The sequence below is a fragment of the Romboutsia maritimum genome (genome assembly GCF_002251085.2).
Lineage (GTDB): Bacteria > Bacillota > Clostridia > Peptostreptococcales > Peptostreptococcaceae > Romboutsia_B > Romboutsia_B maritimum.
Window position 1 is genome coordinate 346,029 of record NZ_NOJZ02000001.1, and the last position, 57,671, is coordinate 403,699.

Below are 57,671 nucleotides of genomic sequence, written 5' to 3' on the forward strand. Positions count from 1 at the left end.
CTTTTTTTAAATCATTTACTACTCTTAATATATCTATATCATGAACTATCAAATCATTTGGTGTCTGAGTTATTTCTAATTCTTTATCACTATCTTTTATAGTTACTACAATACCTGGACCTTCAACCTTAGAAAATCCCCCTGAACTTTTAAGATAATCTAATTCTTTTACCATTAACTCTTCAACTGATTCATCTGAATTAAAATTTTTTTCATATTCTTTTAATGTTAATTTATATTCTTTAACTTTTTCTTTTAATTGTTCTATTTCTTTTTTATTTAATTCTATATTTAGATCTATTCTTTTTTTTTCATCTAAAGTTATATATGCTTTAGTATTCCCCAAAGTTTTAAAATATGTTGATATAAGTATTCCAACTATAAATGCTCCTAATATTACCATTTTTAATTTTATTTTATTTCTTTTTTGCAATTTTATCATCTTAATATCATATCAATTATTTTTTACTTCTTCTAAATTAAATTTTTTTATATGAGCATTTATTTTAACTTCTTCTTCTTTCGTTATTTCAACTTTGGTATTATAGTATTTTTCTATTTCCCAAACAATACCATATTTTATTTGCAAAGCAGAAGCTAATGTGTCTGAATTACCTATAGCCTTTATTATAAAGGGTTCTTCTACTTTAAAATCATTTATATATAATTCATCTTGCTTTAAGTGCATATATGTATCTAAAACTATTCTCTGTCCATTTATAGATATAGCATTCGCCTGAGCTGAATTTAATTTATTGATCATAGATAATAATAAGTCATAATTATATTTAATTCCTTGGCTGACATCTGATTCTTTCTTAGATTCTAATGATTTTATTTCTATTTGTATACCTTTTCCTTTTACATCAGTATACCCTGCTAGTTTTTCGTATTTTTCTATTTCAGAATTTATTATTTTTTGACTTTCCTCTCCTTCTACATTCTTATAAGCATCTATGCTTTTTTTTATATTCCCTATTTCTTCTTTTAAATTATTTTCTTCTTTTTTTAATGATTTTAATTCTAAAGCTAATTGTTCTCCCTTTTTAGATGTAGTCATCCCACTATTTTCTAAATTTATAGTTTTCAATTGTAAACTCACAAGAACTCCAAGTATTATACTAGTTACTAATAAGCTTTTGTAAGTTATTTTTTTATGCAAATCTAATCACTCCTAATCTTACCTACTGTTCTCTGGGTTATATAAAGCATAATTGTTATAAGTTAGGTCTATTATTCCATGGTTTATTTTTTTACTTTGTAAATCAATTAATATTTTATTTACTCTAGATATATTATAATCTAAGTCATCCTTATTAGATAGTAAGATTTTAATATTATCTTTTGTATTCATAGTTATAATAGATTTTTCTTTTAAATTTATGTTCTTTACTTTTTTATATACTTTATTATTGTCTAGTAGACTCAGTAGATAGAGTAACCTTTTTTTTGCATCTTCATCCTTAAATATCAAATTATTTTCATCGTTAATGTTATAATTTATGTCCACTATTATTTTATCGTTATTTTCTTTAATTCCTTGAGACTTTTCAATCAATTCTCCATATTTATCTATATAACAATAACTTTTATCATTTCTTAGTAGTGCTACATTATCCTTTTCTTCTATATTTATTATTAATTTATTTGGAATTTTTATTTTAACATTTACATTTTCCATATATGGATTTTTTTCTATTCTCCTTTTTATTCCTTTTAAGTTATATGTAAATATATTTTTGTTCTTTGATATTCCAGAATTTTTTATTATATCTTCTTTGCTAATCTCATAATTTCCTTTTATTTCTATAGTTTTTACAATAAATAAATTGCTATTTAGTATAGCACAGGTGCCTATAGCAATCATAAGTAGCATACTTAAAATTAATATTAATTTATTTAAATTCACCTTTTTTCTTCTTTTTTTATTTTTCAAGGTATTTACCTCCTGTCTAGTATAATGTATAAATACAACTTTACAAGTGGCTTTCCCTACATAAAATTTTCACATTTTTCTCCTAATTTAAGATCTATTTTTACATTTTTATGCTTGTCCTAATTAAAAAAGAAAAAAAAAGCTATTATATCTTTTTATAATCTAAAAGGCTCTTACTGAGCCTTTTATACTTTCATAATATCTGCACCTAAATTTTTTAATATAGTTTCTAAATTTTCATATCCTCTTTCAATATGATATATATCTGATATTTCTGTTTTATCTGGTGTAGAAAGAGCTGCTAATACAAGTGATGCTCCTCCTCTTAAATCTGGTGATTTAACTTTTGAACCATGAAGTTTTCTTACTCCTTTTATCATACTTATATTTTCTGTTATATATTTTATATCAGCTCCCATTTTAGATAACTGACTACAATGCATAAATCTATTTTCAAAAATGGTTTCATAAAATAAACTAGTTCCATTTGATAAACACATTAAAGCCATTAGTTGAGCTTGCATATCAGTTGGAAATCCTGGATGAGGAGATGTTCTTATTAAGTCTATGGATTGTATTATTTTAGGCGATTTAAGTTTTATTCCACAATCATTGTACTCAATTTCACATCCTGCTAATCTTAATTGATTACTAATAGGCTCCATATGTGGTATAACTACTTTATCCACTTCTAAATTCCCACCTGTAATAGCACTAGCTATCATATATGTTCCTATAGCTATTCTATCTGGTATTACACTATGTTCAACTTTAGTTAATTTTTCTACACCTTCTATTTCTATATAATTTGTTCCCGCACCTTTTACTTTTGCTCCCATTGAATTTAAAAATTTTTGTAAGTCTTCTATTTCTGGTTCTCTGGCTGCATTATAAATCCTAGTTGTTCCTTTTGCCTTTACTGCTGCAAGTATTGCATTTTCAGTTGCTCCTACACTAGGAAATTCAAAATTTATAGTATTCCCTTTAAGATTATTTCTAAAACATTTTATAACTCCATGCTCCTCTTCAATTCTTACACCTAAATCTTTTAGCGCTTGTAAGTGTAAGTCTATCGGTCTAGATCCAATAGCACATCCACCTGGATGGCTTATAGATGTATAATCTAACCTTCCTATCATAGCTCCCATAATAATTATAGATGATCTCATTTTTCTAACATATTGTTCATCTATTTCATTAGAACTTATATTTGTGCTATCTATAATAAGCGTATCTTCTTCTTTTTTTACCTTACATCCGATACTTTGCAGTATTTTAACCATTACATATACATCAGAAATATCTGGCACATTATGAATTATACTTAAATTTTCATTAAGTATAGTAGCCGCCATTATAGGTAATATAGAATTTTTTGCTCCCCTTATTCTTAATCTGCCTTCTATTTTATTTCCTCCGGTTATTATATACTTAGACAAAATTAACCCCCCTAGCTGTAGTATATTAAATCAAATGCCTATAATTTAAATACTATGTTCTAGAGAGGTTATTTGTTACTTTTTCTTTATTCCTATTACTTTTGCTTGACTTTCTTCTTCTTTTTTAGCTAATATATCTTCGTTTTTTACTTTTTCTTCGTTATTTTTCTCTAACTTAGATTCAGATTTTACTTTGTTATTTTCATCATATATTTTAATAATTTCATCAAATATTAAGTCAATTGCTTCTGGTTTACCTATTTCTTTACTAGCATTACTCATATCAATTAACTTCTCTTTATCTCCAAGAAGTTTAAATACTGCTTCATTTAAAGATTGCGGTGTTAAATTTTTCTCTAATATAGCTATTCCTGCTCCTCTTGATTCAATACTTTTTGCATTATATTCCTGATGATTTTCAGCTGTATAAGCTTTCGGTATTATAATTGATGGTTTACCTAACGCTGTTATTTCAGCTAAAGATATTGCCCCTGCACTTCCTATTACTAAGTCACTAGCACAAAGAGCATTAGCCATATCTTCTAAGTATGAAACTATTCTCTGATATGGTTTTAAGCTTACGCCTTCCATACTTTTCATAAATTCCTCATAATAGTATTTACCTGTAGCAAATATAAATGCTACATCATCTTTAATCATATTTTGTATTACTAATCTCATAGCATCATTTATTTCTTCTGATCCTCCACTACCACCGTAGCAAAGAACCATCTTTTTATCTTCACTTATTCCTAAATTTCTTCTTGAAATAGATTTTCTAGCTACTAATATCTCTTTTCTTACTGGATTTCCTGTCAGAACTAATTTTTTTCTAGTTTCCTCTGGAAATCTCTTATGAGAATCTTCAAAGCTTGTTAATACCCTAGTAACCATTTTTGCAAGTATTTTATTTGTAACTCCTGGGAATGAATTTTGTTCATGAATTACTGTCGGAACTTTTCTCATAGCTGAATTAAATAATACTGGACCACTTACATATCCGCCAGTACCTATTACTACATCCGGTTTAAATTTCTTAACAACTTTTCTTGATTGCTCTAATCCTTTAAATAATTTAAAAACTCTTTTTACATTATCAAAATCTATTTTTCTTTTAAATCCTTGTACTGTAACAGTCTTTAATTTATAGCCGTATTTAGGAACTATTTCTGATTCTATACCTTTTTGCGTTCCTACAAATAATATTTCAGCATCTGGATATTCTTCTTTAATTCTGTTTGCAATAGCTATAGCTGGATAAACGTGACCTCCAGTTCCTCCACCTGATAATAAAACTTTCATTGAATCATCTCCTGTTAGTTAATTTTGACATGTTTTGAGATGTTTAACACTATACCAATTGCACCCATAAATATAGTTAGGGATGTTCCTCCATAACTTATAAATGGGAGGGCTACTCCCGTGGCTGGCATTGACGAAGTTGCAACTGCTATATTTAAAGCTGCTTGAATTCCTATTTGAGCACCTATTCCTATTACAACCATACATGCAAATACATCTGAACATTTAAGTGCTATTCTTACACATCTATATACTAATATCAAAAACAGCATCATTACTACTATACATCCTATTAGTCCTAATTCTTCTCCTATTATTGAGAATATAAAGTCATTTTGTGGTTCTGGTATGTAAAAATACTTTTGCTTGCTTTTTCCAAGCCCAAGTCCAAATAATCCACCTGATCCTAGTGCATAAAGCCCTTGTATAACTTGATATCCTTTGCCCAATGGATCTTGAAATGGATCTAAAAATGAAGTAACTCGACTCAACCTATAAGGTTCAGCAATTACTAATGCTGCAAATAAGGCAGCTCCACTCCCTATCATTGCCACTACAAATTTCATATTCATTCCTGCTACAAATATCATAACAAAAGTAACTAAGATTATAGTTCCTGCTGTAGATAAATTAGGTTGAAGTATTATTAATGCGAAAAATATAGCTGGCACCATAAGAAGCGGTAAAACTCCTTTTCTTAAAGATTTTATATAATCATATTTTTTTTCCATCAACTTTGCTGTTATTATTATTGTTGCAAATTTGGCGATTTCTGCTGGTTGAACTGATGCTCCTCCAATTCCAAGCCACCTTCTAGCTCCATTAACTTTTACTCCCAAAGGAGTTAAAACTAATAGCAATAATACCAATGCTATTATTCCTATTGTAGTTGCATTTTTCTTCCAGAATTTATAATCTATTCTAGATGTTATAATCATTCCAGCAAAACCAAGAGCTGCATAAATTACATTTCTCTTTAGAAAAAAATAGGCATCATGGTGCTTAAATGAAGATTGTATATAACTTGCACTAAACACCATAACAATACCTATGAATACTAAAATCATAGTAGTATAAAATACTACTGAGTCAAATTCAGTCTTCATCCCCATGTCAATTTGCTTCTTCAAACTTTCCTTAGGCATCCGATAGACCTACCTCCATTCCCACAATTAAGTAGTTTTATGAAGAGGTTATTTTAAATTGTTTACATTACATTTGAAGTCTTTACCCCTTACTTCAAAACTTTTGTACATATCCCAACTAGCACATGCTGGTGATAATAATATTAAATCTCCTTTTTGTGCTAATTTGTAAGCAGTATTAACTGCTTCTTCCATATCTTTTACTATGTGTATATCATTAAATCCTTTATTTTTAGCAGATTTTTCTATTTTAGACGCAGTTTCACCTAATAAAACTAATATCTTAACATTGGATTTTGCAATTTCAAGAAGTTCATCAAAACTACTTCCTTTATCCATTCCTCCGGCTATTAATATTATTGGATTTTTATATGATTGAACAGCTTTTATAGTAGAATCTGGATTTGTTCCTTTAGAATCATTTACAAACATTATATCATTTAAATTTCTAACAAACTCTAATCTATGTTCTACTGCATTAAATGTTGTCAACACATCTTTTATAACTTCTAAATTTATTTTAGACACATAAGCTATACCTATAGCAGCCATACAGTTTTCTAAATTATGCCCACCAGGTAAACTCAGTTCTTCTTTATTTAAAAATGTTATTTTTTCATCTATGTCAATTACTATATTGTCATTTCTATCTAAGTATATTCCACCTTCAACTTCTTCTTTTCTTGAAAAGAAAATCACTTTGGAATTACATTTTTGCGCTAATTTTTTCACTTCTAAATCATCATAATTTAGTATAGTAAATTCAGTATTTTTTTGATTCATAAAAATTCTAGCTTTAGCATCTATATAATTTTCCATAGTATGATGTCTATTTAGATGGTCTTGAGTTATATTTAATATAGCACTTACTTTTGGTCTAAATTCATCTATACTTTCAAGCTGAAAACTACTTAATTCAGTTACTAACACTGACTTTTCATTTGTCTTATCTATAGTATCTATAACTGGATTTCCTATATTTCCAACTATATAAGTATCCTTTTGAGCTTTTTTAAATATTTCTCCTACAATGCTAGTTGTAGTTGTTTTACCATTTGTTCCTGTTATACCTATAAAGATAGGATCATTAGATAATCTATATGCTAATTCTACTTCTCCTATAATCTCTATATTATTTTCTTTTAATTTTAATATAAAAGGTAAATCTAATGGTACGCCTGGTGATACAACAGCCATATCAATATCATCCACATTTTCAGGATGATATCCTAATATATACTCTACATTATTTATTTTTTCTAATTCTTGTAATATCTCTTTTAGTTTAGATTCATCTTTTATATCATTAACAACTATTCTTGCTCCTAGTCTATCTAAATGTTTTATTGTAGATATTCCAGTTTTTGCAAGTCCAATTAATAAAACTTTTTTACTTCTTAGGTCCATTTTTCTTCCCCCAAACTTAGAATATGGCTATTATACCTATCCATGCTAATACTACAGTAGTTATCCAAAATATAAATACTACTCTAGTTTCTGGCCATCCGCATTGTTCAAAATGATGGTGTATTGGAGCCATTTTAAATATTCTTTTCTTTGTTAATTTAAAATATGTTACTTGAAGTATAACTGATATAGCTTCTGCAAAATATATACCTCCAACTAAGGGTATTATAAGCACTGAATTAGTTAAAACTGCAAATGCTACAACAGCTCCACCTAATGCCATAGATCCAGTATCTCCCATAAATATTTTGGCTGGATATGAATTGAATCCTAAAAATCCTAAACAAGCTCCAACTGTTGCCGCTGCAAGTACTGCTATATCTGTATTCGATACCGAACCTGCAAGTAGCATAAAGAATGCCGCTACTATTAAAGTTACTCCTGATGCTAAGCCATCTAATCCATCAGTTAAATTTACCGCATTAACTGTTCCTATTATTATAAACATCATTATTGGTACATAAAGCAGTCCTAAATTTATAACAGCATCTGTAAATGGTATTATAAGTTGAGTCGCACTTGGTGATGCACTATATTGATAATATGCAATATATAAAGCTAATGCAAACTGAAGTATTATTTTTTGATAAGCTTTTAAACCTAATGACCTTTTCATTTTGATTTTTATAAAGTCGTCTAAAAAACCTACAAATCCAAATCCTGTTATACATATAAGTCCTACTATCATATCTTGACTAACTTTACTTCTTGTAAGTCCTGTTATAAGTATAGCTACTATCATTAATATTCCACCCATAGTAGGTGTTCCATTTTTAATTAAATGTGTTTTTGGTCCATCGTCTCTAACTGGTTGACCAAATTTAAATTTAGTTAACATAGGTATAAATATTGGTCCTAGTATAACTACTATTAGAAATGAAATCATTGCTGTATACGTAAGTTCTGTTATTCCTAACATAATATAACTCCTCTCCCTTGTTGGCTATCTCATTAGTTTAATTGTTCATTTAGATATTCTACTATTTTTTCTAATTTCATACCTCTAGATGCTTTTATTAAAACTACATCTTTATTTTGAATTAAATCATCCAATTTATTAATTGCATCTTCCTTTGTATTGAAATGATATACACTTTCTGGATTTAATCCTAAATTTTTAGCTTCTTCTGATATGAATTTAGAATCATTTCCTATAGTTATTAAAATATCTACATTATCAATAGATGATTTTCCAACTAATCTATGTCCATATTCTGCATGTTCTCCCATTTCAAACATATCTCCTAATATAGCTACTCTCCTATTTTTATATCTCCCTAATATTTTTAAAGCAGCATCCATAGAATCTGGGCTTGCATTATATGCATCATTTATAATTGTTATGTTATCATTTTTTAATATATCTAATCTCATTTTTGTTGCCTTGAAGTTTTTTAATCCTTCTTTTATTTCATCTAATGTAAGATTTAGACTCATTCCAACTAATATAGCCGCCATCGCATTATATATATTATGCTTTCCTACTGTAGGTATGAATATTTCTTGTTTTTCTCCATTTATTACACAAGTAAAGTTTATGCTTTCTTCTTCCATAATATAATCTTTACAATAAATATCATTATCTGTATTAAATCCAAATGTTTTTAATGTGTAATCATATTCTTTTCCTTTTATAGTAGATAAAAATTTATCATCTCCATTTACTATTAATATACTTGATGAATCAAAATTTGTTGTTATTTCCATCTTAGCTTTTAAGATACCCTCTTGAGATCCTAAATTTTCTATATGTGATAATCCTACATTAGATATTACACCTATTTTAGGATTTACTATATTAGATAAATATTCTATTTCATTAAATCCTGACATTCCCATTTCTATTACAGCACATTCATGAGATGATTTTAATGTAAATAATGTTAAAGGTACCCCTAATTGATTATTTAAATTTCCTTCATTTTTTAAAGTATTAAATTTTGCTGATAATACTCCATATACCATATCTCTTGTAGTTGTTTTTCCTACGCTACCTGTAACCCCTATAAATGGTATTTCAAATTTTTCTTTATAATACTTCGCAATATCACCTAGAGCTATCTCTGTATTTTTAACCTCTATTAAATTTATATCCGAACTATTTAATTTTATGCTAACACTTTCATTTTTTATGAAAGTTTTACATCCATTTTTGTAAGCCGCCTCTATAAAATCATGACCATCTAGGTTCTCACCTACTATTGCCACAAATAAACTATTCTCTTTTGCTTTTCTACTATCTATGACTACATCATTTACAAAAGCGCCTTCTTTACCCATCATTAGACGACCATTTGTTGCTACTACTAATTCTTTTAGTGTTAGGTTCTCCATGTTCTCTCCTCCTTTAACAACCTACTATACTTTTATACTTTTATTATTTTAACTCTCATCTGAATAAAAGGCAATGTATATATTCATATACATTGCCCCTAACATTTATCAACTTTATAATTATATACTATATTAATATTTTTTTGAAGATATTTATATCTATCTGTTATTGATCTGTTACTTTTAATTATTAGTATATATCATTATACTTGAATCTTGCGAAACTTTTATTCCTGGTTTAGGGAACATATCTTTTACTTTAGTCCCTTTCGGTATCTCTATATCTGTATCCAAATTAGCTTTTAACTTAGATTCTTCTAAAGCCGCTACAGCATCTTCAATCGTTAAATTTCTTACATCAGGTACTGTAACTTGTGGTTTTTCATTTTCTTGTTTTTCCTCTTCTGTATATGTAGGCTTAACTCCTAAATATTTTAAAGAATCACTCATTATTTCTTTTATTATCGGTCCTGCAGTAGTACTACCAAATGCACTAACTCCTGTTGGTTCATCAACGATAGCCAAAACTACAATTTTAGGATCATCAGTAGGTGCTATCCCTACAAATGAACATATATATTTTCCTTGGGCATATCTACCATCTATAACTTTTTGCGCTGTTCCAGTTTTCCCTCCTAATCTATATCCTGGTAAGTATGCTATTTTTCCTCCACCTTCTTTAACAACAGATTCAGTTACTTTCATCATTTCCTTTGAAGTTTCTTCTGATAACACCTGTCTTACTACTTTAGAGCTTACTTCCTTAATCACATTGCCTTGATTATCAGTATATGCTTTAACAAGTCTTGGTTGCATTAATTTACCATCATTTGCAATTGATGATATCGCTGTTATTAATTGAATTGGTGTTACTGATATAGACTGACCAAAAGACATTGTAGCCAATTCTACTGGTCCTACATTTTTTTCATTATACAAAATTCCCTTTGCTTCTCCAGGTAAGTCAATTCCTGTTTTATTAGTCAATCCAAATGCCTCTATGTAATCATAAAATTTTGATACTCCCAATCTACTTCCTAACTCAACAAATACTGGGTTGCAGGAATTTTGAACTGCTTGCTTAAATGTCTGCTCTCCATGTGGTCTATAATGTCTCCAACATTTAATTCTTCTTCCTCCTACTGTAACACTTCCTTTACAAGTAAATTTTTCACCTTCCTTTACAACACCTTCTTCAAGAGATGATGATGATGTAACTAATTTAAAAGTAGAACCTGGTTCATATGTATCGCTTACTGCTGGATTTCTCCACATTTGATAATATCCTTTTATTTTATCTTTATCACTATACTTATCTAGTTCTTCTTCATAGTATGAATATATTGGGGTTCTCGAATCATTTGGGTCATAATCTGGTTTAGAGCACATAGCAAGTAAATCACCTGTTTTAGGATCCATAGCTACTACTGTCACTCTTTTTGCATTATTAACTTCATACGCTTTTTGAACAGCTTTTTCTACATAATGTTGTATTACTTCATCTATAGTTAAAACTAGTCCATTCCCCTGTACTGGTTCATAATATTTTTCCATACCTTGAGGTATTTCTCTCCCTGAAGCATCTGTACTAATTATTAATTTTCCAGACTTCCCTTTTAATTTTTTATCATACTGCATCTCTATTCCTGCTATACCTGTAGAATCAGATGATGTATGTCCTAATACATAAGATGCAAAATTCCCATATGGATAGTACCTTTGATTATCTTCTGCCACCCAAATTCCTGCTAATTTAGCATCTCTAATTTTAGTAGCTTTTTCATCATCTATCCATCTTTGTACTTTTACAAGTGCCATATTTTTTTTGTTTATTGATTTATAGATGTCGTCATATTCTTTTTCTAAAATTTCTGATACCTTTTTCGCTGTTTCCTTTTTATTTTTTACTTCTACTGGTTTACACCAAACCGTATACTTTGTAACACTTACTGCAAGTTCCTTCATATTTTTATCATAGATAGTTCCCCTTTTAGGTTCTATAGGAATATCTCTAGTTTGCTGTTCTAGAGCTTTTGTGCTTAACCAATTCCCCTTTATCATCTGCAAATATCCTGTCCTAAGTATAAGACAAAAAAACAATGTACAGGCTAGTACAAGAACAAGTACTAATCTTTTTTTACTTATTCTTTTTATATTTTTCAAATTTTTCCCCCCCTAGCTATCAACATCTATATAATTAATTTGGTTTTCTTTTGGATAGTCCATATTCAGTTTTTCTTTTGCTTCCTGTTCTATTTGCTCTGTTGATGTTTTTGCATATAATTCTGATTTTAGCTGTTCTAAAATCACTTCTTTTTGTCTTAAGTCTTTTTTTAGATAATGTATTTCATATTTTAGTTGAGAAATTTTTGAATAACCACAAAGATTTATTACTATTATGCTAACTGATGCTATGAATAGTAACACTACTATTTCTTTTTTTATTTTCTTTTGCTTCCTATCTTTATGTTTATTCTTTTTTACTTTCCTATATTCATTTATATTTTTTATTTTCTTGTTATTTTTCAAATATTTCACCTCTAAGTTTTTTGAGTTTAATATATATTATATTTGTGATTAAATGTATGTCTTCCTTTAACCTTTTATCGTAAAATTAATCCATTAACTAACAAAAAAGGGGTATTTAATTAAAAAAAAATAGAAAGAAACATAAATTTCTTCCTATTTTTCATATTATTTTTTTTGATTATTTTGTTTTTGATTATTTTTTCTCTGCAACTCTTAACTTTGCACTTCTTGATCTTGGATTTACTTCTATTTCTTCTTTACTAGGTAGTATAGGTTTTCTAGTTATAACTTTTACCTCTGATTTTTTATCACACTGACATATCGGTAAATGTGATGGGCATATACAATCTAATGCTAAATCTCTAAATTCATTTTTAACTATTCTATCCTCTAATGAATGGAATGTTATTATACATACTCTTCCACCCTTATTCATTATAGAAACAGCATCATCTATCATCTTATTTATTACACCAAGTTCATTATTAACTTCTATTCTTATTGCTTGGAATGTTCTTTTTGCTGGATGAGGTCCATCCATTCTTGCTTTTTTAGGTATAGCACCTTTTATTATATCTACAAGCTCTCCAGTCGTTTCTACAGGCTTCTCATTTCTTTTTTCTACAATAAACTTAGCTATACGTTTTGCCCAATTATCTTCTCCGTAGTCTTTTATTATTTTTGTAAGTTCATCTTCAGTATAAGTATTTACTACATCATACGCAGAAAAATCAGATCTTACATCCATTCTCATATCTAACGGAGCATCTTGCATATAAGAAAATCCTCTATCCGCTTCATCTAATTGATGAGATGAAACACCTAAATCTGCTAAGACTCCATCTATTTTGTAAACACCTATTTTTTCTAACTCTTCTTTTATATTTTCAAAATTACTATGAACAAATTTTACTCTATCACTATATTCACTTAATCTTTCTTTAGCAGTTTTTATTGCATTTTTATCTTGGTCAAATCCTATAAAAAGACCTTTTTGAGATAATTTTTTAACTATTTCTTTAGAGTGACCTGCTCCACCCATTGTACAATCTACATAAACACCATCTGGTTTTATATTTAAATTTTCTATGCACTCATCTAAAAGTACGGATACATGATGAAATTCCATTGTTCTCTCTCCTTCGTACTAACTTATTTATTATTTTTCTTATTTCTTTTTGATAAATATATATGACAAACTATACCGCCTATTACTCCAACTAAACTTATTACTTGTGCCATTCTAAGTGGACCTAGCATAAGACTGTCTGTTCTTAATCCTTCAACAAAAAATCTTCCTAATGAATAAAGAGTTATATAATAAACTATGATTTGACCTTCATATTGTTTTTTCTTTCTAAATATCCATAAAAATATAAATAATCCTAAATCCCATATAGACTCATATAAAAATGTAGGATGTACTCTTACTCCATTGACTAATATTCCCCACGGTAAATTAGTAGGCCCTCCATGAGCTTCACCATTTATAAAGTTGCCCCACCTTCCTATTGCTTGTGCAAGAGGCATACCTATCATAACAGTGTCTGCCATTTTCAAAAAATTAATTTTCTTAATTCTAGTATATATATATCCTGCTAAAATCCCACCTATTAAAGCTCCATGTATAGCCATTCCGCCTCCTCTAAAATTTAAAATTTGAGAAGGATTTTGACTATAATAACTCCAGTTAAATAATACGTAGTACAATCTTGCGCCTAATAAACCTGAAGGTATAGCTATTATGGCTAAATTCAATACATCATCTTCTAATATACCTACTCTTTTAGCCTCTTTTATAGCTATAATTGTTCCTAAAATCATTCCTGTTGCCATTAGTATTCCATACCACATAACATCTATTCCAAACAAAGTAAATGCCACTCTATCCATATTTCCACCTCTTATTTCTTAAATAATTTTCTCAATACTTTTTTCGTAGTGTTGGTATATATATTCTTTTAATCTTAATTTACATATTATATCTCATAAATTTCTCGGGAAATTTGTAGTCAGAAATTAAAATTCTACAAGTTGCTTTATTTTTTCTAACCGTCAAAAACTTTATTGTAATATTATAACAGTTTAGCAATAATAATAACAGTTTATATATCTTGATTAATTAATTTTTTAGCATCTTCTTCAGTAAGAGGTTTTGAGAATATATATCCTTGTATTGCATCTACGTTCATATCATTTAGTTGCTCTAATTGACTACTACTTTCAACTCCTTCTGCAACTACAGGCAGTTCTATAGAATGAGCAATTTCTGTTATTAATTTTATAAGCACTTTATAATTCCCTTTATTTGTAAGCTTATCAATGAAACTTTTATCTATTTTTATAGATGATATAGGTAATCTAGCTAAATAGTTTAATGATGAATACTTTGTCCCAAAATCATCTAATAATATTTTCATTCCTAGGGATTTTAATTGAGATATTGTATTTATACTATCTTCAAGATTATCTAAAAAAATACTTTCAGTTATTTCTATTCCTAGAGTCTTAGGATCTACCCCAACCTTTTTCAAAATATCTTTAACTTCTAATACAAAATTCTTTCTCATAATTTGTATTGGTGATATATTTACAGATACTATCAATTTTTCTTTTCTATTCTCATTTATCTCTTTTGCAAATATACAAGCTTTTTCAAAAATATATCTTCCCATTTTATTTATAAGCTTAGTTTTTTCCATAATTTCTATTACCTTAATTACTGAAACTGATTTATATTTTTCATTTTTCCATCTAAATAAAGCCTCAAACCCTATAAGTTTCTTATCTCCTGTATATTGAGGTTGATAAAATAAATAAACTTCACCTTTTTCTATAGAATCGTGTAAATCTCTCTCTATATTAGAATTAATTTCAACTTCTTCAACCATTCCTTTTTCATAAAATGCAAATGTATTTTTTCCTCTTTGTTTCGCTTTATACATAGCTAAATCAGCTTTTATAAGTATACTTTCTATGTCATCTTCTGTATTCGTCTGAACAACTCCTATACTCCCTGATATATAACATTTCCTTTTACCGATACTTAATTCAAAATTAATCTCTTTAAGAAATTTTTCTACTCTATTTTCAATTTCTTTTTTTTCTATATCATCTTCAAGAACTATAACAAATTCATCCCCACTTATTCTAGATATAAAATCTTCAGTAAAGAACATTTGAATTTTATTTGATACTACTCTTAATACATCATCCCCTGATTTATGACCATATACATCATTTATCTTTTTAAATTCATCAATATCCATAAACATAACAGTTAAATTTTCATTTTTTTGCTTTAATTTACTTTCTAGATGTTTGTAAAGCCCCCTACGATTTGGTATTTGTGTTAAAAAATCAGTTGATGCATTTTTTTTAATATCATTTTCTATAAGTTTAAATTCTGTAATATCTTGATATATACCTATTAATCCTATTACCTCTTCATCAATATTTAATAATGGAGATTTATTAACCTTGTAAACTCTTTCTTCATTATTAAATTTCCGTACTTCTTCAAATTCTATAGTTTCTTTTGCTTCTATTACAATCTTATCTTCTTTATAAAATTTTTGTACCAATTCATCATTCCAAAGTTCCTCATCTCTTTTGCCTATTATATTTTCATTTTTAATTTCTGAAAATAAAAAATAAGTTTTATTAACATCTGTGTAAACTAAATCTTTATCTTTTACCCAAATTGCAATTGGCATATTATCTATAAGGGTTTGGAACTTATTATCTTTATCTTGTATATTATTAATATATTCTGCTATATTACATTCTTTTTTATATAACTTTTCTACTAAATCATAATAATCAATTATATTTTTAATTCTAAAAGATATTTCATCTGTATTGCACGGTTTTTTTATATAATCTTTTATGCCTAACTTTATATACTTGTCTATTTTTTTCTGTTCATCTATATCTATAAGTACTATAATAGGTATTTTACTTAATAATTTATTATTTTTTATATTTTTAAGAATATTTATTTTATAATCTTCTTTTCCATTTATTAAAATAATATTTCTTTTAATATCTCCTATTAATATTTCATCTATATTTAAACATTCAAAAATATCATATCCATAAGTTATTAATTTTTTGTATAAATCATTATTTTCAAGCCTGGATTCATTTAATATAATAACTCTTTTTTCAGTCTTCATTTATATTCCCCCCGTAGTAGATATTATAATAATCAATATTATAAATTCTATATATTGAATATAATATGTATTAATATTTTTTGCAAGTTGCTTAATTAATTGATTAATTTAATAAAAACAGTTTAAATTTTCAAAAAAATAGCTGTCTTAAAATAATTTATTAAGACAGCTATTTTTAATATATTTATTTTATTTTTTAGGCTCTACTATTGATATTACACAATATTCTTCTTTTAAATGGCTATTTAATCTTTCTTCAATCTCTTCAAATTTAACTTGTTTTATAACATCAAGATAATCTAACAAGTTAATATCTTTGAATTTATAAGATATAAAGTTATTAGCTATGAAATTCACTGAGTCAAAATATTTTAAGAAATTACCAATCTTTTTCTTTTTAATTCTTTCAAATTCAATTTCTGAAAGACCTTCTTTTTTGTATTCTTCTATATATTTAAGTATTATATTTTTTACTTCTTTAGGATTTTTTGAATCTCCTCCTATTATCGTAAATGCATAATCTATTTGTGAAGAAAATCCTGCGCCAAAGTTTTCATTTATTAATCCAGTCATATATAACTCTTCATAAAGCTTTGTACCCTTTTTAAAAATCATATCTATTAATATTTCTGTAACAACTTCTTTTCTTAAAAGTTCTTCTCCTTTTATTCCCACATTATTATCTTTAAATGCTATATTGAACATTGGTATTGATATTGGAAATTGTTGAACTACTTCTTTTTCATTTACATAATCAGGTTCTAGAGGATAAATTTTTTCAATTTTATGAGTTAATTTTGCAACATCGTAATGATTTGTATTTTTAGCTACTTCCATTACTTTATCAACATCTAAATCTCCAACAACAAACAATATCATATTTCCTGGATTATAAAAAGTATTATAACATTTGTAAAGTTCTTCTTTATTTATTTTGTATATACTTTCTACCGTTCCTGCTATATCAACTCTAACTGGATAATTTACATACATAGCTTTTAAACAATTAAAGTAAACATTCCAATCAGGATCATCATTGTACATTTTTATTTCTTGTTCTATTATCCCTTTTTCCTTTTCTACATTTTCATCTGTAAAATATGGTGTTTGTACATAGTCAATTAAATGTTCTAAACTTTCATAAAAATTTTCTGTTGCTGAAAATAAATACGCAGTCATAGTAAAATTAGTAAATGCATTTGCACTTGCTCCCCATTTAGAGAATTTATCAAACGCATTTCCTCCATCTGGTTGTTCAAACATCTTATGTTCTAAAAAATGAGCTATACCTTCATTTACTCTAATTTTTTCTTTTTCTCCAATAGGTATAAATTCTAATTCATTAGAACCATAATTTGTTGCTAAAACTGCATATTTCTTAGTAAATCCAGGTTTTGGCATAAAATAAACATCTAAACCATTTTCTAATTTTTCATAATAAATTTCTTCTTTTAACATATCATTAATTATTTTTTCCATATTATGCCTCCTATTTTAGTTTGTTAAGAAATATACAGTATCAAGTTTTACGTCTTTAATAACTTCTACTATATCCTCTTTTTTTACCTTCGCTATACTATCTATTATTTCTTGTACTGTTGAATTAGTTTTACCCATACTTTGTGCAAAGTAAAAATCAGACATTCCTCCTATTCCATCACTTAATGACTTCATTGAATTTATTAAAGAACTTTTACTATTATCTAATTCTTCTTGAGTTATATCCCCTTCTTTTAAACTTTCTAATTGTTTTTTAACCAATTCTACTGTTTTTTCATAGTTTTGTGTTTCTATTCCTGATGATATAAATAATATTCCTTTATATTTTTCAACTGATGAATATATATAATAACATAAACTTTCTTTTTCTCTTATATTTATGAACATTTTAGAGTGAGGTCCTCCGCCTAAAACACTACACCCTACTACTAACGCATAGTACTTATCTATATCCATATAATCTATATTACTTCTATATCCCATCACTAATTTTCCTTGAGTTATATCCATTTTTTCTTCTATTACTTTTGCTTCTTTTATTTCTTTTGAGTATTCTTCTCTAGGAATGTTTATAATTCTATCTCTTTTAAATACAAAATTTTCACTTATTATATCTGAAACTTCTTTTTCATCAAAATCACCTTCTACAACTATATCTATAGGAGATGTTGTTAGTATTTCTTTATAGTGATTGTATAAATCTTGACAAGTTATAGAATCTATTTCATCTTCATAACCATATTCACTTATGCTAAATAGTTCATCCTCGCACATTTCTTCAAAGCATCTTTCAAGAGCATATCTTCCCTTGTCATTTATTTTTGCTTGTATCCTATCTTTTAAATTTTTCTTTTCTATATCAACATATTCTTGCTTAAATCCTTCATCTACTACTAACGGATTATTAACTATATCATTAAAGAATTCTATAACATCTTTGAATATTTTTTCATCTAAGTATTTATCATTTGTACTTATGATTTTAAAACTTAAAACTTGACGCTCTCCTCTTTTACTTATATCACAGCCTATAGACGAGCCATAAAGTTCATCCAATTTATTAGATATTTCTCTAACACTTTGGTATTTTTCACTTCCACTAGTTATTACAGTTGGTAATAATGCATTTTTTGTTGCTTCACTTTTGTCTAATAGTCTTTGTATATAAATACTAACAAGATTAGACTTAAATTTTGTCGCTGGTATTAATGTTAAATTAATATTATCAGCTAAACTTATTTTCTTTATGCCTTCCATGTTAACCTCCTATTTTGCTAATCAATGATATCCTTGTAAAAATTTCATCTACTAGTACATCATATTTTTTTTCTGGATTTATATAGTAAAATTTAGTATTTCCAATGTCAAGTTCACTAAGTATACTTTCAACTAAATGTTTTGTGTACATAGTATCTATTGTACAAGTTGGTAAAACTATATACAAACTATCAATTCCATATTCTAGCAATTCTTCTCCTGATTTTATTATATCTTTTTTATTATTTTCTAAAAGGGGTAATTTTATTTGAATCTCATTATTTTTTTCTTCTTGCAATATGTAGTCTCTTATCTTCTCTCTAAATAATATATCTTGTTCTAGATCATTTTTATTTTTTAAACCTACTAAAAGCACCCCAGTATCCTTATTATATGCCTTTGCATTTTTTAATATTTCATCTTTGTAAAACATTGCTAAATTATTAGATTTATAAAAAGTTTCTAACATATCTATTTGTTTTAAATTATATGTACTTAAATTTAATTTTTCATATCTTTGCTTAAATATATTAAAGTCTTTTCCTTCTGTCATAAATAATGGACAAAAAATCACCTTTTTATATCCTCTAGACACTATATCTTCTAAACTATTTTCAAAATATGGAGTTGAATACATATACGAATTTACAACTTTATAATTACTACCTAATTTACTTCTTAATTGTTGTGAAATATATTCTGCTTCTTCTTTAAAATTACTTGAACCTAGTTTATTATAATATGTTTTATAATCATATAAATTCTTTATCCCTGTAAGGTATGATTTTATCCCTTTTTTATAATAAACATCTGTAGCCCTTTCTTTTAAATTATAGTTTTTACTTTCTCCTTCAGACACTAATAAAATAACAGTCTCTTCTTTTTCTTTATCAGGTAAAATATCTTTAAATTCTATATGATTTCTTAACCCAGATATAACTACGATATTTACTCCAATAAAAGAAATAATAATAGCATAAGGTATATATTTATATTCTTTAGCTATTATTATTTCCTTATATAATAATACTGTAGCTAATATTATAAATATATTTTCCATATATCCATTAAATATAAAACTTAAAAATATGCATACACATAAAATCGTTGAATTTAACATAAAATCAACCTCACTACAAAGTATAGTTTACATCTCTTATATATATGATGTATAATCAGTATGTATGTCTACAATCGTTACTTGTAAATTTATAAAGTTAAGTTATTCAAATTAATTGATATCTTAATAGTTTGTTTAAATTTATAATATAAATATCGCAAAAGAGAGGAAGATTAAATTATGAAATTAGGTATAGTTGGTTTACCAAATGTAGGTAAAAGTACACTGTTTAATGCTATAACTCAAGCAGGTGCTGAGTCTGCAAACTACCCTTTCTGTACAATAGAACCAAATGTTGGTGTGGTTGCTGTTCCAGATGAAAGATTAGATAAATTAAAAGAATTATATAATTCTAAAAAAATAGTTCCTACTGCAATAGAATTCTGTGACATAGCAGGATTAGTTAGAGGTGCTTCTAAAGGAGAAGGTCTTGGAAATAAATTCCTATCTCATATAAGAGAAGTTGATGCAATAGTTCACGTTGTTAGATGCTTTGAAGATCCTAATGTCGTTCACGTTGATGGTTCTGTAGATCCTTTAAGAGATATTGAAACTATAAACTTAGAATTAATTTTCTCTGATATAGAAATATTAGAAAGAAGAATACAAAAAAGTCAAAAAGCTGCTAAAGCAGATAAATCTTTAGCTTCTGAACTTGAGTTCTTAAAAGAAATATTAGCTACTTTAGAAGATAGTAAATGTGTTAGAACTATGGATTTTACAGAAGACCAACAAACATTTGTTGATTCATTAAACTTACTTACTTCTAAACCTGTAATATACGCTACAAACGTATGTGAAGATGATTTAGCTGATGAAGCTGAAAATAATGAATTAGTTAATAGAGTTAGAGAATATGCTTCTACTGAGAGCGCTGAGGTCGTAGTTGTATGTGCTCAAATAGAAGCTGAAATATCTGAACTTGAATCTGAAGAAGAAAAGAAAGAGTTTTTAGAAACTTTAGGTCTTGAACAATCAGGATTAGATAAATTAATAAAATCTTCTTATGCATTACTTGGTCTTGTATCTTACTTAACTGCTGGTCCTCAAGAAGTTAGAGCTTGGACTATAAAAGTTGGTACTAAAGCCCCAGCTGCTGGTGGTAAGATTCACTCTGATATAGAAAGAGGATTCATAAGAGCAGAAACTATTGCCTTTAATGACCTAGTACACGTTGGTACTATGGCTGCTGCTAAAGAAAAAGGGCTAGTTAAACTTGAAGGTAAAGAATATATAGTTAAAGACGGAGATGTTATATTATTCAGATTTAATGTATAGAATTGATAATAATAAAAGGGTACATTCCAAGCCATAAGTGCTTGAAAATGTACCCTTTTTTATTTTTTTCCTATGCAAACAGTGTTTTTTCCTTCTCGGCTAATACTTTTTTAGCTGCATTTAATGCTATCTCTTTTTCACTAAATGGTATTCTTTCACCTTTTATTAACTGATATGTCTCATGACCTTTTCCTGCAAAAATTATCATATCTCCTTCTTTTGCATTTTCTATTGCCATTTCTACTGCCTTTTTTCTATCTGGCTCTACTATATATTCACAATCTGATCCTTCAAATGATTTTGCTATATCATTTATTACATTCATTGGGTCTTCAAAATCAGGATTATCTGATGTTAATATTGCTAAATCACATTCTTTTGATGCTACATCCCCTAACTCTTTTCTTCTAAGTTCTGTTCTTCCTCCAACTGAACCAAATAGACAAATTAATCTCTTAGGATTATATTTCTTTAAAGTTAATAATATACTTTGTAAACTAATTCCATTATGAGCATAATCTACTATTACAGTTGCATATGGAAGTAACGGTAATACCTCTACTCTTCCGTTTACTTTTGCACTTTTTAGTGCGTTTATCATTATATCTTGGTCTACTTTTAAATATCTACATACCGATATAACTGCTAATGCATTGTATATACTAAATGTTCCTGGTGAACATATATAGCAAGGAAATTCTCCATTTTTTATACCACAGTTAAAGCTCACACCTAATGAATCTATCTCTTTTGAATAAACTATATCTTTTGCCATTATGTCACTTTCTTTTTCTATAGAAAATGTTTCTATATCACAAGTAGCATTCTTTATAACATATTCTGAATATTCATCGTCTGCATTTACTATTCCATGTTTAGCTAATTTAAACAATTTAGTCTTGCAATCTAGATAATGCTCAAACGTTGGATGTTCTTTTGGTCCTATATGGTCTGGTGATATATTTGAAAATATAGCTACATCAAAATCTACATCTTTAACTCTATCCATCATTATTCCACCTGATGAAACCTCCATAGATATACATTTAACACCACTATCTAGCATTGTTCTAAATATTCTATGAAGTTCATAACTCTCAGGAGTTGTATTAACTGTTTTTTCACTTATGCCATTGTAAAATGTTCCATTTGTTCCTATAACACCAGTATTAAATCCAGCTGCATTCAATACTTCACTCACATAGTTTGTTATCGTAGTTTTCCCTTTTGTTCCCGTAACACCTATAACTTTAAGTTCTTTAGATGGATTTTCAAAATAATTAGCTGAAGCTTTTGATAACGCAACTCTACTATCTTCTACAAATAATTTTATTGCATCTTCTTTAAGAATAATATCATGCTGAAGAATAAATACTCTACATCCTCTTTCATAAGCATTTTGGGCATATTTATGACCATCAACTGTTTCTCCTTTTATTGCAACAAATATATATCCTTCTTCACATTTTAAAGAATTATATGCTATATCTTTAATTTCTATATCATTTATCTCATTAAAAGAATTATTATAAGTAAATTCTATTCCATCCATTATCTTTAGTAATTTCATACTAGGTCCTCCTATTGTTATTTAGAAAATGAGCTGCCTAAAAATGTAAATATTCATTTCAAGACAGCCTCATTTATTTTTGCTTATATTTTAACTTTTTTACCACAAGATTCTATCGTTCTTATAGCTAACACTTCTAACGAGTCTATATAAAACTCGTTGTCTAAGTTATTATCATTTTTTAAAATAGATAATTCTGTACATCCCAGTATTGCTCCATCACATTCATTATCTTTCAAATGCGATATTACATCTTTAAACTTATCCATGTTTGCGCTTTTTCCACTTTTGATATCTTTATAAATTATGTCCATAATATATTGTTGTCTATTTTCATCTAATACTAAAAACTCAATTCCATACTTCTTACACATATTTTGATACAGACTAGTTTTAACATTCCCTGTAGTAGCTAATATTCCTAATTTTTTATGTCCATCTTTTTTAGCACTTTTAATAGTTTCCTCTATTATATTTATAACTGGTATATTTACACTTTCTTTTATTTCATCATAAAAATAATGTGCTGTATTACAAGTTATAACCAAAAAATCAGTTCCATAATCCTCTAATTTTTTAGCATCTTTTTTAAGAATATCTATAGGATTTTTATCAGATTTACCTATTATATAATCTGTCCTATCTGGAGTAGTCGCTCTATTTGCTATTATCATATCTATATGATCTTGATCAATTTTAGCATCTGTTAATCTTACTACCATATCATAAAAATAAACCGTAGCCATAGGTCCTAGTCCACCTATTACCCCAACTGTTTTACTAGTTTCCATAATTATATCACCAATCTATTTGCAATATTTTTTAAACTTTCTCATTTGGTTTATACTATATAAGAATATATACCATCTTCTTTTAAAGTTTCCTTTTAAGTCTGCTTTATATCCAAATGAAGTTGCACTCTTTCCTTCTTGAACTAATTTTTTTGCTTTATTAACTAATTCTTGGTCTTTGACATAGTTATAAACTACATTATTTGGTATAACATGCCAGAAGAAAGGTTCTTTTTGAATCTTCAAACCTAATTCCTTGTTGTAAACTCTATCTTCAACTACATATTTAGCTATATTATTTCCTGAAGAAGTTACATAGTAGTTACTTCTACCTTGTCTTAAATTTATTTCAAATACTTTATATTTATTATCTCTAATATCAAATTTTATATCAAAGTTAGAGAAACCTGTATAATTTATGCTCTCTAAAAATGCTTTAAATTTTTCCATTAATTCTTGGTCATATTCTGTTATTATAGCAGCATGATTTCCTATTCCTTTTGGAGTATGTTCTTCTAATAAAACATGTCCTAGACACATCATTTTAACTTTACCATGTTGATCAGAATAACAAGTTAAAACTCTCATCTTAGAGTCATCACCTGGTATAAAGTCTTGTATAATTAAACTCTTATCATATTTACCTTCATATATATCTTTAGTTATTTGCTTGAATTCTTCTTCATTATGAGCTACATAAGCTTTTTTCATACCTTCAAATGGAAATTGCCAATATAAAACACTATCAGATGGTTTAACTATAACTGGATAGTTAAATCCAAAATCTTTAATTTCTTCACCCTTTGAATATATAAATGTCTTTGGATAATCTAATCCTTTTTCTTCACACATTTGATAGAATAATTCTTTTTCTATTAATTTATTCTTTAATTCACTATCTATATAAGGTACTATATATTTTTTTGAAAGTATATCTCTATGATCGATTATCAATTCTGCATATTCATCTGTACATCCCATTATTATTAATTTCTTATTAGGAGCAGCTAATTCATCTGCAGTTTTTAATAATACTTCAATAAATTCTTTTTCTTCTGTTATTCTTGGGTCAATTCTAAAGTCTATTATATTACTATCTTTAGTTGCTCCTAATGCATATCTACCAAATGCTATAGATTTCACTCCATACGCTTCATGGTATGCTCTTGCAACACTATAACAATTTATATCTCCACCAACCAATACTGGTTGAATCACTATATCACTCACTTTTCCCACCTCATAATATTAATTTCACTGCTGTTCATTGAACAATTTTAATTCATTTAATACTCGTTAATTATACTTTATTTTACTTACTATGTCAAAAAACTAGTTTTTTGTGTTGACATTCTTTTTTGACCTTTTATGTACTTATAAAAAAAAGATCGCTGAATAATCAACGACCTTTTTCTTTACTAATTTATATTATTTACTTGTTATTCTTGTCCCTTTTTCTCTTTCATCTTGTTCCACTATTTTTTTCAATTTTTCTTCTAATTCTTCTCTTGATAATTCCACATCTTCTTTACCTGTTACTTTTGCTTTATTATTTTTCTCATCTTGTTGTGCCATTATTTTTCTCAATTTTGCTTCTAACTCTTCTTTTGGTAATTTCAAATCATCTACTGATAATCCCATCTCTTTCATTGAAGGTATTTCAGCTTTAGCAAAATCACAAGTACATGGACAATCATTACAGAATATATCTTCTACTTGGAATATTGCTGCAAAAGTATCTATAGTGTGTGGATTAATTGTAAAATCCTCTCCTGGGAAATATACATAGAAACATAATGGACGATCTGGACAAACTATAGGTTGTAATCCATAAGCAAATATAAGCCATATAGGGAAATTTAAGCAATAATAGTTACCATCAACTGGATAATAAAAACATCCGCTCATCCAAATATCGTATCCACTACATGGTGGACACCAGTCCATTAATTTTAATCTAATTCCACCTATATCTGTTACAGTTATACAGTCACTTACTGTTGTATCTTCTGGACATTCTCCCATATTACCATAAGTCAACGTAAATGCATAATCTCCGCCTTTACTTAATATACCATCTTCTACCTCACAACATTTATAAGAAAATACTTTAGCTAATTTTTCAATTGCTGCTGTACATGATTGTTTACTTGGATCACTTACGCTTTCAGGAACCATAAGTGTATTTATTATTGAAGCCATATTAAAAACCTCTCCTTGAATTTATATTAAAGTTAAACATAATTAATTTTAACTTTAATATACTATATGAATTTTTATTAAAAAGTTCTACTATTTTTGATATATTTCTAAATAATATCTCTACATTCTTATTAATGTATATTTTTTTATTTTTAGATAATATAAAATTACATTAAACAAAAAGATCGTTGAATAGTCAACGACCTTTATGTTTAATAAAATATTTAATTTATTATTCTATTTCCATTATTTTTCTCAATTTTGCTTCTAGCTCTTCTCTTGATAATTTCAAATCTTCTTCTGATAATCCCATTTCTTCCACTGATGATTTACCACCGCCACCACAAGTACATGGACAATCATTACAGAATATATCTTCTACTTGGAATATCGCTGCAAAAGTATCTATAGTATGTGGACTAATTCTAATAGGTGTACTTGGGAAATACACATAGAAATATAATGGATGATCTGGACAAACTACAGTTTCTAAACCAAGCAAATCTACAAACCATATAGGTAAAATTGTACAATAATATTTACCATCAGTTGGATAATAAAAACATCCTCTCATCCAAATATTATATCCACTACATGGTGGGCACCAATCCATTAATTTTAATCTAATTCCGCCAATACCTGTTACAGTTATAGCATCCTTTATTACTGTATATTTTGGACATTCTCCCATATTACCATAAGTTAACGTAAATGCATAATCTCCGCCTTTACTTAATATACCATCTTCTACCTCACAGCATTTATAAGAAAATATTTTAGCTAATTTTTCAATTGATGATATACATGATTGTTTACTTGGATCACTTATACTTTCAAGAACATTAAGTGTATTTGTTATTGAAGCCATATGAAAAACCTCTCCTTGATTGTATATTAAAGTTAAATATTCTAATATTAACTTTAATATACTCTATGAAGATACATGAAAAAATGCTACTATTTTTTATTTATTTCCAAATAATATCTCTACATTATTATTAATGTCTTTCTTATTTTTATTTTTAGATAATATAAAATCACATTGTAATTCAAACTCTCTTATATTTTGCTTATTTTCTAAATCCCAAATTTCTAAATTTGATTTATGCTCTACATTTTTATTTATTTCTAATCCATTTATTTTTATATTTTTAAGTTCAAAAACATCATTTAACATATCATTTTTAATAATAATTCTAATTGTATTAAAGTCAAATTCTCTATTAATAAAATATTGTCTCATATAAGTTTGACCGTATGATGATTTAATTTCTATCCATAATTTACCTGAGTCAATGTTTTCAGAAATAAAGCATAGTTTAACTTTATTTTTACCTTCACTCCACTTAAAATCTAACGTATTGTTTAAATACTTATCACCATAGTTTATCCATATTTGCGATCCTGGACTTTCATTTCTAAAATCATTAAACATAACTGATCCATATTCAAAAAATACTGAATTTTTGTTTTTGTCTAACTTACATACTTCTATATTATTTTCTTGTTTATTAGATTCGTCAATATAATCTTGATTAGAGATATATTCAATGCCTTCTATATAATTTTCAATATTATTACTTGTACCCCTATTATACTTGCCCATAATTATATTATCTTTCATATCGTCTATTAATTTTTCTGTACCTTGTGAGTCAATATCTTCGGTAGCTTCTACTATGGAAACAATGTCTCCAAAACGTATAGAACCTCTATATTTTCTTTTTTCAGACATAATCCTCCCCCTCATATCTTTATAACTTCTGCTGATATATTATATGATTTAAACTTTTTATAAGTTCTTTAAATTCCTTTAATCTACTTAAAATAAAAATAGCCAGCTGAAATTTTTCAGCTAGCCATATTTATACTTTATCTAAAGTGAGTACTTTATAATCTCATCTTTAACTATATCTACATCGGTACTTTGCTTTGAAATAGACTATTTTTAAATTATATTTCTTTTATTAAACCCTTTTTATATGCTAATAAAAGCAATTTTAAACCATCTATCTCTTCTTGTATTTTTATACCAGCATCTGTATCTCTTACTCTTTTTCTTTTTGCTGTATGTTCTACAACTACAGTAGTTGATAATATATCTGTCTCATTAGCTATACTTTCTTCTGCAGAAGTAAATGGTTCATGAGATACTAATTGTAATGTTTTAGAATTATATATTAATGTATATCCTGCTATACCAGTTTTGTTTTGGTAAGCTCTTGAGAAACCTCCATCTATAACAATTATCTTACCATTTCCTTTTACAGGACTTTCTCCTTTTTTACTTTCCACTGGAACGTGTCCATTTATAATACGACACTCATTAGCATCCAAATTAAATTCTTTAAATATTTCTATACACATATTTTCATCTTCTCTAAAATTAAAATATGGATTTTTATTTTCCTTATGAGTTTCTTTCTCTTCTATAAAATATCGTTCAAAAGTAGTCATATCATCTTTACCAAATAATGAAGAGCATTTCCCCGTCCACATATACCACATTATATCCATTCCATATTGTTTTTGATATGTGTCTTCTACAAAGAAATATCCTTCTCTTGCTAAATACTCCATTTTATCCATAAGCATTTTACCTTTATACTTAGTACCTTGTATATTCATAGACATAAATGTACCATCTTTTTCAAGAGGTACACATCCATGGAATAATAAGTTAGAATTTGATTCTAAATATATGCTACCCTTTGAGAATAAAAAGGAAACATGCTTTTGTAGCCTTTCACTTCCTTTAAATGATAAGACTAACTTTTCAACTACATTTAATTCTCCCTCTGTAAGCTTATATGGATTTTTAGAATCTATTGTCGGGAAATTAGTATCTTTTAATTTGTATTTTTTACCTTTTAAATTTATAGTTCCATCTTCATAATTTATTTTATCTAATAAAAGTCTATGATTCATTTCAAACTCAGGTCTTCTATTTATTATTTCACCTTCAAGCTTAAACTGAATTATACTTATTGCCTTATGCATTTTTGACATTAGTGTTTTTTCTCTAATTGATACCTCTTGATCACTTACTTTGGGCATAAAAGACTTACAAGGATCATCTTTATATGTTTCAAGTGCAAAAGTTGCAAGCGGTAATACATTTATACCATAAAAATCCTCTATTATATCAAGATTTGCATATCTAGCTGATATTCTAAGAGCATTAGCTATACAAGTCTTTTCACCAGCTGCGGCTCCCATCCATAATATATCATGATTTCCCCACTGAATATCAACACAGTGATGTTCCATTAGTGTATCCATTATAATATCAGGTCTAGGACCTCTATCATAAATATCTCCAATTATATGCAGCCTATCTACTACTAATTTCTGAATAACCTTCGATATTGCTATTATAAAGTCTCTTGACCTACCTATTTCTATAATTGTTTCTACTATACTCTTAAAGTACTCTTGCTTATGCATACTATTTTCATCTGTATGTAAAAGCTCTTCTATTATATATCTAAAGTCTTCTGGTAATAATTTTCTTACCTTAGATCTTGTATATTTACGTGATGCATATCTACAAAGATCTACTAGTCTATAAATATTAATTCTATAAAAATCATCTATATTTTTCTCTTGTTTAATTATTAAATCTAATTTTTTATCTGGATAATATACTAAAGTTGCTAATGCTTTTTTCTCATTTTCTCTCATATTATTAGCAAATAATTCTTCTATTTTTCTTTTAATTACGCCTGAACCATTTTTTAACACATGAACAAATGGTTCATATTCACCATGTATATCTGAGATAAAATGTTCTGTCCCTTTTGGAAGATTCATTATTGCTTCTAAATTTATAATTTCAGCACTTGCTTTAGATATACTTGAATACTGTTTTGACAATAGTCTTAAGTATTTAATTTGGCTTTCCAAGTAATCATCTGTTATTGTAGATAAATTTTCCATCACTACTCCTCCAAGTCTTTCTTTTTTAATACTTATCTTAATAATTGTATCATAATTAATTAGTGTTATCATTTTATTTTTTAGTATATCATATTAGATAATTTTGTCCGATTTTACAACATCATACTATAAATTTAATATATTAATTCTTTTAACAACTAAAAAAGAGGATACAATCGCATCCTCTTTTAATAAAATCATATTTGATTAGTTTTGTTCAGCTAATCTCTTATAGTTTCCATATCTTTCTTTAGCATTATCTTCAGCCATAGTAAATAATTCATCAGCTACATCTGGGAATTGTTTAGCTATTGCAGAGTATCTTACTTGTTTCATTAAGAAATCTCTAAAGCTTTCACTTGGTTCTTTAGAATCTAAGCTAAATGGATTTTTACCTTCAGCTTTTAGTACTGGATTGTATCTGTATAAATGCCAGTATCCAGCTTTAACAGCTTGATCTTCATTTGCTACACTACGTCCCATACCTTCTTTTAATCCGTGGCTTATACATGGAGCATAAGCTATTATTATAGATGGTCCTTCATAACTTTCAGCTTCTATTATAGCTTTCATATATTGGTTTTTATCTGCACCTATAGCAACTTGAGCTACATATACATTTCCATAACTCATAGCCATCATACCTAAGTCTTTTTTCTTAGATCTCTTACCAGCAGCAGCAAATTTAGCCATAGCAGCAACTGGAGTTGATTTAGATGCTTGACCACCTGTATTTGAGTATATTTCAGTATCAAATACAAGTACATTTACATTTTCTCCTGAAGCTAGAACATGGTCTAATCCACCGTATCCGATATCATAAGCCCAACCATCTCCACCAAGTATCCATTGAGATCTCTTAGCTAAGTAGTCTTTTCTTTCTTCCATTTCAGAAACTAATTCTTTTATTTGTGCATTTTCTATTTTATCTGCATTAGCTAATACAGCTAAAACTTTTTGACTTGCAACTAAAGAAGCTTGAGCATCGTCTTTATTATTTAACCATTCAGTAAATGCTACTCTTGATTCTTCACAGATATCCATAGTTAATAATTCTTCCATAACTTCTTGTAATTTTTGTCTTGTATGTTTTACAGCTAAATACATACCATATCCAAATTCAGCATTATCTTCGAATAATGAATTTGCCCAAGATGGACCTTTACCTTCATGGTTAACTGTGTATGGAGTTGCTGGATAAGAACCTCCCCATATAGAAGAACATCCTGTAGCATTTGCTATCATCATTCTATCTCCAAATAATTGAGTTATGTTCTTGATATATGCAGTCTCACCACATCCAGCACATGCTCCTGAGAACTCATGTAATGGTTGTCTAAATTGACTTCCTTTTACAGTATTCGGAGACATTAAATCACCTTTTGGAGCAACTTTCTTAGAATCTACTCCAAATGCCCAATTATCAACTTCTGTATCAGTTTGAGTTTCTAAAGGCTTCATAACTAAAGCTTTTTCTTTAGATGGACATATATCTGCACAGTTTCCACATCCTGTACAATCCATTGGACTTACTTGCATTCTATATTGTAATCCTTCTAACCCTTTACCCATAGCCTTCTTAGTATTAAATCCTTCTGGAGCAGTCTTTAATTCTTCTTCGTTAACTAATACTGGTCTTATACATGCATGAGGACATACAAATGAACATTGATTACATTGAATACAATTATCTACTATCCACTCTGGAACATTAACAGCTATACCACGTTTTTCGTAAGCTGCAGTACCATGAGGCATTGTCCCATCATCTATTCCATTGAATGCACTTATTGGTAAACTATTACCTTCTTGTGCAGTCATAGGTCTTAATATATTCTTAATGAAATCTGGTTCTTGAACTTCGTCTTTATTAGCATCAACTGCATTAGCCCAAGATGTTGGAACTTCAACTTTAACCATGTTGTTTGCTCCTACTTCAACAGCCTTGTAGTTCATGTTAACTATTTTTTCACCTTTTTTACCGTAAGCTTTATTTATAGAATCTTTTAAATGTTGTATCGCTTGTTCTTGTGGTATTATTTCAGCTAATTTAAAGAATGCAGATTGCATTATCATATTTATTCTATTTCCAAGTCCTATTTCTTGACCTAATTTAGTTGCATTAACTGTATAGAATTCAATTTCATTTTTAGCTATGAATTGTTTCATTTTTGCTGGTAAATTTTCTTCAAGTCCAGCACTATCCCATATAGTATTAAGTACGAATTTACCGCCCTTTTTAAGTCCTTTTAATAAATCATATTTATAAACATATGATTGATTATGACATGCTATATAGTCAGCTTCATCTATTAAATAAGTTGCTCTTATTGGCTCATCTCCAAATCTTAAGTGAGACATAGTTATACCACCAGATTTTTTAGAGTCATAGTCAAAGTAAGCTTGAGCATATTTTTCAGTATTATCACCTATTATTTTTATAGCTTGTTTATTAGCTCCAACTGTACCATCAGATCCTAATCCCCAGAACTTACATCTTATAGTTCCTTTAGTAGCTATTTTTAAAGGTTCAGATAATGTTAAAGATGTATTAGTTACATCATCAACTATACCTACTGTGAATCTATTTTTAGGTTGTGCAGAAACTAAATTATCAAATACTGTTTTTATTTCTGTTGGAGTAGTATCTTTTGATCCTAATCCATATCTACCACCTATTATCATAGGAGCATTTTCTTTTCCATAGAATGCATCACGTACATCTAAGTATAAAGGTTCTCCTGTTGCACCTGGTTCTTTAGTTCTATCAAGTACACATATTCTTTCTACAGTAGATGGTATAGCTTTTAATAAATGATCTATTGAGAATGGTCTATATAAATGAACTTTAACTAAACCATATTTTTCGCCTTTAGCATTTAAAGCATCTATTGTTTCTTCTATCGTTTCTGTAACAGAACCCATAGCTATTACTAAGTATTTAGCATCTTTATCTCCGTAGTAATCAAATAAACTATGTTTTCTTCCTGTTACTTCACTCATTTTATCCATATATTTTTCAACTACGCCTACTATATTTTCATAGTATTTGTTAGAAGCTTCTCTAGTTTGGAAGTATATATCTGGGTTTTGAGCTGTCCCACGAGTAACTGGATGATTTGGAGATAATGCTTTATTTCTAAATTCAGCTAATGCATCCATATTTAATAATTTTGCATAATCTTCGTTTTCTAACAATTCTACCTTTTGAATTTCATGAGATGTTCTAAATCCATCAAAGAAATGTATAAATGGTAATTTACCTTCAATTGCAGCTAAATGTGCAACAGGAGCTATATCAGCAACTTCTTGAACTGAACCTGATGCTAATAATACACATCCAGTTTGTCTAGCTGCCATAACGTCTTGATGGTCCCCAAATATTGATAATGCTTGCGATGCTAATGCACGAGCACTTACGTGGAATACTCCTGGAAGTAATTCCCCTGCAACTTTATACATGTTTGGTATCATTAATAATAATCCTTGAGATGCAGTAAATGTACTTGTTAGTGCTCCTGCTTGTAAAGAACCATGGAATGCTCCTGCAGCCCCTGCTTCTGATTGCATTTCTACTACACTAACTTTTTGTCCAAATATATTTTTTCTTCCTTGAGCTGCCCATTCATCAACTACTTCAGCCATTGTTGAAGATGGCGTTATTGGGTAAATAGCAGCTACATCTGTAAATGCATATGCAACATGAGCTGCAGCTGTATTTCCATCAACTGTTTTCATAAATTTAGCCATAATATGTATCCTCCTTAATATATTGCTCTAATTCTATTTAGTATCATAGTGCAATAATACAAATATTTACGCATAACAAATACAATATACATAAATATTATTCTTTTAACAAAACTTCTACACTATTGGACAATGTCCTTCTTTTATATTAAATTTACTAATATATTTAAGTAATTCTCATATTAAATTTATTTATTTAACATAAAAATTTTCTTTTCGTTATTTTATATACCCTAAATTTTAAATTTAAACCATTTAATATCCACTACCAGAAATTTTGCCACCATTTATAATTTCAACTGATGCACTAGCACCTATTCTAGATGCACCTGCTTCAATTACTGCTATAGCATCTTCTGTACATCTAACTCCACCTGATGCTTTAACTCCTAAATCTGGTCCAACTGTTTCTCTCATAAGTTTTATGTCTGCTGGAGTAGATCCACCAGTTCCAAATCCTGTAGAAGTTTTTACATAGTCAGTTCCAGCTTTTTTAGATAACTCACAAACTATTTTCTTTTCCTCATCAGTTAAATAGCAAGTTTCTATTATTACTTTTACTAAAGCTTTTTTATCTGCAGCATCAACTACTGCTTTTATATCATTAAATACTAAATCATAGTTTTTATCTTTTAATGCACCTATATTTATAACCATATCTACTTCATCTGCACCTTTTGCTATTGCATCTTTAGTTTCAAATGCTTTCACTTCTGATGTATTTGCTCCTAAAGGGAATCCAATAACTGTACAAACTTTTACATTTGATCCTTTTAATTCATTTTTTACAAATTCTATTTGTGTTGGGTTTATGCATACTGAAAAGAATCCATTTTCTTTCGCTTCATTACATATCTTTACAACATCTTCTTTTGTAGCAAATGCCTTTAATATTGTGTGATCAATCATATTTGATATTTTATTTTTCATAATGAGTTCTCCTTATTATTTAAATGTAAGTTATTTCATATTTAATGTTATCATATTATGAGAACTATTTAAACTGCTGTTTAACTTTGCCTACATACAAACTATATTCTTTCCAAAACCAATTTAATTATCGCAAAAAACTCTCTAAAGCAATTTTATTAATAACTAAATTTATATGTTTAGTTTTCATGTAAACAATCAATTTTATAATTATAGTTTTATAATATAATTTACTTGTTTTTTTTACAAGTAGGCACTTTATTTATATATAGTATACAAAAAGATACTAAGTCACAATAAATATATCTCTTTTTATGATATAATTAAAAAAATTAACAAGATATTTTTTATATTATAATTTCAGCAAGAGGTGTATACAATGAAGAAAGAAATATCACTCCATCACAAATGCCATATGAACGAAAGATGTGCAAAATATAATACTTGCCCAATAGTTTTAGTACATAAGTTAATTTCAGGAAAATGGAAAATTTTAATATTATGGTATTTAAGTAGTGGATGTTTAAGATTTAGTGAAATAAAAAGAAAACTACCAGATGTAACTCAAAAGATGCTTACAAACCAATTAAGAAGTTTAGAAGAAGATGGTTTAATAAACAGGACAGTATACCCCGTAGTGCCTCCAAAGGTAGAATATAGTCTGACTAAAATCGGTGAAAATATGATTCCTCTGCTTGAACAAATGTATAGTTTTGGAATTGATTATGGAAAACGAAATATTATAGAAAAAAAATAACCTTAAAATGATTAATCATTTTAAGGTTATTTTTTATACATTCATTATTTAGTAAAAAATTAAACAACTAAATTATTCAGCTATTAATTCTACTTCTTCACCGTTTCTAACACCAGCTGCATTTCCTTCTTCAACATCAACGTGCATTTCTAAAGCAAATTTTTCACTAGCTCTTACTAAAACATTTTCAAATACTACTGCTCTTGGTCCAAAAGTTCTAACTTTTACTATTTGCTTATCTTTAACACCAAATTTAGCAGCATCATCTGTATGCATATGTATATGTCTAGATGCAACTATAACACCTTCTGATAATTCAACTTCACCAGCTGGTCCTACTAATTTAACACCTGGAGTTCCTGCTACATCACCAGATTCTTTTATTGGAGCTTTTACACCTAATGCAAATCCATCAGATAAAGATATTTCTACTTGTGTAGATGGTCTAGCTGGTCCTAAAACTCTAACACCTTTTATAGTTCCTTTTGGTCCTACTAAATCAACTTTCTCATCACAAGCAAATTGACCTGGTTGAGATAATGGTTTGAAATGAGTTAACTCATGTCCTGCTCCGAATAATACATCTACGTCTGCTTGACTTAGATGAACGTGTCTATTTGATAAAGCTATTGGTAATTTCATAAAAAAATTCCTCCTTGTTTTTTAAATACAATGTACATTTACATTTATAATTATACATAAAATTCCTAGTAAAATCAAATGCTATTACATTATTTTAATAAATTTGATATTAACTCTAAATATCCTGGAAATGATACATTGATACATTCTTCATTATCTAGCTTAATATCTCCATCTGATATTAAGTTTGCAATAGAAAATGTCATAGCTATTCTATGATCTTTAAATGTTTTTATTTTGCCACCTTTTAATTTATTTTTTCCTTTTATTATCATTCCATCTTCTAGCTCTTCTATATCTGCTCCCATTAATTTTAAGTTATCTACAACAGTTTTTATTCTATTGCTTTCCTTCACCTTTAATTCTTTTGCATCTTTTATTATTGTAGTTCCTTCTGCTTGAGTAGCAAGTAATGCTATTATAGGAATTTCATCTATAAGCCTTGGTATGATATCTTTATTAATAGTAGTTGCTATCAAATTAGGACTATATCTCACTAATAAGTCTCCTACTATTTCTCCACCTACTATTCTTTGATTTATTATCTCAATATTACCATTCATAGCTTCTACTACATCTAATATTCCTGTCCTAGTTTTATTTAACCCAACATTTTTTATAAGTACTTCTGAACCCTTAGTAATTAAAGTTCCAACTATTATAAATGATGCTGATGATATATCTCCAGGAACATATACATCCTGATTATATAGTTCATCGACTGGATTTATATTTATTTTTAAGTCATTTACATTTATATCTGCTCCAAAAGATTTCAACATTATTTCTGTATGATTTCTAGATTTAGATTTCTCATATATAATACTATTCTCATTTGCATAAAGACTTGCAAGTATTATTGCAGATTTTACTTGAGCTGAAGCCACCGGCATTTTATAATCTATCCCTCTAAGATTTCCTCCATATATTTTTATAGGCGTATAATTAGCATCTTCTTTTCCTTCTATTTTACATCCCATAGTTCTTAAAGGGTCCGTTACTCTTTTCATTGGTCTTTTAGATATAGATTCATCTCCTATTAATGTTGATTCAAATTCATTTCCTGCTAGTATTCCCATTATAAGCCTTATTGTAGTTCCAGAATTTCCAACATCTAATATTTCATTTGGTTTTTTTAATCCTCTTAATCCATTTCCTTTTACGAAAACATCTTTTCCTTTTATATCTATGTCTATTCCCATTTTTCTAAAACACGAAATAGTACTTAAACAATCTTGTCCCATTAAAAAATTACTAATTTTATTATATCCTTTTGATATAGATGAAAACATTATAGCTCTATGAGATATTGATTTATCTCCTATAAGTTCAAAACTTCCTTTAAGCATTTTTGCACCTCTTTATGATATCTATTATTAAAGTTTCTTTAATATTATTCATTATCTCTACTCTTCCTAAACCTACAGGCAGTACTAAATTTATTTTTGAAAAACTATTTTTTTTATCATTTTTCATAACTTCAAATACTTTTTCTTCATCTATACCTTCAAATGTTAGAGGCAAATCATATAATTTACATACCTCTACAAACTTATTATAGTACTTTTCTTCTATAAATTCTTCTTTTAAAGATAATTTAAATGCCATATGCATACCTATACTCACAGCTTCTCCATGACTAATACCACAAAGTTTTTCTACTCCATGTCCAAAAGTATGTCCAAAGTTCAAAATTTTTCTAAGACCACCTTCATTTTCATCTTGTTCTACTATATGTGCTTTTATACTTGCACACTTTTCTACTATATAAAATAAACATTCTGTATCTCTATCTAATATATTTTCACTATTTTCTACTAAATAATTTAAAAATTCATAGTCATATATAAATCCATATTTAATTACCTCTGCCATACCACCTAAAAACTCCTTATATGGCAAAGTTTTTAATGATTCCACATTAGTATATGTAAACTTTGGTTGATAAAATGTTCCTATTATATTTTTTAAATTTCCTAAGTTTATTCCTGTTTTTCCACCTATTGATGAGTCTACTTGTGCAAGTAATGTTGTTGGCACTTGTATAACATCTATACCTCTCATATATGTAGATGCTACAAATCCAACCAAATCACCTACTACACCTCCTCCTAAAGCTATAATAACCGATTTTCTAGATAAGTTTATTTTTATGCAGTACTTCATTATTTCTTCATAAACTTCTAATGATTTAGATTCTTCTCCATGTGGTATTATATATTCATATATAGTTTTTGCTTTTATAGAAGCTACAAATTTATTCAATTGACTATTATATACATTTTGGTCAGTTATTATTAGAACTGCATCATAAACATCATTTATATTAGTCTTTTCCAAGGCAATATTAAAAGATTTATAACTATTGTCTATAAATACTTTACATACTCTATTTTTTATCTTTTCCATCCTCTATCACCTAACCTTTTTATGTATGAGTTATAATTTTTGTTTATGTCATATAAATTGTCTCCTCCTATTTTATCTAAGAAGAATTTACATATAACAAAGGCTACTACATTTTCACATACTACACTGCACGCAGGAACTGCACAACTATCGGATCTTTCAACACTAGCTTCATATTTTTCTAATGAATTTATATTAATTGATTGAAGAGGTTTATATAGCGTTGGAATAGGTTTCATTGCACATCTTATTATTATTTCCTCACCAGTAGTCATCCCTCCTTCTATACCTCCAAGTCTATTAGTTATACGTTTTATACCTTTTTCCTTTGTATAAGATATTTCATCCATAACTTGAGATCCCATATAAGATGCAACATCAAATCCTATACCGACTTCAACTCCTTTTATTGCCTGAATTGACATAAGGTGCATAGCTAATTCTCCATCTATTTTTTTATCAAACTGAGTGTAGGAACCCAAACCTGGAATCACATTTTTCACTCTAATTTCTACTATTCCACCTATAGTATCACCCTTAGACTTAACTATTTTTATTTGTTCTATCATTTGTTTTTCAATTTCTTTATTTACACATCTCACGTCACTATTATCTACATTTTCTTTTATATAATCAAATTCATATAAATCTTCATCCTTAACGCTTCCTATTTGAACTACATGGGAAACAAAATCTATATTAAAATTTTTAAGTATTTGCTTACAAATAGCTCCAATTGCAACTCTACTAGCAGTTTCTCTGGCACTTGATCTTTCTAATACATTTCTAGCATCATCAAAATCATATTTTAGACTTCCTACTAAATCTGCATGTCCTGGTCTTGCATTACTAACTCTTTTAGTGTCACGGTCTATTTCTTTCATAGGATTCATAAACTCTGTCCAATTTTCATAATCCTTATTTCCTATTTCTATAGAAATTGGACCACCTAAAGTTATTCTTCCTCTAACTCCCCCTAATATATTTATTTTATCTTGCTCTATTTTCATTCTTTGACCGCGTCCATAGCCACTTTGACGTTTCTTTAGTTCATTATTTAGTTCTTCTATATTCAATTCTATATTTGATGGAACCCCATCTAATATAGATATTAAACTTTTGCCATGAGATTCCCCACTTGTCAAATATCTAAGCATTACTTGTCCTCCTATTTAAAATTAGCTGTTTCAAAATTATATTTTGAAACAGCTTTTTATTATAAATTTAATATTATATTTTAAACTAAAATACTAATTATTTCATTTTTATATTCTTCGACGCTTTTATTAAATATGTTTTTAAATTCACTATTATTATCATATGATAAATCATCAGTACTATGTAAATGCAGTTTATATAAAAGTTTATTATTTATACTTTTAAAGAAAAAATCCATAACTATTTGTCCTCCCATAAATTGACTTCCATATGGCTTACTACCACCTACTGCTATGTACATACCTATACGTTTTTTATTTCTGTCAATAGATGATTGGTTTAATACATATTTACTTGCATATATAGCTTGAGTTCTATCTACAACTGTTTTTAACTTAGCTGAAATACAATCAAAATGAACAGGACTTATTACTATACAACCTTCGCAATTATCAAACATTTCATACATAGGAGTCATATCGTCTTTAATTCTACAATATCCTGTTTTATCACAAAATCCACATGCTGTGCAATACTCTATATCCATATCATATATATTAAATATTTTGTTACTAATGTTACTTTCTTTTAACTTAGATGATATTACTTTTGCTATAGAATAGCAATTTTTATTTTTTCTTGGGCTACCATTTATTATTAATATATTAGGATTATCTATATTCATGATTCACCTCTTTATTTATCTTTCAACATAACTATTAATATATCATCATCATAGCTATCTTTACATGAAAATTTCTTTAACTCTTGTTTTAAATTTTCAACTATTTTTTGCTGACTATTTCCCACATTTTCACTTAAAAATTTTTCTAATCTATCTATTCCATATTCTTCTTTATTCTTATTTTTTATTTCAAGTATACCATCTGTATACATACATATCATAGGACATTCATTTATTTCATGTGTATTATCTGTATAATTTGCATCATCCATAATACCAATAGGAATCCCTTTTATACAGTTTAAATTTTTAACTATGCTTCCATCTTTATTTATAACTATTGGACTATAATGTCCTGCATTAGAAACCGAAATAGTATTTTCTTTAGTGTTCATAGCACATACTAAGCAAGTTGTAAACACTCCCATTTTATCAAACTCATCATATAGCATTCTATTTAAATTTGTCATTATTTCTCCAGCTGTTGTAAACTGATGACAAAGTACCTTAAAAGCACCTTTTATCATAGCTACTACATAGTTCGATACCATTCCATGACCCATAACATCTGCAACTATATAAACTATATGTTCTTCATCGACTTTCATAGCATAGTAAAAATCTCCACCGACTACTCTTGCTGGTTTATGATAATAGTATAATTCTTTCTTTTCATTACAATCCATTTTACTTTTATCCATTATAAGCTTTTGTTGTTTGTTTAATATATTTAATTCATTAGCTAGTACTTTATGCTTAACTTCTTGTAAATTGTATTCATAAAGTTGCATACCTACCGATACTTGTTTAGCTAGTATACTTAATATATTTAAGTCATCATCTGTATATGCTTTGCTATTTGCACAAACAATACATCCTACCACTTTATTCTTTTCTTTAAGCTTATAATAAATATAACTTTTAATGTCTCTACTTTCTTGTATTGGTGTAATTATATTGTTCGAATACTCACCCATAGATTCTTCAGAAAGTACATTTTCTATTATATGATATATATTAATGCTGTTTTTTTCTTCGATATTGTAACTGCTAAAAATTTTATTTTTACAGTCTTGTTCATTTATTATTATCAAAGCTTCTTTACTATTAGTAATATGGCACGCTTGTTTACTTAAATGCTCTAAGAACTCATTTATATTTTTATTTAGATACAATTTCTTTGTTGCTTGATTTATAGAACTTATAGCTCCTCTAAGCTTATGTACTAACATTTGTATATCATTATTTTTAGTAGTTATTTCTATAGATAAACTTATTAAATATGCAATAGATGATATAAAATCAATATCATATTCTGTTAAATAATCTTCTTTAGTTAAAAAACAAGTCATAAATCCTACAACCACATTGTTTATCATAAGAGGAAATACAATTCTTCCTACATATCCTTCTTTCGTTGCTAAATCTCTTTCATCTATTGCTCTAGTATCTTCAAATATATTTTTTACATATATTACTTTTTTATCTTTAACAGCTTCTTGTATATATTTAGGATATGTATTAAAGTCGATTTTTACCCCTCTAGGATTATTCATCGGAAAAACTTGAGATACATATTCTAAAGTTTCTGAACATACTAAATAGGCATGCTCATAATTATTCTTATAAAATAAGTTGACACACGCCTTTGTTGGATGAACTACTTCAAGCATTTTTTCTACTATTTTATCTTTTATACTAAAAAAATCTGATGACTGAGCTACAATAGTAGATATCTCAACTATATTTTTCATTTTATAACTATCTTTACTCATTCGTATGTTCCTCCCCCCAAAAAAATTATTGGTTTATTTTATATTACTATATATGTCTTTTATAGTAAATAAAAAAACTATCATAAAGCTAATAACTATTATATAGTTAAACTTAGTTAAAATCCCAACTAATAACAGTGTTACTAATAAATTAAGATCTAATTTTGCCTTTTCATTTATTATATTTGTTGCAGATATTTCTATATTATTTTTTATGTTATCTAAATTTTCTTTTATCTTACATTCTAAATTTTTTTTATAAACTATATAAGATATTTCTATTAAAAATGTACCAATTCCGAATATGATATTTATATTAAATGCTAATAATAAAAATACTACTCCAAATATTAATTTAATTATCTTAAAAAATATACTATCTATTCTTAAAGTTATATTTTTAATATCTTGACATTCAGCTCTTAGTTTATATGGATCTGATTTCATGCTTCCCATCTTAGTTTTTACAACTTCAGAATAAAACAATTTAATTATTCCACTTATCATTTTGCACACTCCTTAATTTTATTACATATATTTGTAATTTTTACAATTATATTATTTTCTATACTTGTCAATAATAAATATTGATATATATTTTCAATTTTATATAAATTCTCAATTATCATTATATTTTATATTTAAATAAAAGGAGTGTTTTAAATGCATATCGATGAACTAGACTTAGAAACACGTTGTAAAATATATGGTTATACCAAAAAGGTCCTAAGGAAATATCAAAAAGGAATTGTAACAGGCAAGTTAACTGCTGATACGTTTGCTGATAATATTCTATCTAATGATTCAATTAAAGATATAATAGATGATGTAATTTTAAACCAACAAGATTTTAAATCATCTTATATAAATTATATAGATACTTTAATTAATTTACAAAATGATAATATATCAAAATCTAAAAAAAGAAAAAATAAGCAACCCGTAGAAAAACCAACTATTACCCAAAAAATACAACTTAGGAATTTATTATCATCAACAGGATATACCTTAGCAATTCCTTATCAATATCTAAATGCCCTTGAAGTAGAGAATATAACCAAATTTATTACAACAGGAAATATAGACCTTGGAAATGAAAGAATTTATAATTATGTTCATAAACATACTACTCACTAAAATACATACTTATATAAATTTTTTTAATTATAAATTCTATAAATAAAAAAAAGAAGTCAAATGACTTCTTTTTTTTATTTATCCTAACGCTTTTTCTAATTTAGATAAATATTGAATTGGATAAAATTTTAATAACTCTCTAAATTGTTCTACTGTTAAACCTTCAGTTGTTGTATAAATACGTATCTTTCCATCTAAATCTGCATTTATAAAATTTGTTTTTACTTCTTCAAAATTAATTGTACTCAAAATATCACTCCTTATGTAATTTAATTTCAATTTTATTTTGTCCATAGTACTTATTTTTATTTATATTTTAAAATTAAATATCTTTCTTATATCTTTTATATTTATACATCTATATTCCAAAATAAAATTGACCCTATAGTTAAAACTATAGGGTCCCTGGGTGGTTCTTTATAATAATTTTTTAATTTATCATATTTATTATTTTATTATTGTTGTTGTTTCCCAGCCATTTGTTGTTCAGCTAGTTCAACTAATTTTTTAGTCATGTATCCACCTACATAACCATTTTCTCTTGCTGTAAGGTTTCCTTTATCAACTTGTTGATAGTTAGACATACCAAGTTCATTAGCTATTTCTAATTTCATTTGGTTTAATGCTGCCTTTGCTCCTGGAACTACTGTTTTGTTGTTATTATTATTGTTTGCCATGTTGATTACCTCTTTTCTGTTATTTATTTGTTGCTTGATAGTATTATATGAAATTCTCAATTTTTCATTCAGGTAATTATTTCCGACAATTTTATAATAATTTTAACAATTTAATCCCGCCAAATATGCTGTAGAAAATGCTATTTGAAGATTAAATCCTCCCGTATAAGCATCAACATCTATAACTTCACCAGCAAAGAATAACCCTTCTACTAGTTTAGATTCCATTGTACTTGCATTTATTTCACTTACCTTTACTCCTCCTGAAGTTATTATAGCTTCATCAATAGGTCTATATCTTTTAACTGTTAATGTTAAATTTTTAAGTAAATTAACCAAAAATTTTCTCTGTTCTCTCGATATTTGATGAACTAAAGTTTCTGGATTAATTTCGCTAAGGTTTATTATTATTGGTATAAGCTTTTGAGGTAATAAATCATCTAATGATTTTTCAAATTTTTTATTAGTATACTTTTGAAAATCTTTTTGAACTCTCTTATCCAGTTTTTCTTCATCTAATGCAGGTTTTAAGTCTATTACTATTTTATAATTTTCCTTTGTTGTGTCTTTCATTCTACAACTAGCAGATTTTATTATAGGTCCATCTACTCCAAATTTAGTAAACTCCATTTCTCCAAAATCTTCATAAACTTTTTTATTTTTGCTATTAAATACTTTAATAGCAACATTTCTTAATGATAATTTCTCTAAGTCTCTAACAAAATTTTCTTGAACTTCTATACCAATTAAAGATGGTTTAGTATCTATTATAGTATGCCCTAATGATTTAGCAAATCTATATCCATCACCAGTTGACCCAGTCCTTGGATAACTAATGCCTCCAGTTGCTACAATAACAGAATCACATTTAATTTCTTTTTTATCTTTCAAAATTATTTTTTCAATTTTGTTATCCTTAGATATTATTTTATCTACTTGTGAATTTAATACTACATTCACTTTTTTATTTTTTATTTGCTTTTCTAAAGCATTTGCAACATCATGTGCCTTGTCACTTTCTGGAAATACTCTTTTTCCTCTTTCCGTTTTTGTTTTAACTCCCAAATTATTAAACATATCTATAACATCATTATTTGTAAATGTATAAAAAGCACTATATAAAAATTTACCATTTGTAGGTACATTTTCTATTAATTCTTCTATTTCACAGTCATTTGTAATATTACATCTACCTTTTCCAGTTATTAAAATCTTTTTTCCAACCCTGTTATTTTTTTCAAGAAGAGTTACATGAAGTCCTCTGTCTGCTGCTACTGATGCTGCCATCATCCCTGCTGCTCCTGCTCCTATTACTACTACCTTTTTCAAACAATCACCCTTCCATGATATTTAAGTTAACTTAATTTAAATGCTTTAAACAATGCAGGTACTCCCGCTACACCATAAAACATAACTATAGTATATCTTATATAATCTAATATTTTTTTTGTAAAATCTAAATTTTTTAATTCTATTAATTCTAAAATATAAGGCATTCCTACTTTTAACAATATATAAACTAAAGCTAATGTTAAAATGCCTAATATAAATCTTATTAAATTTATAAATGCTCTACTTCTTTTTTTTGTTTGTCTATTACTAAAATTTATTGTTTGTTTGTTATTATTTCCAGTTTCAAACTGTATAAATTTATCTTCAATTATATATCCTAGTATTAATCCAGTTAAAAGGCCTAATACTTTTATATAGCTTTCACTATTTAGAAAAAATGCAATAATTATAAATAGAATTAATATAAAAATAAATATACTATATTTTTTATTTTCATCTACATAATCAAATATTTTACTTATTAAAATAGTAAATATAATCCCAAATGTCCATCCAAAAATTACATCTATTGGCCAATGAACTGCTAAATATAATCTAGATATCCCTATACTTAAAATCATTATTGTACCTAAAATGTATATCCAAGTTTTTCTAAATATTATCATAATACTTGTCCAAAAACTTGTTGCTGTCTGTGTATGCCCACTTGGAAATGAATAACCCGTTGCGGTTGATACTCTTAGTGATTCGATTCCTTTCATTCCAATAGGTCTTGGCGCCTTAAAAAAATCTTTTATACTTGTATTTATAGTTATATTTCCTACTAAAGAAAATAAAATTTTTTGACCATACTTCTTATTTATACACCAATATGTAAATGCTGTTATTAATACTATTACCGGTAATTCGGTACTTATTGTAAATAATAAAAATGTCATATTTAAAATCGGATTTCTTATACTCTGAAAATATTGTAATATGCTTAATTGAATATCCATCATTTTCCTCCTATTTAATTAATCTCTTATGCAATTATACCTAAATATTTTGTATAAATATACATATTTATTCAATGTATACAAAATTTACTTTATTATTTATCACATGAATATTTTAGGCATTATTATATAATATACCTATATTATTATTTTATATTAATAATATATATATTATTAATATTTGCAACTATTGGTATTTTTAAAAAACATAAATAGTATTAATTTCAAAAATTATATTTAAAATAAAAGTAGGAACTATCTCAAAATTAAAATAATTTTTTATATTTTGAGATAGTTCCTTTAATTTTTAATTAATTTTATACTTCTTCTACTATTCCTATATAAGGTAAGTTTCTATATTTTTCAGCATAATCTATACCGTATCCTACTATAAATTTATCTTCTATAACAAATCCTACATAATCTACAGGTATATTAACTTTTCTTCTTTCTGGTTTATCTAATAATGTACATAATTTTAATGATTTAGGTTTTCTAGTTTCTAATGCTGCTACTAAATTACTTAGTGTCAATCCTGAATCTATTATATCTTCTACTATTAGTACATTTTTTCCCTCTATATCAACATCTAAATCTTTTAGTATTTTTACAGTTCCTGAAGATTCTGTTGAATTTCCATAACTTGAAACACTCATAAAATCTATATTTACATCTAAATCTATATTTCTTATTAAATCAGCGACAAATACACTTGCTCCTTTAAGTATACCTACTACTAATAACTCTTCATCTTTATAATCTTTTTCTATTTGTTTTCCTATTTCTTGAACTTTTTGCTGTATCTGTTCTTCAGATAGCATTGTCTTAGTAACTTTAAACATGTTACTCCTCCCTTATTCCGTATATTCTTCTATTATATTATATCATATCCATATTAATAATAGAATGTTTTTATTATTTTTTGATATATAATTCGTATTTTCATTATTTTTCCTAAATTTTTCATGATACTCAAATCTTTTATTTATAAAGATTTGGAATAAAGTTTTATTTGTATTATAATTTATGTATACATGCATTAATTATGCGTTATTTTAGGAGGTATTTTTATGAGTGTTAATCATGGAGCTAATTTATACAATCTTTCTAGTAAATATGGTTTTTCAAAAGAAGAGTTTATGGATTTCAGTTCTAATATAAATCCTTTTGGTACATCTAAGCTTGCTAAGGAATACGTTATAAACAATATTAACATGGTATCTATGTATCCAGATCCAGATTATATAAACTTAAAGAAGTCCGTATCTAGCTACTGCAAATGTCTAGATGAAAATATAATTTTAGGAAGTGGAGCTACTGAATTAATTTCTTCTTTTATAGAAACAATTAATCCAAAGAAAGCTTTACTAATTTCTCCTGCTTATTCTGAGTATGAAAAAGAATTATCTAAAATTAATTGCAAAGTAGAAAAGTATTTTGCCAAGTGTGAAAATGATTTCAAGATAGATACTAAAGAACTTATACTAGAATTAAACAAAAATGATTACGATTTAATTATAATATGTAATCCTAATAATCCTACAGGATTTACTTTTTCAAAATATGAGGTTAAAGAAATTTTAGAAAGTACAAAATCATTTGTAATGATTGATGAAACTTATATTGAGTTTACTGATACAAATACATATTCATCAACTCAATTAGTAGATACTCATCCTAATTTATTTGTAATAAGAGGTACTTCAAAGTTCTTCTCTACTCCTGGCATTAGACTTGGATATGGACTTATTTGTAATGAAGAAATCAAAAACAATATAAATTCTAATCTAGATTTATGGAATATAAATATATTGGCATCTTCTATGGGTGAGATTATGTTTACAGACGAAGACTTTATATCAAATACTGTAGATATAATGCTTAGAGAAAGAGATTATTTAGTTAAAGAATTAAGTAATATAAAAGATTTAAAAGTATATGAAAGCCAAGGTAATTTTATACTTTGTAAAATCAAATCTGAAGATTTAACAGGAAAAGAGCTAAGAGAAAAATTGATTCCAAACAAAATAATAATAAGAGACTGTGCATCATTTGATGGATTAAATGAATTTTTCTTTAGAGTTTGTATCTTGAAACCTAAAGAAAATAAATTATTGATTAGTGAACTAAAAAAAATATTTAATTAAATTATAAAATCTTAACTTAAAAAAAATTTAAAAAGTCTGTATCATAATTTGAAATTTTTATAATTTTCAGCGTTGATTCAGATTTTTTAATATACATAAAAAAATAAAAAACCTTTAAAGATATTATTTTATCTCTAAAGGCCTTTTAGTATTAGTTAATTTATTATATGTATAAATCTACAATTAAGCAGCTCTCTTACTGTCTTCTTTTTTAGTCCACTTTTTATTTAAATGATCTACTATTACAGCTATTGCATTATCTCCAGATACATTTGCAGCAGTACCGAAACTATCTTGAGTTAAGTATAAAGCTATCATTAAACTTGCAAGTCCACCATCTGAAGGTATTCCTATCATTGGTAGGAATGGAAGTGCACTCATTATTGCTCCACCTGGCGCTCCTGGTGCTGCTACCATTGCTATTCCTAACATTAATATGAAAGGTAACATAACTTGTAAACCATGAGGCATACCATTCATCATTAATACTGCTACTGCAAATGATGTAACTGATATTATACTTCCTGATAAGTGTATTGTTGCACAAAGAGGTACAACAAATTCTCTTATTTGCTTACTTGTACCATTTTTTTCTGCACAATCAACATTTACTGGTATAGTAGCTGCTGAAGATTGAGTTCCTACAGCTGTTAAATAACCTGGTATTTGATTCTTTAACATTTTGAAAGGATTTTTTCCTGATATTGCTCCCGCTGTAGCAAACTGACATACTAAATATATTAAGTGTAAAGGTATTACTATTAAGTAAACCCTCCAGAATATGTTTAATATATTCCAAACTTGTCCTGCATAAGTTATATTAGCAAACGTTCCTGCTATATATATTGGTAATAATGGTATTATTATTGTTGATAAAGTTTTCGTTACTATTTCTTGGAATTCCATTGCCATTCCATATAAGTGTTCACCTTTACCATGATTTCTTAATCCTGATATTCCTAGACCTAACATAAATGCAAATACTATTGCAGCTGTTACGTCTACCATTGCTTCTAATGGTATTGTAAATATTGGTGGTAGCATTCCTGCTTCTGGATTACCTATTTTACTAGCTACACTTGGATCTATAAATGATGGGAATATTATTGATGCAACTGTAAATGCTCCTAAACCAGCTATTATAGTTGAACCATATGCTATTCCTGTTGTTACTCCTAATAATTTGCCTGCTCCTGTTGCTAAATCAGCTATACCTGCTGTTACAAATCCTATTATTATAAATGGTATAACGAACTTTAAGAATGCAGAGAATAATGTTGCTGCTGTTACTAAAACTTGCACTATAATTGGTGGTGCATAACTTCCGATTAATATACCGGCTATGATACCCATGATTAATTTAGGAACTAATCCTATTTTTTTCTTCATACTGATTCTCCCTTCGATAGTTCTTTTTTTTGTTTTGTTTTCAAACTATGTATTTATAATAATCTAGATTTTATTTTAAGTCAACGTTTTCCCTTATTTTTCTAAATTTTATTTTTTTCGACCGGAAAACGTTATTTCCGAACATTTTTTATATTTTTTTAAAATTAACTTTTATATTTATATCTATTTCTTTTTTTTGATTATTCAGTTTTTATAATATTTTTTATTCTTTATTTTATCAATCTTTTTCATATATTTCATCTACAAAATTGTAAATATTGTATTTATTTGTTTTCTTCTTGCATTTTTTACTTTTTATAATTAATTTAAATTCTAAAAAAGGCTATTTCAAAATCAAATTTTGAAATAGCCTTTTTTACTTTTATATACGTATCTTAACAAAATAGTATATATATTATTTTTTATGCTGTTTTTTGTTTTTCACTTTTTTTATTCCATTTATCATTTAAGTGGTCTATTATTACCGCTATAGCATTATCTCCAGATATATTAGCTGCTGTACCAAAACTATCTTGAGTTATATATAAAGCTATCATTAAACTTGCTAAACCACCATCTGATGGAATTCCAACCATTGGTAAGAATGGAAGTGCACTCATTATTGCTCCACCTGGTGCTCCTGGTGCTGCTACCATTGCTACACCCAACATTAAGATATATGGTAGGATAACGCTTACCCCATGAGGCATACCATTCATCATAAGCACTGCTACTGTAAATGATGTAATAGATATCATACTTCCAGCTAAGTGAATTGTAGCACAAAGAGGTACAACAAATTCTCTTATTTGTTTACTTACTCCATTTTTTTCTGCACATTGAACGTTAACTGGTATAGTAGCTGCTGAAGATTGAGTACCTACAGCTGTTAAATATCCAGGTATTTGGTTCTTAAGCATTTGGATTGGATTTTTAGAATCTATTGTTCCTGCTACAAAGAACATAGCTGTTATGTATATTAAATGTAAAGGTATTACTATTAAATATACTTTCCAGAATATACCTAATATTTTCCAAACTTGTCCTGCAAAAGTTATATTAGCAAATGTTCCTGCTATATATATTGGTAATAATGGTATTATTATTGTTGATAAAGTTTTTGTTACTATTTCTTGGAATTCCATTGCCATTCCATATAAAGTTTCACCTTTACCATGATTTCTTAATGTTGATATTCCTAGACCCATCATAAATGCAAATACTATTGCAGCTGTTACGTCTACCATTGGTTCTAATGGTATTGTAAATATTGGTCCTAACATTCCTGCTTCAGGATCCCCTATAGAACTAGCGACATCTGCACTAATAAATGATGGGAATACTAATGTTGCTATTAAAAAAGCTATTGAACCTGCTATTATAGTAGATCCATAAGATATTGCTGTTGTTACTCCTAACAATTTTCCAGCTCCTGTTGCTAAATCAGCTATACCTGCTATTACAAATCCTAAAATTATAAATGGTATAACAAATTTTAAGAATGAAGCGAATAATGAACTAAATGTTACTAATACTTTTACTAGAACTTCTGGTGCATAACTTCCGATTAATATACCGGCTATGATACCAATAATCAACTTTGGAACTAATCCCATTTTCTTTTTCATAAAAATTCCCCCTAATTGTTATGTTTTAAAATCTCGTTGCTTTTTCCTACTCATCTCCTTCTTATATATAATAGTAGTAACTTTTACACATAACGTCAACATTCTTATTTAAATTTTATAAAAATAATTTTTACTACTATTTTTTACTTTTTTTACGAATTTTCAAAATATTAAAACTTAAAAATCAATATATATCTAAATTGTCTTTTTTTATCATAAAAAGAAGTTGTCTTATTTATAATTTTTAACAATTTAAAAATTATTTTTAGACAACTTCTTTTTTATTTCAACATATTATTCTTTTTCATCTTTTATAGTAAATTCTATATCTTCTATTATATTTGAGTTTTTATGTTCTTTTAAATTCTTTTTATATTTCTCAATTTCTTCATTTACAATTCCTAAACTCCAAATTAAAACCAATGAATCATCTATAAGCCCAAATCCACCAAAAATAAATTCCGGTATAAAGTCAATTCCTAAAACTAAGTATAAAATACCAACAATCATAGAAAATATAACTTTCAGTTTACTTATTATATTAACATTCTTATCATTTATAAAATCTGGAATTTTAAATATATTTACAATGAAAAGTAATCCAAATTTTGAATTTCTAAATCTCACTAAAATTTTCTTAAATAAATTTAAAGCTGAATCTATTACTCTCATTAAATTCTTCATATTTATCACCTCTATAATATAGCTTAATCTATATTATAACCTATATGACCTTTTAGATAAATATATTATAATAAATGAACTCCACAAGCACTACATTGTTGTATCATTTCTTCTGGCCAAATACCCACTTGAACTTCTCCTATATGTGCTTTTCTTAAGAAATACATACAAATTCTTGATTGTCCAATTCCCCCACCAATTGTATATGGTAATTTTCCTTCTAAAAGCATCTTGTGATAGTCTAGTTCTTTTCTATCTTCACATTTTGTAACTTTAAGTTGCTTTTCTAAAGTTTCTTCATCAACTCTAATTCCCATTGAAGATAATTCTAATGCATTATCAAGAATAGGATTATAGAATAATATATCTCCATTTAATTCCCAATCATCATAGTCTGGACTTCTTCCATCATGCTTTTGTCCTGAATTTAAAACTTTTCCTATTTGCATTAAAAATACTGCGCCCTTATCTCTTACTATAGCATCTTCTCTTTGTTTAGCACTAAAATCAGGATAAAGATCCTCTAATTCTTGTGATGTTATAAAAGTTATTTGCTCTGGAAGTATTCTCTTAATATTAGAATCCATTTCACACACAAAATCTTCTGTATCTTTAAATACCTTATATAATCTACTTACTACTTCAACTAAAGTTTTTTGGTTTCTACTTGATTTATCTATTACTAATTCCCAGTCCCATTGATCTACATAAAGAGAATGTAAGTTATCTAATTCTTCATTTTTTCTTATTGCATTCATGTCTGTGTATATTCCGTTACCTACACCAAAACCATATTTTTTAAGTGCCATTCTCTTCCATTTAGCTAATGACTGTACTATTTCTGCATACTTATTCATATATGGTATATCAAAACTAACAGCTTTTTCTGATCCACTTAAGTTATCATTTGCTCCACTTTCCGGTAATACAAATAATGGAGATGATACTCTTATTAAATTTAATTCTTCACTTAATCTGTGTTCAAAATAATCCTTTAATTTTTTTATTGCAACTTGCGTTTCTATTATATCTAATTTGCTCTTATATCCTTTTGGTATTATAGTTTTCATTTTTTTTACTCCTTTTTAAGTATTATAGTGTGTTTTAAAATTTTTATGGAGTATGACGTCATACATACATTTAATTAATTTTTTCATTAAAAAAAGCCCTTCATCCCTAGTAAAAGGGACGAAAGACTACTCTTCCGCGGTACCACCCTGATTAGTTTGATTTATATATCAAACTCAGCTTCATCATGTACAGAATTTTATATCGATACACTCCAATTTGATAACGGATTGGTTCCGGCTAAGCCTACTTTCCAGGGTAAAATTTCGGTTAGCAACTCCAGGATGTTCTTCAATATAGACTTCGTGTTGGACTCTCACCGTCACCAACTCGCTTCGACTACATTCTATATTTACTCTTCCCTTCACAGTCTTTTAAGTTTCTTATTTAATAAATATTTTGAATTTTTATTTTATAATAATATTAATTTATTTTTTTATTTCTGTCAATAGTAATTTTTTTATTTCTTTTTTATCTTATATATATATTATGCTTATTTCTTTTTTTTTATTCTTTAAAGTTTTAATTTTCATATAAACACTTTATATTTTTTAATTAATAGTAACTTTTACTATATTTTTTAATAATTTTTATTATTTCTTGCTTCTGCTTTTATTATATGAAATTAGATTTAAACTTGAAGGAATTAATGATATTGCATAAAATTCCAAGTTATAATTTAAAAATACATTACTTATTAGATAATCTATATTTGAGTTGCAATCATATATAGGTGATAAAAATATATATCTAGGATCTGCTATTGCCATAATTTTATTTTTTAAATTTATATATATATCTTCATCACATTTTTTTATATTTGGTGTGCATATTTCACTAACTATGACTAAACTTATAGAATCTTTCCCTTCCCCTATCGCTTCAAAACATATACTATTACATTCATTTATATGTGCAATACATTTTAATTTTATTTTTACTTTTAAATCTATTTTTAAATCTTCAGTTATACTTAAAATAAGATTATCACAGTTTTCATCTTTCAAATTTATATATTTTCTAATTAAACAAATTTTATCTTCTAGTTTATCTTCATTTATATTTACATTATGTCCATTTATCTTAGTTTTTCTTTGAATACTGCATGTACTCAGTTCTAATTTACTTTCTACTATATCTATTTTTGTATCTTTTGGAATATCACATGTTGTCAAAGTTTTAAAATTAACTGATATATTTGAATTTACCTTATTTACGGACTTAGTCATATCATATATTCTATCTATTTTTACAGAACTCAATCCTATATTGTCTTTACAGAGTTGTTTCATATTTATTCACTCCTATTAAAATATATACTTTATACTATGATAAATCCCAAGAAAATACATTAAATTTTAAAAATATTTTTCGACAGAATTTCGATATAACTAATTTAGTTTATAAATTTAAACTAAAATATGAAACTAATAGATTATTATTTTTACTAGATTTTATTAGACTATATAAATACCTGTCTAAAATATCCCTTTAGACATTTATATGCTTATTATTTTTTTAATAAATTACTTTTTCTTTTTTTCATATTTTTGTGTCATTTTTTTACAATCGCCATATATTAATATTGAGATTGGGATTAAATCTCTAAAAAAATTAACTAAGGAGTGTTTAGCTTGAATTGTGGTAAATATTATGGAGAATATATCGGTAATTTAGAATACGTATCTAGTCAACTATTAGGTATAATAAATGGAAATATCTTGCCTGCATTACCTAGCACAGGATTTCCTGTTGATGTGAAAGATCCTCGAGGAGTATGTGTATCAACATATACACCTAAAGATTCAGTAGTTTTCGATTGTACTATTTGGAACACTATAAAGGAAAAATTAATAAATTCTAGTGAAGAAAGTGGTGAAGTTGCTACTACAGGAATATTAGTATATCTTTGTGATACTTTAGACTGTATTTTGAAAAGAACTGTAGGTTTAAATTATGGATTTGCAGCTCAACTAGAAAGATTTTTATGTCTTTGTGAATCTTTAGAAACTAGATTAGACTCTATATGCTGTAACGGAAAATGCCCAGAAGTAATTGGAGATTTATTATGTGTATTAATGCAAATATTAACTAAATTAATATCAGCTGTCTCTAAAGCAGCAGTATTAGTTTATTATGCAACTTGTGATATCAATCCTACTACTGGTAATACAGTTATCGCTACTTTCTTTGAATGTATGCTTTGTGACTTAATAAATGATTTATGTGAATTAGAAAAATTAATACCTGAATTAAGCGCTATAGTTATAGCATTCGCTACATGCGATATGCAAAAATGTACACCTTGCTATACTGCACCTTGCGCACCTAAGAAAGTTAGACCTATATGTCCACCTAATATGATGCATTACGGAAATAATGGATATGGACAAAATTATGGAGGATGTTGTGGATCTGGTTGCTGTGGTGGTTGTAATAAAGGCAAATAAATTTAATAAATAAAAGTACAAGTCATATTTTCTATGACTTGTACTTTTAAAATATAGTAAGAAGGGGGATATAATTTTGAACTTCATTAAGGATTTAGACATTATCTATAAAAATTTATCTGAAATCAAATTAAATATTTTTTGTAATAATTTTTATAGTAATATTTGTAACTTAACAGATACAAATATTTTCAAAAACTTAATTTGTAAGCTATCTGATAAAAATTTTTATAAATCTAATTATAATAAATTAGATGATTGTGATTGTGATTGTGATTATGATTATGATTATGATTATGATTGTGATTGTGATTGTGATTGTGTAAGTTTAATCGACTTATTAATTTATAATATTTGTGAAATAGAAAACCGTACTTGTTGTGATAAAAATTATAGTTACTTATTACAAATAAATAGATTATGTTGTATTCTTCAAAATTTCAAAAAATTACTTTGTCAACTAAAATGTTTTCAAAATCAAAATTGCAATTTAATTAGTAAAATAATTTGTCTACTAATTGAAATATTAGGATTAATTGAGAATATAATATCAAAAATTAAAAATATTGAATGCTTATGTAGCTCAAATTTATGTTGTAGTTGTGAAATATCAGAATGCCTACTTTGCTTATTAGTAGAAGATATAGATTTGCTAGAAGATAAAATTTGTACCTTAGCTCATTTAGTTTTAGAAATAGCTTCTTTAAATATAATAAATTGTACTACTTGCACTACTAACTTATGTTGTCATAAGAAAAGTAACTATAATTGTTTAAATGATAATACTCATTTAAATTACCCAGATTTCAAATGCAATAAATCTAATGATATAAAATATTTTAGATAAGGAGATGTAAATATGAGTTATAATCAAAATTATGATTGTTCTGGAGGTTGCTCTTGTGGTTCTTGCTCTCAAGGTTATGAATACCCAACATGCTCTCCTGACTATAGTCCTGTAAATGTAACTAATTCTACTTGCCCTACTGTTGAAGGTAGCACCGGTGGTCAAGGTGGAGCTGCTTCTGGTAATAATAGTAGTGTAAATGTAAGTGTTTGTGGAACTAGACCGATAAAAGATAGCGATTGTTGTTGTAAAAAAGGAGTAGAAAAATTACTTAACTATTTATATTTAAGATCTTTAGATACTACTACTCCAACAATAAATTTATGCCTACATTCAAATATAATACCTTCTGATATAGTTTCTGCAACAAGTTGTACTGGATCACTTATGTCAGTATCTAGCCCTAATATACCTCTTATTAGTATTACTCCAGATTTAATAAAATTAAATAATGATCGAGTTTCTCTTTGTTCTATTTCTGTCATTCTCTTTTCTTTTGCTAACGGAGCTAGTGATGATATAAATCTAAAAAAAGAATTTTTCTATACTCCACAATGCAAATGCTGTTGTGACTGTGGACCTGGAGTAGCTCAAGCTTTATACCTTAATGGTCTAGGACTAGACTATACTATTTTTTTACAAGATACTTTAATGCAAGCAACAGATAAAACAATATCTATTGCTTCACTTTCACCAATTAAATTAATTGCTATAGACAAAGATATAGCTATTTTCTCTACAACTATATCTAATGAAATAACTTATTTTGGAATTCCTACTTGTAAAATAGCTAAATTTACGGCTTAACAGTTATAAATAAAACATTATAGAAAGGGGCTTTTATATGTATTCAAACAACTGCTGCTGTACACCTCCACCAAGACGAGACTATTGCAGCTGCAAAGAAGGAATCACTTGTGCTCTTGATTGGTTTTACCAAGACCTTTTAAGTTCTGGATCTAGTTCAATAGTACCTGGTTCATTAAAGTATTATCCTAAATTAGATAATATAAAAAATACTATTTATGCTATTGCATTTATATCTCCAGATATAGTACCCATATATATAGATAGTACCGATCCAGCTACTTCAAATTTAACTTATCTATCATTATGCAAAATATCTGGTTTTGAATTTCAACTTAGTGATAGTTATAAAATAGCTAAAGAAAATGATATTATTAGTAGATTCTCAAAAATATGTTATACTTCTCCAAATAGTTGTTGTAAAACAGGTCTATTAGAGTATTTACTAAAAAC

Annotated in this window: 51 protein-coding genes and 1 other annotated feature (2 of these 52 cut by a window edge); of the genes, 8 read left to right on the forward strand and 43 right to left on the reverse strand. The window is 27.2% G+C overall.

Annotated features, from left to right (window positions below; genetic code table 11):
• From CHF27_RS01700 to CHF27_RS01780, 17 genes are all read right to left on the reverse strand, one after another.
• Positions 1-433: the 5' portion of a DUF881 domain-containing protein gene (locus tag CHF27_RS01700; RefSeq protein ID WP_243444916.1), read on the reverse strand. It extends 260 nt beyond the left edge of the window; only the first 433 of its 693 coding nucleotides appear in the window; its start codon is at positions 431-433; the stop codon falls past the left edge of the window.
• Positions 434-454: 21 nt separating this feature from the next.
• Positions 455-1,162: a DUF881 domain-containing protein gene (locus tag CHF27_RS01705; protein WP_243444917.1), complete on the reverse strand. Its 708-nt coding sequence runs from the start codon at positions 1,160-1,162 to the stop codon at positions 455-457.
• Between the two features lie 18 nt (positions 1,163-1,180).
• The gene (locus tag CHF27_RS01710) at positions 1,181-1,936 is read right to left on the reverse strand and encodes a cell division protein FtsQ/DivIB (protein ID WP_095404702.1); all 756 of its coding nucleotides are present in this window, start codon (positions 1,934-1,936) and stop codon (positions 1,181-1,183) included.
• Between the two features lie 185 nt (positions 1,937-2,121).
• The gene (gene murA / locus CHF27_RS01715; RefSeq protein WP_095404701.1) at positions 2,122-3,375 is read right to left on the reverse strand and encodes a UDP-N-acetylglucosamine 1-carboxyvinyltransferase; all 1,254 of its coding nucleotides are present in this window, start codon (positions 3,373-3,375) and stop codon (positions 2,122-2,124) included.
• A gap of 75 nt (positions 3,376-3,450) precedes the next feature.
• Positions 3,451-4,677, reverse strand: a complete 1,227-nt coding sequence (murG, locus tag CHF27_RS01720) for an undecaprenyldiphospho-muramoylpentapeptide beta-N-acetylglucosaminyltransferase (RefSeq protein ID WP_095404700.1) — start codon at positions 4,675-4,677, stop codon at positions 3,451-3,453.
• Positions 4,678-4,691: 14 nt separating this feature from the next.
• The gene (gene spoVE / locus CHF27_RS01725; RefSeq protein ID WP_095404699.1) at positions 4,692-5,822 is read right to left on the reverse strand and encodes a stage V sporulation protein E; all 1,131 of its coding nucleotides are present in this window, start codon (positions 5,820-5,822) and stop codon (positions 4,692-4,694) included.
• A 48-nt stretch (positions 5,823-5,870) separates the two neighbouring features.
• The gene (murD, locus tag CHF27_RS01730; protein ID WP_095404698.1) at positions 5,871-7,229 is read right to left on the reverse strand and encodes a UDP-N-acetylmuramoyl-L-alanine--D-glutamate ligase; all 1,359 of its coding nucleotides are present in this window, start codon (positions 7,227-7,229) and stop codon (positions 5,871-5,873) included.
• A gap of 16 nt (positions 7,230-7,245) precedes the next feature.
• The gene (gene mraY, locus CHF27_RS01735; RefSeq protein ID WP_095404697.1) at positions 7,246-8,211 is read right to left on the reverse strand and encodes a phospho-N-acetylmuramoyl-pentapeptide-transferase; all 966 of its coding nucleotides are present in this window, start codon (positions 8,209-8,211) and stop codon (positions 7,246-7,248) included.
• Between the two features lie 29 nt (positions 8,212-8,240).
• Positions 8,241-9,623, reverse strand: coding sequence for a UDP-N-acetylmuramoyl-tripeptide--D-alanyl-D-alanine ligase (locus CHF27_RS01740; protein WP_095404696.1), 1,383 nt, complete (start codon positions 9,621-9,623; stop codon positions 8,241-8,243).
• 183 nt (positions 9,624-9,806) lie between these two features.
• A complete protein-coding gene (locus tag CHF27_RS01745) occupies positions 9,807-11,786 on the reverse strand; it encodes a stage V sporulation protein D (protein ID WP_095404695.1) in 1,980 nt (659 codons plus the stop codon).
• Positions 11,787-11,798: 12 nt separating this feature from the next.
• On the reverse strand, positions 11,799-12,152 hold the full coding sequence (locus CHF27_RS01750) for a hypothetical protein (protein ID WP_095404694.1): 354 nt from the start codon (positions 12,150-12,152) through the stop codon (positions 11,799-11,801).
• Between the two features lie 193 nt (positions 12,153-12,345).
• Positions 12,346-13,281, reverse strand: coding sequence for a 16S rRNA (cytosine(1402)-N(4))-methyltransferase RsmH (rsmH, locus tag CHF27_RS01755; RefSeq protein WP_095404693.1), 936 nt, complete (start codon positions 13,279-13,281; stop codon positions 12,346-12,348).
• A gap of 23 nt (positions 13,282-13,304) precedes the next feature.
• A complete protein-coding gene (gene lgt, locus CHF27_RS01760) occupies positions 13,305-14,045 on the reverse strand; it encodes a prolipoprotein diacylglyceryl transferase (protein WP_095404692.1) in 741 nt (246 codons plus the stop codon).
• 212 nt (positions 14,046-14,257) lie between these two features.
• Positions 14,258-16,330 carry an EAL domain-containing protein gene (locus CHF27_RS01765; RefSeq protein WP_095404691.1) on the reverse strand — a complete coding sequence of 691 codons (2,073 nt, stop codon included), beginning with the start codon at positions 16,328-16,330 and terminating at the stop codon, positions 14,258-14,260.
• A 189-nt stretch (positions 16,331-16,519) separates the two neighbouring features.
• The gene (gene yfmH, locus CHF27_RS01770; protein WP_095404690.1) at positions 16,520-17,809 is read right to left on the reverse strand and encodes an EF-P 5-aminopentanol modification-associated protein YfmH; all 1,290 of its coding nucleotides are present in this window, start codon (positions 17,807-17,809) and stop codon (positions 16,520-16,522) included.
• Positions 17,810-17,824: 15 nt separating this feature from the next.
• A complete protein-coding gene (gene yfmF, locus CHF27_RS01775) occupies positions 17,825-19,087 on the reverse strand; it encodes an EF-P 5-aminopentanol modification-associated protein YfmF (RefSeq protein WP_095404689.1) in 1,263 nt (420 codons plus the stop codon).
• 1 nt (position 19,088) lies between these two features.
• Positions 19,089-20,207: a hypothetical protein gene (locus tag CHF27_RS01780; RefSeq protein ID WP_095404688.1), complete on the reverse strand. Its 1,119-nt coding sequence runs from the start codon at positions 20,205-20,207 to the stop codon at positions 19,089-19,091.
• Positions 20,208-20,387: 180 nt separating this feature from the next.
• Between CHF27_RS01780 and ychF the strand changes: the two genes are divergently transcribed.
• The gene (gene ychF, locus CHF27_RS01785; protein WP_095404687.1) at positions 20,388-21,485 is read left to right on the forward strand and encodes a redox-regulated ATPase YchF; all 1,098 of its coding nucleotides are present in this window, start codon (positions 20,388-20,390) and stop codon (positions 21,483-21,485) included.
• Between the two features lie 70 nt (positions 21,486-21,555).
• Here ychF and CHF27_RS01790 read toward each other — a convergent pair whose 3' ends face one another.
• The 9 genes from CHF27_RS01790 to deoC form a co-directional block, all read right to left on the reverse strand.
• On the reverse strand, positions 21,556-23,055 hold the full coding sequence (locus tag CHF27_RS01790) for a UDP-N-acetylmuramoyl-L-alanyl-D-glutamate--2,6-diaminopimelate ligase (RefSeq protein ID WP_095404686.1): 1,500 nt from the start codon (positions 23,053-23,055) through the stop codon (positions 21,556-21,558).
• An 83-nt stretch (positions 23,056-23,138) separates the two neighbouring features.
• Entirely contained in the window at positions 23,139-23,846 is a 708-nt protein-coding gene (gene cuyB, locus CHF27_RS01795; RefSeq protein WP_095404685.1) for a cysteate racemase, read from the reverse strand.
• Positions 23,847-23,861: 15 nt separating this feature from the next.
• A complete protein-coding gene (locus CHF27_RS01800) occupies positions 23,862-25,076 on the reverse strand; it encodes a carboxylate--amine ligase (RefSeq protein ID WP_095404684.1) in 1,215 nt (404 codons plus the stop codon).
• 198 nt (positions 25,077-25,274) lie between these two features.
• Positions 25,275-26,048 (reverse strand): coiled-coil domain-containing protein, encoded by a 774-nt coding sequence (locus tag CHF27_RS01805; protein WP_095404683.1) that lies wholly within the window; start codon positions 26,046-26,048, stop codon positions 25,275-25,277.
• 232 nt (positions 26,049-26,280) lie between these two features.
• Positions 26,281-26,916 carry a hypothetical protein gene (locus tag CHF27_RS01810; RefSeq protein ID WP_095404682.1) on the reverse strand — a complete coding sequence of 212 codons (636 nt, stop codon included), beginning with the start codon at positions 26,914-26,916 and terminating at the stop codon, positions 26,281-26,283.
• Between the two features lie 96 nt (positions 26,917-27,012).
• Entirely contained in the window at positions 27,013-27,783 is a 771-nt protein-coding gene (locus CHF27_RS01815) for a hypothetical protein (RefSeq protein ID WP_095404681.1), read from the reverse strand.
• Positions 27,784-28,001: 218 nt separating this feature from the next.
• Entirely contained in the window at positions 28,002-29,987 is a 1,986-nt protein-coding gene (locus CHF27_RS01820; protein ID WP_095404680.1) for a fructose-1,6-bisphosphatase, read from the reverse strand.
• Positions 29,988-30,194: 207 nt separating this feature from the next.
• On the reverse strand, positions 30,195-33,737 hold the full coding sequence (nifJ, locus tag CHF27_RS01825; protein WP_095404679.1) for a pyruvate:ferredoxin (flavodoxin) oxidoreductase: 3,543 nt from the start codon (positions 33,735-33,737) through the stop codon (positions 30,195-30,197).
• 255 nt (positions 33,738-33,992) lie between these two features.
• Positions 33,993-34,667: a deoxyribose-phosphate aldolase gene (gene deoC / locus CHF27_RS01830; protein ID WP_095404678.1), complete on the reverse strand. Its 675-nt coding sequence runs from the start codon at positions 34,665-34,667 to the stop codon at positions 33,993-33,995.
• 379 nt (positions 34,668-35,046) lie between these two features.
• On the opposite strand from deoC, the gene CHF27_RS01835 reads away from it, so the two are divergent.
• The gene (locus CHF27_RS01835) at positions 35,047-35,424 is read left to right on the forward strand and encodes a winged helix-turn-helix transcriptional regulator (RefSeq protein WP_095404677.1); all 378 of its coding nucleotides are present in this window, start codon (positions 35,047-35,049) and stop codon (positions 35,422-35,424) included.
• A gap of 72 nt (positions 35,425-35,496) precedes the next feature.
• Here CHF27_RS01835 and pduL read toward each other — a convergent pair whose 3' ends face one another.
• The 7 genes from pduL to CHF27_RS01870 form a co-directional block, all read right to left on the reverse strand.
• Positions 35,497-36,066 carry a phosphate propanoyltransferase gene (gene pduL / locus CHF27_RS01840; RefSeq protein ID WP_095404676.1) on the reverse strand — a complete coding sequence of 190 codons (570 nt, stop codon included), beginning with the start codon at positions 36,064-36,066 and terminating at the stop codon, positions 35,497-35,499.
• An 89-nt stretch (positions 36,067-36,155) separates the two neighbouring features.
• Positions 36,156-37,415, reverse strand: a complete 1,260-nt coding sequence (aroA, locus tag CHF27_RS01845; RefSeq protein WP_095404675.1) for a 3-phosphoshikimate 1-carboxyvinyltransferase — start codon at positions 37,413-37,415, stop codon at positions 36,156-36,158.
• Entirely contained in the window at positions 37,408-38,475 is a 1,068-nt protein-coding gene (gene aroB, locus CHF27_RS01850) for a 3-dehydroquinate synthase (protein WP_095404674.1), read from the reverse strand. Before aroB ends, aroA begins: the two co-directional genes overlap by 8 nt.
• Complete coding sequence (gene aroC / locus CHF27_RS01855; RefSeq protein ID WP_095404673.1) at positions 38,463-39,632, reverse strand: chorismate synthase; 1,170 nt, start codon at positions 39,630-39,632, stop codon at positions 38,463-38,465. Before aroC ends, aroB begins: the two co-directional genes overlap by 13 nt.
• 80 nt (positions 39,633-39,712) lie before the next feature.
• Entirely contained in the window at positions 39,713-40,318 is a 606-nt protein-coding gene (locus tag CHF27_RS01860) for a flavodoxin family protein (RefSeq protein ID WP_095404672.1), read from the reverse strand.
• An 11-nt stretch (positions 40,319-40,329) separates the two neighbouring features.
• The gene (locus tag CHF27_RS01865; protein ID WP_095404671.1) at positions 40,330-42,093 is read right to left on the reverse strand and encodes a GAF domain-containing SpoIIE family protein phosphatase; all 1,764 of its coding nucleotides are present in this window, start codon (positions 42,091-42,093) and stop codon (positions 40,330-40,332) included.
• Positions 42,094-42,126: 33 nt separating this feature from the next.
• Complete coding sequence (locus tag CHF27_RS01870; RefSeq protein WP_095404670.1) at positions 42,127-42,600, reverse strand: hypothetical protein; 474 nt, start codon at positions 42,598-42,600, stop codon at positions 42,127-42,129.
• Positions 42,601-42,756: 156 nt separating this feature from the next.
• Here CHF27_RS01870 and CHF27_RS01875 point away from each other — a divergent pair, with 156 nt between their 5' ends.
• A complete protein-coding gene (locus CHF27_RS01875; protein ID WP_095404669.1) occupies positions 42,757-43,230 on the forward strand; it encodes a hypothetical protein in 474 nt (157 codons plus the stop codon).
• A gap of 78 nt (positions 43,231-43,308) precedes the next feature.
• On the opposite strand, the gene CHF27_RS01880 is transcribed toward CHF27_RS01875, so the two are convergent.
• The 5 genes from CHF27_RS01880 to hpt form a co-directional block, all read right to left on the reverse strand.
• Positions 43,309-43,479: a hypothetical protein gene (locus tag CHF27_RS01880; protein ID WP_095404668.1), complete on the reverse strand. Its 171-nt coding sequence runs from the start codon at positions 43,477-43,479 to the stop codon at positions 43,309-43,311.
• A 206-nt stretch (positions 43,480-43,685) separates the two neighbouring features.
• Entirely contained in the window at positions 43,686-43,907 is a 222-nt protein-coding gene (locus CHF27_RS01885) for an alpha/beta-type small acid-soluble spore protein (protein ID WP_095404667.1), read from the reverse strand.
• 102 nt (positions 43,908-44,009) lie between these two features.
• Entirely contained in the window at positions 44,010-45,236 is a 1,227-nt protein-coding gene (locus CHF27_RS01890; protein ID WP_095404666.1) for a BaiN/RdsA family NAD(P)/FAD-dependent oxidoreductase, read from the reverse strand.
• Between the two features lie 26 nt (positions 45,237-45,262).
• A complete protein-coding gene (locus CHF27_RS01895) occupies positions 45,263-46,198 on the reverse strand; it encodes a phosphatase PAP2 family protein (protein ID WP_095404665.1) in 936 nt (311 codons plus the stop codon).
• Between the two features lie 317 nt (positions 46,199-46,515).
• A complete protein-coding gene (gene hpt / locus CHF27_RS01900) occupies positions 46,516-47,040 on the reverse strand; it encodes a hypoxanthine phosphoribosyltransferase (protein WP_095404664.1) in 525 nt (174 codons plus the stop codon).
• A gap of 228 nt (positions 47,041-47,268) precedes the next feature.
• On the opposite strand from hpt, the gene CHF27_RS01905 reads away from it, so the two are divergent.
• Entirely contained in the window at positions 47,269-48,345 is a 1,077-nt protein-coding gene (locus CHF27_RS01905) for a pyridoxal phosphate-dependent aminotransferase (protein WP_095404663.1), read from the forward strand.
• A gap of 183 nt (positions 48,346-48,528) precedes the next feature.
• On the opposite strand, the gene CHF27_RS01910 is transcribed toward CHF27_RS01905, so the two are convergent.
• The 5 genes from CHF27_RS01910 to CHF27_RS01930 form a co-directional block, all read right to left on the reverse strand.
• Positions 48,529-49,734: a dicarboxylate/amino acid:cation symporter gene (locus CHF27_RS01910; protein WP_095404662.1), complete on the reverse strand. Its 1,206-nt coding sequence runs from the start codon at positions 49,732-49,734 to the stop codon at positions 48,529-48,531.
• Positions 49,735-50,156: 422 nt separating this feature from the next.
• Positions 50,157-51,362, reverse strand: coding sequence for a dicarboxylate/amino acid:cation symporter (locus CHF27_RS01915; RefSeq protein WP_095404661.1), 1,206 nt, complete (start codon positions 51,360-51,362; stop codon positions 50,157-50,159).
• Positions 51,363-51,656: 294 nt separating this feature from the next.
• Entirely contained in the window at positions 51,657-52,046 is a 390-nt protein-coding gene (locus tag CHF27_RS01920) for a YkvA family protein (protein ID WP_095404660.1), read from the reverse strand.
• Positions 52,047-52,111: 65 nt separating this feature from the next.
• Complete coding sequence (gene asnA / locus CHF27_RS01925; protein ID WP_095404659.1) at positions 52,112-53,116, reverse strand: aspartate--ammonia ligase; 1,005 nt, start codon at positions 53,114-53,116, stop codon at positions 52,112-52,114.
• Positions 53,117-53,227: 111 nt separating this feature from the next.
• Positions 53,228-53,491 (reverse strand) — a binding site (T-box leader).
• A 216-nt stretch (positions 53,492-53,707) separates the two neighbouring features.
• Positions 53,708-54,406, reverse strand: coding sequence for a hypothetical protein (locus tag CHF27_RS01930; RefSeq protein ID WP_095404658.1), 699 nt, complete (start codon positions 54,404-54,406; stop codon positions 53,708-53,710).
• A 342-nt stretch (positions 54,407-54,748) separates the two neighbouring features.
• Between CHF27_RS01930 and CHF27_RS01935 the strand changes: the two genes are divergently transcribed.
• The 4 genes from CHF27_RS01935 to CHF27_RS01950 all read left to right on the forward strand — a co-directional run.
• Positions 54,749-55,564, forward strand: a complete 816-nt coding sequence (locus tag CHF27_RS01935; RefSeq protein WP_095404657.1) for a hypothetical protein — start codon at positions 54,749-54,751, stop codon at positions 55,562-55,564.
• A 76-nt stretch (positions 55,565-55,640) separates the two neighbouring features.
• Positions 55,641-56,411, forward strand: coding sequence for a hypothetical protein (locus CHF27_RS01940; protein WP_095404656.1), 771 nt, complete (start codon positions 55,641-55,643; stop codon positions 56,409-56,411).
• Between the two features lie 12 nt (positions 56,412-56,423).
• Positions 56,424-57,218, forward strand: a complete 795-nt coding sequence (locus CHF27_RS01945) for a hypothetical protein (protein ID WP_095404655.1) — start codon at positions 56,424-56,426, stop codon at positions 57,216-57,218.
• A 37-nt stretch (positions 57,219-57,255) separates the two neighbouring features.
• Positions 57,256-57,671 carry the 5' portion of a hypothetical protein gene (locus CHF27_RS01950; RefSeq protein WP_095404654.1) on the forward strand. Its footprint extends 214 nt past the window's final position, so 416 of the gene's 630 nt are visible here — the first part of the coding sequence; its start codon is at positions 57,256-57,258; its stop codon lies beyond the right edge, outside the window.

Coding starts and splice junctions, on each gene's coding strand:
- CHF27_RS01920 (WP_095404660.1), bottom strand. CDS start 52,046: ATGAAGAATTTAATGAGAGTAATAGATTCAGCTTTAAATTTATTTAAG.
- nifJ (WP_095404679.1), bottom strand. CDS start 33,737: ATGGCTAAATTTATGAAAACAGTTGATGGAAATACAGCTGCAGCTCAT.
- deoC (WP_095404678.1), bottom strand. CDS start 34,667: ATGAAAAATAAAATATCAAATATGATTGATCACACAATATTAAAGGCA.
- aroB (WP_095404674.1), bottom strand. CDS start 38,475: ATGGAAAAGATAAAAAATAGAGTATGTAAAGTATTTATAGACAATAGT.
- CHF27_RS01860 (WP_095404672.1), bottom strand. CDS start 40,318: ATGAATATAGATAATCCTAATATATTAATAATAAATGGTAGCCCAAGA.
- CHF27_RS01820 (WP_095404680.1), bottom strand. CDS start 29,987: ATGGAAAATTTATCTACAATAACAGATGATTACTTGGAAAGCCAAATT.
- CHF27_RS01930 (WP_095404658.1), bottom strand. CDS start 54,406: ATGAAACAACTCTGTAAAGACAATATAGGATTGAGTTCTGTAAAAATA.
- spoVE (WP_095404699.1), bottom strand. CDS start 5,822: ATGCCTAAGGAAAGTTTGAAGAAGCAAATTGACATGGGGATGAAGACT.
- asnA (WP_095404659.1), bottom strand. CDS start 53,116: ATGAAAACTATAATACCAAAAGGATATAAGAGCAAATTAGATATAATA.
- CHF27_RS01910 (WP_095404662.1), bottom strand. CDS start 49,734: ATGAAGAAAAAAATAGGATTAGTTCCTAAATTAATCATGGGTATCATA.
- murG (WP_095404700.1), bottom strand. CDS start 4,677: ATGAAAGTTTTATTATCAGGTGGAGGAACTGGAGGTCACGTTTATCCA.
- CHF27_RS01895 (WP_095404665.1), bottom strand. CDS start 46,198: ATGGATATTCAATTAAGCATATTACAATATTTTCAGAGTATAAGAAAT.
- cuyB (WP_095404685.1), bottom strand. CDS start 23,846: ATGGAAACTAGTAAAACAGTTGGGGTAATAGGTGGACTAGGACCTATG.
- CHF27_RS01790 (WP_095404686.1), bottom strand. CDS start 23,055: ATGAAATTACTAAAGATAATGGATGGAATAGAATTTACTTATAATAAT.
- aroC (WP_095404673.1), bottom strand. CDS start 39,632: ATGCTTAGATATTTGACAAGTGGGGAATCTCATGGCAAAAGTTTAATA.
- yfmF (WP_095404689.1), bottom strand. CDS start 19,087: ATGGAAGGCATAAAGAAAATAAGTTTAGCTGATAATATTAATTTAACA.
- yfmH (WP_095404690.1), bottom strand. CDS start 17,809: ATGGAAAAAATAATTAATGATATGTTAAAAGAAGAAATTTATTATGAA.
- murD (WP_095404698.1), bottom strand. CDS start 7,229: ATGGACCTAAGAAGTAAAAAAGTTTTATTAATTGGACTTGCAAAAACT.
- CHF27_RS01915 (WP_095404661.1), bottom strand. CDS start 51,362: ATGAAAAAGAAAATGGGATTAGTTCCAAAGTTGATTATTGGTATCATA.
- CHF27_RS01885 (WP_095404667.1), bottom strand. CDS start 43,907: ATGGCAAACAATAATAATAACAACAAAACAGTAGTTCCAGGAGCAAAG.
- rsmH (WP_095404693.1), bottom strand. CDS start 13,281: ATGGAATTTCATCATGTATCCGTACTTTTAGATGAGTGCATAGAAAAT.
- CHF27_RS01815 (WP_095404681.1), bottom strand. CDS start 27,783: ATGTCTGAAAAAAGAAAATATAGAGGTTCTATACGTTTTGGAGACATT.
- CHF27_RS01835 (WP_095404677.1), top strand. CDS start 35,047: ATGAAGAAAGAAATATCACTCCATCACAAATGCCATATGAACGAAAGA.
- CHF27_RS01805 (WP_095404683.1), bottom strand. CDS start 26,048: ATGGCTTCAATAATAAATACACTTATGGTTCCTGAAAGCGTAAGTGAT.
- CHF27_RS01865 (WP_095404671.1), bottom strand. CDS start 42,093: ATGAGTAAAGATAGTTATAAAATGAAAAATATAGTTGAGATATCTACT.
- pduL (WP_095404676.1), bottom strand. CDS start 36,066: ATGAAATTACCAATAGCTTTATCAAATAGACACGTTCATCTAAGTCAA.
- CHF27_RS01875 (WP_095404669.1), top strand. CDS start 42,757: ATGCATATCGATGAACTAGACTTAGAAACACGTTGTAAAATATATGGT.
- CHF27_RS01740 (WP_095404696.1), bottom strand. CDS start 9,623: ATGGAGAACCTAACACTAAAAGAATTAGTAGTAGCAACAAATGGTCGT.
- CHF27_RS01765 (WP_095404691.1), bottom strand. CDS start 16,330: ATGAAGACTGAAAAAAGAGTTATTATATTAAATGAATCCAGGCTTGAA.
- CHF27_RS01780 (WP_095404688.1), bottom strand. CDS start 20,207: ATGTTAAATTCAACGATTTTATGTGTATGCATATTTTTAAGTTTTATA.
- CHF27_RS01870 (WP_095404670.1), bottom strand. CDS start 42,600: ATGATAAGTGGAATAATTAAATTGTTTTATTCTGAAGTTGTAAAAACT.
- CHF27_RS01810 (WP_095404682.1), bottom strand. CDS start 26,916: ATGGCTTCAATAACAAATACACTTAATGTTCTTGAAAGTATAAGTGAT.
- CHF27_RS01945 (WP_095404655.1), top strand. CDS start 56,424: ATGAGTTATAATCAAAATTATGATTGTTCTGGAGGTTGCTCTTGTGGT.
- ychF (WP_095404687.1), top strand. CDS start 20,388: ATGAAATTAGGTATAGTTGGTTTACCAAATGTAGGTAAAAGTACACTG.
- hpt (WP_095404664.1), bottom strand. CDS start 47,040: ATGTTTAAAGTTACTAAGACAATGCTATCTGAAGAACAGATACAGCAA.
- lgt (WP_095404692.1), bottom strand. CDS start 14,045: ATGGATAGAGTGGCATTTACTTTGTTTGGAATAGATGTTATGTGGTAT.
- CHF27_RS01905 (WP_095404663.1), top strand. CDS start 47,269: ATGAGTGTTAATCATGGAGCTAATTTATACAATCTTTCTAGTAAATAT.
- aroA (WP_095404675.1), bottom strand. CDS start 37,415: ATGCTTAAAGGAAGTTTTGAACTTATAGGAGATAAATCAATATCTCAT.